Origin of the sequence: Paenibacillus profundus, assembly GCF_021369635.1 — a bacterium.
In the GTDB taxonomy this organism is placed as follows: Bacteria; Bacillota; Bacilli; order Paenibacillales; family Paenibacillaceae; genus Paenibacillus_B; species Paenibacillus_B profundus.
Map to the genome: position 1 here is coordinate 57,672 of NZ_JAJNBZ010000022.1, position 44,811 is coordinate 102,482.

The 44,811-nt window shown below is 51.6% G+C and carries 31 protein-coding genes and 1 riboswitch (1 of these 32 cut by a window edge); of the genes, 6 read left to right on the forward strand and 25 right to left on the reverse strand.

The features are described from left to right. The 4 genes from LQV63_RS21740 to LQV63_RS21755 all read right to left on the reverse strand — a co-directional run. Nucleotides 1-332, reverse strand: the 5' portion of a protein-coding gene (locus LQV63_RS21740) for an ABC transporter substrate-binding protein (RefSeq protein ID WP_233698279.1). Its footprint begins 1,285 nt before the window's first position; only the first 332 of its 1,617 coding nucleotides appear in the window; its start codon is at nucleotides 330-332; its stop codon lies off the left edge, out of view. Between the two features lie 38 nt (nucleotides 333-370). After that, nucleotides 371-1,237: an ABC transporter permease gene (locus LQV63_RS21745; RefSeq protein ID WP_233698302.1), complete on the reverse strand. Its 867-nt coding sequence runs from the start codon at nucleotides 1,235-1,237 to the stop codon at nucleotides 371-373. A gap of 95 nt (nucleotides 1,238-1,332) precedes the next feature. After that, nucleotides 1,333-2,343 (reverse strand): ABC transporter permease, encoded by a 1,011-nt coding sequence (locus tag LQV63_RS21750; protein ID WP_019421669.1) that lies wholly within the window; start codon nucleotides 2,341-2,343, stop codon nucleotides 1,333-1,335. Between the two features lie 74 nt (nucleotides 2,344-2,417). Next, nucleotides 2,418-3,179 (reverse strand): IclR family transcriptional regulator, encoded by a 762-nt coding sequence (locus LQV63_RS21755; RefSeq protein ID WP_019421668.1) that lies wholly within the window; start codon nucleotides 3,177-3,179, stop codon nucleotides 2,418-2,420. A gap of 385 nt (nucleotides 3,180-3,564) precedes the next feature. On the opposite strand from LQV63_RS21755, the gene LQV63_RS21760 reads away from it, so the two are divergent. Beyond that, nucleotides 3,565-3,753: a hypothetical protein gene (locus LQV63_RS21760; protein WP_233698280.1), complete on the forward strand. Its 189-nt coding sequence runs from the start codon at nucleotides 3,565-3,567 to the stop codon at nucleotides 3,751-3,753. Between the two features lie 477 nt (nucleotides 3,754-4,230). On the opposite strand, the gene mglC is transcribed toward LQV63_RS21760, so the two are convergent. The 15 genes from mglC to LQV63_RS21835 form a co-directional block, all read right to left on the reverse strand. Further along, nucleotides 4,231-5,244 carry a galactose/methyl galactoside ABC transporter permease MglC gene (mglC, locus tag LQV63_RS21765; protein WP_019421666.1) on the reverse strand — a complete coding sequence of 338 codons (1,014 nt, stop codon included), beginning with the start codon at nucleotides 5,242-5,244 and terminating at the stop codon, nucleotides 4,231-4,233. Nucleotides 5,245-5,257: 13 nt separating this feature from the next. Beyond that, a complete protein-coding gene (locus tag LQV63_RS21770) occupies nucleotides 5,258-6,778 on the reverse strand; it encodes a sugar ABC transporter ATP-binding protein (RefSeq protein ID WP_233698281.1) in 1,521 nt (506 codons plus the stop codon). A 138-nt stretch (nucleotides 6,779-6,916) separates the two neighbouring features. After that, the gene (locus LQV63_RS21775; RefSeq protein WP_233698282.1) at nucleotides 6,917-7,954 is read right to left on the reverse strand and encodes a galactose ABC transporter substrate-binding protein; all 1,038 of its coding nucleotides are present in this window, start codon (nucleotides 7,952-7,954) and stop codon (nucleotides 6,917-6,919) included. Between the two features lie 727 nt (nucleotides 7,955-8,681). Beyond that, a complete protein-coding gene (locus LQV63_RS21780) occupies nucleotides 8,682-9,533 on the reverse strand; it encodes a MurR/RpiR family transcriptional regulator (RefSeq protein ID WP_019421663.1) in 852 nt (283 codons plus the stop codon). A gap of 184 nt (nucleotides 9,534-9,717) precedes the next feature. Next, entirely contained in the window at nucleotides 9,718-10,881 is a 1,164-nt protein-coding gene (locus LQV63_RS21785) for a serine hydrolase domain-containing protein (RefSeq protein WP_233698283.1), read from the reverse strand. 105 nt (nucleotides 10,882-10,986) lie between these two features. After that, nucleotides 10,987-12,174 carry an anhydro-N-acetylmuramic acid kinase gene (locus LQV63_RS21790; protein WP_233698284.1) on the reverse strand — a complete coding sequence of 396 codons (1,188 nt, stop codon included), beginning with the start codon at nucleotides 12,172-12,174 and terminating at the stop codon, nucleotides 10,987-10,989. A 491-nt stretch (nucleotides 12,175-12,665) separates the two neighbouring features. Beyond that, nucleotides 12,666-13,682, reverse strand: a complete 1,017-nt coding sequence (locus LQV63_RS21795; protein ID WP_233698285.1) for a substrate-binding domain-containing protein — start codon at nucleotides 13,680-13,682, stop codon at nucleotides 12,666-12,668. Nucleotides 13,683-13,698: 16 nt separating this feature from the next. After that, nucleotides 13,699-15,435: a cache domain-containing sensor histidine kinase gene (locus LQV63_RS21800; RefSeq protein WP_233698286.1), complete on the reverse strand. Its 1,737-nt coding sequence runs from the start codon at nucleotides 15,433-15,435 to the stop codon at nucleotides 13,699-13,701. 36 nt (nucleotides 15,436-15,471) lie between these two features. Continuing rightward, the gene (locus LQV63_RS21805; protein ID WP_233698287.1) at nucleotides 15,472-17,178 is read right to left on the reverse strand and encodes a response regulator transcription factor; all 1,707 of its coding nucleotides are present in this window, start codon (nucleotides 17,176-17,178) and stop codon (nucleotides 15,472-15,474) included. A 941-nt stretch (nucleotides 17,179-18,119) separates the two neighbouring features. Beyond that, entirely contained in the window at nucleotides 18,120-19,304 is a 1,185-nt protein-coding gene (locus tag LQV63_RS21810) for a trans-sulfuration enzyme family protein (RefSeq protein ID WP_233698288.1), read from the reverse strand. Between the two features lie 159 nt (nucleotides 19,305-19,463). Beyond that, entirely contained in the window at nucleotides 19,464-20,246 is a 783-nt protein-coding gene (locus LQV63_RS21815) for a glycoside hydrolase N-terminal domain-containing protein (protein ID WP_233698303.1), read from the reverse strand. A gap of 17 nt (nucleotides 20,247-20,263) precedes the next feature. Next, nucleotides 20,264-20,917 carry a serine/threonine protein kinase gene (locus tag LQV63_RS21820; protein ID WP_233698289.1) on the reverse strand — a complete coding sequence of 218 codons (654 nt, stop codon included), beginning with the start codon at nucleotides 20,915-20,917 and terminating at the stop codon, nucleotides 20,264-20,266. 306 nt (nucleotides 20,918-21,223) lie between these two features. Then, complete coding sequence (locus tag LQV63_RS21825) at nucleotides 21,224-21,520, reverse strand: transcriptional repressor (protein ID WP_026011086.1); 297 nt, start codon at nucleotides 21,518-21,520, stop codon at nucleotides 21,224-21,226. Between the two features lie 594 nt (nucleotides 21,521-22,114). Next, a complete protein-coding gene (locus LQV63_RS21830) occupies nucleotides 22,115-24,052 on the reverse strand; it encodes a CopD family protein (protein ID WP_233698290.1) in 1,938 nt (645 codons plus the stop codon). Nucleotides 24,053-24,148: 96 nt separating this feature from the next. Then, a complete protein-coding gene (locus tag LQV63_RS21835) occupies nucleotides 24,149-25,201 on the reverse strand; it encodes a DUF4198 domain-containing protein (protein WP_233698291.1) in 1,053 nt (350 codons plus the stop codon). Nucleotides 25,202-25,471: 270 nt separating this feature from the next. On the opposite strand from LQV63_RS21835, the gene efeB reads away from it, so the two are divergent. Then, nucleotides 25,472-26,791 carry an iron uptake transporter deferrochelatase/peroxidase subunit gene (efeB, locus tag LQV63_RS21840; protein ID WP_233698292.1) on the forward strand — a complete coding sequence of 440 codons (1,320 nt, stop codon included), beginning with the start codon at nucleotides 25,472-25,474 and terminating at the stop codon, nucleotides 26,789-26,791. A gap of 80 nt (nucleotides 26,792-26,871) precedes the next feature. Here the strand turns inward: efeB and LQV63_RS21845 are convergent, their stop codons facing one another. Beyond that, nucleotides 26,872-28,695 carry an ABC transporter ATP-binding protein gene (locus LQV63_RS21845; protein WP_233698293.1) on the reverse strand — a complete coding sequence of 608 codons (1,824 nt, stop codon included), beginning with the start codon at nucleotides 28,693-28,695 and terminating at the stop codon, nucleotides 26,872-26,874. Next, a complete protein-coding gene (locus tag LQV63_RS21850; protein ID WP_233698294.1) occupies nucleotides 28,688-30,433 on the reverse strand; it encodes an ABC transporter ATP-binding protein in 1,746 nt (581 codons plus the stop codon). Before LQV63_RS21850 ends, LQV63_RS21845 begins: the two co-directional genes overlap by 8 nt. 1,119 nt (nucleotides 30,434-31,552) lie before the next feature. On the opposite strand from LQV63_RS21850, the gene LQV63_RS21855 reads away from it, so the two are divergent. Genes LQV63_RS21855 through LQV63_RS21865 form a run of 3 tightly spaced genes read left to right on the forward strand, consistent with a single transcriptional unit; the run spans nucleotide 31,553 to nucleotide 33,628 of the window. Further along, the gene (locus LQV63_RS21855) at nucleotides 31,553-32,176 is read left to right on the forward strand and encodes a YhbD family protein (protein WP_019421647.1); all 624 of its coding nucleotides are present in this window, start codon (nucleotides 31,553-31,555) and stop codon (nucleotides 32,174-32,176) included. A 15-nt stretch (nucleotides 32,177-32,191) separates the two neighbouring features. Continuing rightward, nucleotides 32,192-32,866, forward strand: a complete 675-nt coding sequence (locus tag LQV63_RS21860) for a polymer-forming cytoskeletal protein (RefSeq protein ID WP_019421646.1) — start codon at nucleotides 32,192-32,194, stop codon at nucleotides 32,864-32,866. 30 nt (nucleotides 32,867-32,896) lie between these two features. Continuing rightward, nucleotides 32,897-33,628 carry a polymer-forming cytoskeletal protein gene (locus LQV63_RS21865; protein ID WP_233698295.1) on the forward strand — a complete coding sequence of 244 codons (732 nt, stop codon included), beginning with the start codon at nucleotides 32,897-32,899 and terminating at the stop codon, nucleotides 33,626-33,628. 220 nt (nucleotides 33,629-33,848) lie between these two features. Here LQV63_RS21865 and LQV63_RS21870 read toward each other — a convergent pair whose 3' ends face one another. From LQV63_RS21870 to LQV63_RS21885, 4 genes are all read right to left on the reverse strand, one after another. Next, nucleotides 33,849-35,495 carry a methyl-accepting chemotaxis protein gene (locus tag LQV63_RS21870; RefSeq protein WP_233698296.1) on the reverse strand — a complete coding sequence of 549 codons (1,647 nt, stop codon included), beginning with the start codon at nucleotides 35,493-35,495 and terminating at the stop codon, nucleotides 33,849-33,851. Nucleotides 35,496-35,635: 140 nt separating this feature from the next. Beyond that, on the reverse strand, nucleotides 35,636-35,995 hold the full coding sequence (locus LQV63_RS21875) for a protein kinase (protein WP_233698297.1): 360 nt from the start codon (nucleotides 35,993-35,995) through the stop codon (nucleotides 35,636-35,638). A 133-nt stretch (nucleotides 35,996-36,128) separates the two neighbouring features. After that, a complete protein-coding gene (locus tag LQV63_RS21880) occupies nucleotides 36,129-42,875 on the reverse strand; it encodes a non-ribosomal peptide synthetase (protein ID WP_233698298.1) in 6,747 nt (2,248 codons plus the stop codon). Between the two features lie 24 nt (nucleotides 42,876-42,899). Further along, the gene (locus tag LQV63_RS21885; protein ID WP_233698299.1) at nucleotides 42,900-43,610 is read right to left on the reverse strand and encodes a 4'-phosphopantetheinyl transferase family protein; all 711 of its coding nucleotides are present in this window, start codon (nucleotides 43,608-43,610) and stop codon (nucleotides 42,900-42,902) included. Nucleotides 43,611-43,698: 88 nt separating this feature from the next. Next, nucleotides 43,699-43,788: riboswitch (cyclic di-GMP riboswitch) on the reverse strand. Between the two features lie 104 nt (nucleotides 43,789-43,892). Here LQV63_RS21885 and LQV63_RS21890 point away from each other — a divergent pair. Continuing rightward, nucleotides 43,893-44,408 (forward strand): helix-turn-helix domain-containing protein, encoded by a 516-nt coding sequence (locus tag LQV63_RS21890; RefSeq protein ID WP_233698300.1) that lies wholly within the window; start codon nucleotides 43,893-43,895, stop codon nucleotides 44,406-44,408. The last annotated feature ends 403 nt before the right edge of the window (nucleotides 44,409-44,811 follow it).

The following is a 44,811-nucleotide window of genomic DNA, read 5'->3' on the forward strand; positions in this document are numbered from 1 at the left end:
AGCATCGGCTTGATTTCTTCTGTGGCGGCGATATCTGCGCCGTTTACATTTTTGACGCCATAGGTTACGAGCTGATCATAGGTGGACAGCACCAATGTATCAGAAGTCAGATCGTTCGCTTCCGCCGGATCGAGCGTCTGCCCGCCTTCGGAATAGGCGACGGTGAGCGTCTTGCTCCCGGTACCATTTGTAGGCGTATTTGCTTGTTCTCCCGCTGCACCGGTGTTACTGTCTCCTCCAGCTTGGTTCGCTTTCGGCGCGCAGCCCGCAAGCAAGGTCAGAATGAGCGTCAATGCAATGGCCATCATCATTGTGTTGCTTCGTTTCATCATTGTTTCCTCCCCCTAGATGTTCAAAATAGAATCGTATTTTACTTCCGGCTCGTGCGAAGCCGCGGGTCGAGCACGTCGCGCAGCCCGTCGCCGAACAGGTTGAATCCGAGTATCGTCGTTGCTATAGCAAGCCCTGGGAACGTGACTAGCCACCATTCACCGGTAATAATGTACTCCCGTCCTTCGGATATCATCGCTCCCCACTCCGCAAGCGGAGGACGAACGCCGAGGCCGAGAAAGCTCAAGCTCGCTGCCGTCAGAATGGAGAACCCCATCCCAAGCGTAATACGGACAAGCAGTGGAGCTAACGCATTCGGGAAAATATGCCGGACAAGAATGGCACTATCCTTCACCCCGATGGAACGGCTCGCCTCCACGAATTCTCGTTCCTTCAAGTAGATCGTCTGGCTGTACATGAGACGGGCGAACTCCGGAATTCCGACGATGCCTACCGCCATCATCGCGCTAATGAGGCCAGGGCCCATAGCGGCAGCGATAGCCATCGCCAGAATAAGCGAAGGAAACGCCAGGAATATGTCCATTACGCGCATAATAAGATTCCCGATCCAGCCGCCATAATAAGCGGCAATGCCGCCGAGCGGAACCCCGATGAAGAAGGAAATTCCGACGGCGATAAGCCCGGTCCAGATCGATATGCGCGCTGCATATATGACACGGCTGAAGATGTCCCGACCGAACTGATCGGTTCCGAACCAATGCGCTCCGCTTGGCCCCTGCAGCTTCGCCTCCAGTTGGGTCGCATCCGGCGCGTAGGGTGCGACAAGCGGCGCGGCAACGGCAAAGAGCGTCCATAGAACGATCAGGAAGAGACCGAGCGCGGCAAGCTTATTGCGGAGGAACAGCTTGCTCCACTGCCGCAGCGCAAACCAAGCTTCCTGCAGCATGGACGGTTCGCTCGCCGCAGCTACTACAGCGGACGGTGAGGTTGATGCTTTCATCACAGTTGCACCTCCTAAGATGTCATGATATGAGAGATTGATTATTCGTAGCGAATGCGCGGGTCGATTAAGCCATACACCATATCGACAAGCAAATTGATGCAGCTATACACGACAGCGCTTAGTAGTGTAAACGCCTGAATTGGGGCGTAATCGGTTGCCAAAATGGATTCCGTAACATAGCTTCCGACGCCAGGCCAAGCAAAGATCGTCTCCGTAATGACCGCGCCTCCGAGCAAATAGCCGATTTGCAGACCGATCATTGTCACCGTCGGTATCGAAGCATTAACCAAAGCATGCTTGTACACCACGGAACGCTCATTCAAGCCTTTTGCTCTTGCAGTACGGATATAATCCTGACCGATAACCTCCAGCATGCTGGAGCGCATCATGCGCGCGATAATGGCCATCGTGCCGGCGCTAAGGCAAATCGCCGGAAGAAGAAGATGAGATAATGATTGCTTAAACGCTACCCAATCGGCAGTGAGCAAGCTGTCTACAAGGTATAAGCCGGTAATGTTCGTTGGCGGGAGAATGTCTCCGCCGATGCGGCCCATTGGAGCAGGCGCAATGCCAAGCTTGGAATAGAAAAATAAAATGAGCAACAGTCCGAGCCAGAATACTGGCATACAAGCGCCGATGAGCGAAAAAATACGGGAGATATGATCCACTATCGATTCTTTTTTCGTTGCGGCCACGATGCCTACCGGGATGGCAACCAATAACGCGATCAGCAGGCTGACAAAGCCAAGCTCAATTGTGGCAGGCAGGCGGACAGCGAAATCCTCCAGCACGGTATGGCCTGTATGCCAAGCCACTCCCAGATCCCCTTGCAACAGCTGCTTCACATAAGCGCCGAACTGTACATACAGCGGATCATTTAGCCCGAGCTGAGTGCGAATGTTCTCCACCACGTGCTGCGGCGCCTGTTCTCCGGCAATCATCAAGGCAGGATCACCTGGCAACACCCTTGATAATATGAACGTGATGAGCACGATGCCGAGCAAGCTTGGAATGAGGTATAACAGACGTCGAGTAATGAATTGTAGCAATGCAACCCCTCCCCCTTTAAAGCAGTGTCTCGTTAGTTTAATAAAGTATGACTGTGTAAAATTGTGAAGCCTGGCTACCACATATGCGAGATAATATTGCAGCTTTGCCGTATTAAAGGAACTTGGTTGAGCAAGATGCGCAAATAGGAATCGCTCCGAGCTTCATCAATCCGGTATCTCGGTCCCGCAATCGTAATGGAACCCAAAATGCGTCTGTGACTATCCAACATCGGCACGGAAATGCCTACCACGTCTTCCGTATATTCTCCGACAGAAATGCACCAGCCTTCTTCTTTGATCTGCGCCAATTGAACACGCAAGCTCAGCGGATCGGTAATCGTCCGTGAAGTGACGGACATCAAGCCTTCCTGAATAATTTCTTCCCGCAGCTCCGCGGATACATACGCCATCATGACCTTCTGGGAAGCTCCGGCATACAGCGGCGAACGATCGCCAACCGGAATCAAATATTGAATATCCTTCGAGCTAAGGACGATGGATACGCATACGCCCTCTTTCCCTTCCAGCATGTTCAGATAGACCGACTCACCGGTTGAATTCGCTATTTCCTTCAATATAGGCTGAAAATATTGCTGAATGTTGAGCTGATCGGTGATGACTTTCCCGTATTCCAGCAGCTTCAATCCGAGATGGTATTTCTGTGTTTCTTTGTTCTGAATTAGAAAGCCGTGCTGTTCAAACGTCGTCATGATGCGATGCACGACCGAGTGATGCATCCCCAGCTTCTTCGCTAAATCACGCACCCCCCATATCGGATGATCCGATGTAAAGCAATCGAGCAATTCGAGCGATTTGGCCAGCGTCTTGAGCGACACATCCTCACCTCTTCCCCTATTTTCTTGAACAAGGCTTTCGTACCGATTATAGATACACTGTTTCTATAAATAATTTTTCATCATTATAAACGATGCCGAAGAAAGATCAACAACTTTTTTTCCTTGTTTTTACCATGTGGACATGTCAACTTTTATGTCTCCTGAAAAAGGACATATGTATATTATGGATGTACAAACCTGACATGTAATGTAACGGTGCCTGAATACGAAGCTGTACTATGTACTTCGCCTTAAATTACATTCATGAGACAAAGATTTCGGTATATAGCTTTAAGTGAAAACGTTTTAATTTGTGCTATACCAGCTTCACTTCATTCTCCGTGCTAAATCGTTTGAACTATGTATTCGGAAGGAGTCGTTCCTGTTGCGCAACAAAGTGAAATGGTTTCTATGCTTTGCCCTCCTGCTCGGTTCCCTGCAGTCCTTGTTCGTCCTGCCCGTTGCGGCAAGCACTGAGCAAGATGAAACTGCCGAGTCGGATGTGAGCGCCGCTGCCGCCCCAATGCGGCCATTCTCGTATGCAGACCGTGTTCTTACGAACCCGGTTGCGTGATACGAAGACGAATGCGTGCTATGAAGACAATTGCCCCATTGGAAAATATATAGCAGAATGTGCGAACTGGACGGCTAAACGGCATGTGGACTGTACTTTGTCCAGTGGATCTGGCTGTTCAGCGAATACTGCGGATGGAGTGTCAAACCATTGGATCATTTCCAATGTAGCCTATTCTAAAGTGGTTTACGCAGCTTTTTCATTGGAAAATTCCAATGGGTAAGACAAGGGGGGATACGGCCAAGCCTTCACCCTGCTTTTTTCTTAGCAGAAAAGACTGGGCCGAGCACATACACGGGGCATCCACTTCCGTCGTTGTTGAATCCAAGTCATTCAAGTCTTTTGAATTAAAACTTTACAGTGATGACACAGATGCAAAGCCGCGTCAGGACTCGCCAGCGGATATTCTCCCTCGGTGTTCCAACTTAGCAGGGTTTCCCGACAGCCTGAACAGGGGTCGCTTCCGACCCCTGTTCATTATTTTTTGGCCACATATTTGCGCATATCGAATGCGACGGCCGACACAATGATAAGCCCTTTAATAATAAGCTGCCAATACGGATTGACGCCAATGAAGGTCAGACCATAATTGATCACTCCAAAGATGAGCACGCCCGCCATAATGCCAGGCACAGTACCGATGCCGCCCGACGTTGATACGCCTCCCACGACACAGGCTGCAATGGCATCGAGCTCATACATATTTCCGTAGTTGTTCGTCGCTCCCCCTGTACGCGCCGCTTCCAGCACCCCTGCCAAGCCGTAAAGCGCACCGGCAATGGCGTAAATCGCGATCAAGTTGCGGCTGACATTAATGCCGGATACCTTTGCCGCCTGTATGTTGCCGCCGATGGCGTACATGTTCTTGCCGAGCCGCGTCTTGTTGAATACAAGCCAGACGAGCAGCGCAACCGCAATCGCGATGATGACGATATACGGCACAGAGTACGGCCCGCTTGGTCCGATATAGCCGGTTCCGAGACGGCTGAAATCCTCGCGCAAGCCGCCGATGGGCTGCGATTGATTCGGCTCCATATCGAAATAGATCGAGTTGAGCCCGTACACCGCTACCATCGTGCCTAGCGTGGCAATAAACGGCGGCACGCTGAACTTGGACACGATAAAGCCATTCATCAGCCCAACGATAAGTCCTGCCGCTATGGCCAAAATGACTGGAACCCATAGCGGAAGCTGCTGCAAGTCGGGAAAAAATTTGCGAGGATACTCGGACAATTGCAGCATGGATGCCGACAAGACCGCCGTCAAGCCGACGACACGCCCTGCAGATAGGTCGACTCCCCCGGTAATAAGGATAAAAGCCGCACCCAGCGCAATAATCGCACGCGTAGACGACTGCAGAAAAATATCGCGAATCGTCGTCACGGACAGAAATCTCGGATCCCAAAAAGCAATGCACACAACTAACAGGAGCAGTACGATGTAAATCGCATTTTGTGACATGAACTGCTGTGCATTTTTGATGCGGGTCATAATATGTCCTCCTTCAATGTGCGGCATGCTGGGCAGCAAGACGCATGATCTCTTCTTCGGTAGCCTGCTTCCCATCGATAATGCCGGAACATCTTCCTTCGCACATGACCATGATGCGATCGGACATGCCAAGGAGCTCGGGCATTTCGGAAGAAATCATAATGATGCTCTTTCCCTGCTGCGCAAGTTCGGCAATGATGGAATAGATTTCGTATTTCGCGCCGACATCGATGCCGCGGGTCGGTTCGTCGAGCAGCAATATTTCCGGATCGGTGAGCAGCCATCTCGCCAGCAGCACCTTCTGCTGATTGCCACCAGACAAGTTTTGGATGAGCGTTCTCATCGATGGGGTCTTCACGCGCAGCATTTCGATGCTCCGTGTTACGTCCGCTCTTCGCTTCTTGTCATTCAATAACCCATACGGCGCAGCATATTTCGCTTGATTCGCGATAACTGTGTTTTCCATAACGGACAGCACCGGAAAGATTCCTGTCACTCTCCGATCCTCCGTCAGCAAGGCAATGCGGTGCTTCTTGGCATCGAATGGCGAGCGGATGCGAACGGGCTTGCCGTGAATGGAAAGCGTACCCGACTGCACGGAACGCAAGCCGAACAACGCTTCAATCAGTTCGGTCCGCTGCGCGCCGACGAGCCCGCCCACACCCAATATCTCGCCTCTTCTAAGCTCAAAGCTGACATGCTGGAATGACTTTGGAAGCGGGGAAGTCAATCCTTCTGCGCGCAAAATAACTTCACCGGGCACATTGCTCCGCTCAGGAAAGCGCTCCGTCAAATCCCGTCCAACCATCCTTGAAATAATGAGATCGGTCGTCATCTCATCTGCTGGCCAGGTGCCGATGAGCCTGCCATCCCGCATAATCGTAACATCGTCGGAGATACGTAAAATTTCTTCCATTTTGTGAGAAATATAAATGATTGCTACGCCACGCTGCTTGAGCTGCTCGATAATCGTAAACAACTGCTCCACTTCGTTGCCCGTTAACGAAGAGGTCGGCTCATCCATGACGATGATTTTTGACTGAAAAGAGACGGCCTTGGCAATCTCGAGCGATTGGATTTTGGATACGGATAGGCTTCCCACTCTAACTAACGGTGCAATATTCATGCCTAGATCAGCCATCAGCCGCTCTGTATCTTGCAGCATCTTCTTCTCGTCAACGATCTTGAACGGACCAAGCCCCTTCATCGGAAATCGGCCGAGCCAAATATTCTCCATCACATTGCGATGGGGAACCGGATGCAGCTCCTGATGAATCATCGAAATACCAAGCTTGAGCGCATCCTTCGAGTCGAGAATGCTCACCTTCTGCCCCTGTAAGACGATGTCTCCTTCATCAGGCTGGTATATGCCGAACAAGCACTTCATGAGCGTCGACTTGCCCGCTCCGTTCTCCCCCATAAGCGCATGCACCGTTCCCGCGCGCACCTTGAGTGTAACTTGGTCAAGCGCCTTTACCCCCGGAAATTGCTTAGAGATGTTACTCATTTCCAATAAATAGGGTTGAGTATTCATCTGGGAACCCCCTTGCTTCAAGAAAGCTGCAATCTGCTCATACCGAATCTTCTTTTGGCACAGCAACAGGGGCCCCTTAGCGCTCGAGCACCCGAGCCCCATGCCGTTAATTACGTATATTCGTTTGCTATCAAACGTCTATTGCGCGTCATCGATGTTGTCCTTCGTAATCTTTTTATACGGAATCCAGACGAACTTGCCGTCCGTTAGATCATATCCGCTATTGTCTTTGTTCGGCACTTCCCCCTTCGCCAATACAGCGGCCAGTCCCAGCGCCGCTTTCCCTTGGTTCTTCGCGTCGTTCAGCACCGTGCCAAGCATCGTGCCATCCTTGAGCGCTTGGAGCGCCGGAGCGGTCGCATCGACGCCGACGACCGGCATCTTCTTATCACCCGTAAAATATCCCGAGGCCTTCAGCGCCTCAATTGCGCCAAGCGCCATGTCATCGTTGTTCGCAAGCACCGCTTCAATTTTGTCGCCATGAGCGGCAAGGAACGCCGCCATTTTCTCTTGGCCTTTTACGCGGTCCCACATGCCGGTGTCTTCCGCCACCTTCTCCACCTTAATGCCTGCATCCTCAAGCGCCTGGACGGAGTACTTCGTGCGCAGTTCCGCATCTTGATGACCCGGCTCCCCCTTCAGCATGACGTATTGAAGCACGCCGTCCTTGTTCTTATCCGCGTCTGGATTGGCCTTCCAATAATCGACGAGGAGCTGGCCTGAAATAGTCCCTGATTCTTCGGCCTTAGCGCCGACATAATACACTTTGTCCCACTTCTTCATATCTTCCGGCAGCGGTTCACGGTTCAGAAATACGACCGGAATGTCGGCCGCCTTCGCCTTGTCGATAATGACTCCAGCCGCGGTTCGATCGACCGGATTGACTACAAGCGCATCCACTTTTTTCGTAATGAACAAATCAATCTTGTCGTTTTGGGTCGGTTGTGAATTTTGGCTGTCTACGATATCGACCTTCGCCTTGCCCTTTGCCGCTTCCGTAATTGAATTGCGCACCCCGGTCATGAATGTATCGTCGAACTTATAAATCGCAACCCCGATATTCGGCTCGTTGCCGGATCCGCCCGAATTGCCGCCTCCCGCACCCGACGAACCGGAAGAGCAGCCCGCAACCGTTAGCATAACGCCGAAAAGCAGCATTGCTGTCCATTTCTTCATTCCTAACAACCTCCCTTTTGTTGTAAAGCATGAATAAGGCTATGAAATTATTATGACGGAGACATCGTTCATAAAGAACAGAAAATCCTCATCATTTCTATTGAAATCCTCACATCTTGATGAGAAAACCTCTATTGAGGCGTACCATAATTATCGAAATCGAAAATGCGCACTCGTGCCGTAGCGCGTTCAGACTGACGGACTGACGGTGATTCGCTACATCAGCCGCTTTGCTTCATTCTCCCCTTCCATCAGGAATGAGGCGGTACTTCTAAGGACGTCTCTGATTCTCTTCCATCGGGAAGGTGGCACACCCCTAAGGACGCCCCTGCTTATTTTCCATCGGGAACGAGGGCAGTACGCATGAGGACCTCTGGTTCACTTTCATCAGGAGCACCCCTTTATGGTATATGAAACGGCATAAACCTTATTTTTCCTCGACGTTATCCCTCCTGACTGTATGGGAGAGTAGAGCTAAGGGCCTTAGCACAGAAGCCCGACAACATGTTTTCGTGTGAAAGAGAAGGGACTGCCATTCTGAATGAGAGGGAGAGTGAGGCAAGGGTTTGAACAGGCATACTTTCTTCGGAAAGGATAAAGTTACGGCTCCAAGGCGAAAAAAATCCTTGATACACCTGTCGGGCGCATCAAGGATCAAGGAGCTGAGCTCCAATCGTTATTCCGTTTCAATTGTCCGCTCTCATTATTTCTCGGACGCTTCAGGTCATTACCGTTGACCTTTCACATCGTGAATAATGGCGCGGCTCTTCTCCAAATAGGTGACTGAATTGTCGTAATTCCGGCTCGCCACCCCCAGATAGAGAATATCGATAATATTGAGCTGGGTAATACGGGACGCCATCGCTCCGCTGCGGATTTCGTTCTCTGTCGAGGAAATGAAGAGCGGAATATCCGCAATCGCACTTAAGGTAGAGTGTCCGTATTTCGTAATGCTAATCGTGGTTGCACCTGCTTCGCGAGCTGCTTTAAGGCTGGCAATGGCGTATTCCGTTTCCCCCGAATATGAAATGCCGATAGCCGCGTCCTGCGACGTGAGCATGACTGCGGAGGTCAGCTGTAAATGCGGATCGGTATACGAAAAGCTTGTCTTGTTAATCCGTAAAAATTTGTGCTGCGCATCCTGCGCAATCAGGTTCGAGGCCCCTAAGCCAAAAAAATACAGCCGTTCCGCCTGGTGCATTGCTTCCACCGCCATCGTAACCATAGCGGCGTCCAATATTTTGACTGTATCACGAATTGATTGAATGTTGTTGTTCGATACGTTCTGAATAATCGTCTCCACCGAATCGTGAGGCCGGATTTCCTGATAACCTTGGGGTTCCTTGCCTTCCTGCAAGTCGCCGGCAACCTTCAGCATCAGCTCTTGGTACCCTTTGAATCCCATCGACTTGCACAACCGTATGACCGCCGCTTGACTTCCCCCGCTCTGACGAGCAAGCTCCGCAATGGACATCCCAATCATATCCGCTGGATGCTGTAAGATGAATTCGGCGACTTTGCGTTCGGATGGCGTAATATCGTCCAAAATTTCCCGCAGCCGCACTAATCCTCCGTTCATTCGCCATCCCTCCTTCATCTTCCTATTGTAGTGCATCGGCGGCGTTGGCGCCATCACTTCAAATGCTGCACCCGCTGCAGGCGTCCGTGTTCAACCTATTCTATAAATTTTTTCCACATCCGCTCAGAGTCAATGCTTCATAATGGTTTGCATAAAGAGCACGGACGTTTGCGTTAAGCGAGTTCTAATCTCGTATTGCCGCTGCGACTGCTTGATGGATGTCATGGCGCAACTTCGCAATAGATGTGTCGCGTCCGAAATGAACCCGATTCGTCAGCAGGACAACGACAAGATCGCGCTCGGGATCGATCCAGAGGCTCGTGCCCGTGAATCCGGTATGTCCATAGCTGCTTCGCGAAAGTCCGTTGCCCGTCACATCTGCAGGGTCGTCCTTCAGCACCCAGCCAAGCCCCCGATGGGCCCCCGGGATATGGGGCGTATGGCTGCTGAGGGCTTGACGGACCGCGGACGGCGAGAGCAGCGCATTGGCTTGCCCCGTATGGGCGTGCATCGTGGCTGCAACGGTGTCTCCTTTTTCGACACCTGCGTTGGCGCTGACGAGCCACATCTGCGCGTACCGCGCCAAGTCGTCCGCGGTGGCGAACAGCCCTGCATTGCCGCTGACCCCGCCGAACGCATGCGCATTCTCGTCATGCACGCGGCCCCACCGGAACCCGCCCAGCGCCGGGTCATACTCGGTCGCGGCGATGCGCGGGCGCCATTCGCATGGCGGGTTGAAGCAGCTGGCTGACATTCCGAGCGGCCGGAACAGCAAGCGTTCAGCGGCCTGAGCGAACGGCTCGCCCAGAAGCCGTTCCGCTATCCGGCCAAGCACGATATAGCCCAAGCAGCTGTATACGCAGCGGGTGCCCGGGACGTGTGCCGGCTTCATCCGGCAGATGCAAGCGAACATTTCGTTCGGCGTCCATCCGTGCGAGTACAGATCCCAGTGCGCAGCCAATCCCGAAGTATGCGACAGCAGCTGGCGGATGGTAACCGCGTGCTTGCCGGATTGCCCGAATTCCGGCACATAAGCGGCAACTAGATCATCGAGTCCGAGCTTCCCTTGATCCGACAACATCAGAATCAGTGGCAGCGTGACGACGACCTTCGTTAGCGAAGCGCAATCATAGAGGGTGTCGGCAGAAGCTGGTATCGCAACACCATTGCCCATCACAGCATGGCCTGCCGCATAAGTGGCAAAATACCCGTTCCGTGCGACAAGCGCAACGCCGCCGGGGATGTTCTGCTGCGCGACCGCATGGTCGAGAAGCGCCCAAGCCGCTTGCAGAGCAGTGCCGCTTAGGCCCAATCTCTCCGCTCCGTCTGGCAGAATAGGCCCCTTCAAGACAAGCAATCGCTTTCATTTTGTTGTAGGGCAACGCTTTGCAGCCATCCCATCACTCGTTGTTCCCTCTCGTTCATCTCTATATCCTCCTCTCTCAATCGGCAATTATGGCAGCGCCAGCTTCCCCATGACAGTTGGGCTCGCCGCTCCGGTCACGGCAGGCAGGTTGTTCGTGACGCCATGCACGAAATCGTTCGCCAATAGCGCAAAGGCAACCGCCTCTTTCGCATCGCCCGGCATGCCCATTTCATCGGATGCCATCACCTTCTGCTCCGGCAATTCCGCTGCCAGCCAGCCCATCAGCGTCAAGTTCTTGGCTCCGCCGCCGCTCACGATCACTTCGCTAACGGAATGCTGGCCGAAGACGAACTCGCGGTAAGCGCATGCAATCGAGCGTACCGTCAACGACGTGAATGTGGCGATGATATCCTCGGCAGACAACTGCCGATGGAGTCCTTCTGCGATCCATTTCGCGGCATACTCACTGCCGAACATTTCCCTGCCGGTCGTCTTCACCGGCTCCAGGCGGAAGTATGGATGGGCCAGCATCTCCGCAAGCAGCTCTTCGTTCACCCGCCCTTGCGCTGCCCACTCCCCATTGCGATCATAGTGGAGCACTCCGTCTGATAACTGGTAGACCGCTTGATCGATCAGCATGTTGCCAGGTCCGGTATCAAAAGCGGTGACTGCATCAGATGACGCTCCCGCCGGAAGTATGGTACAGTTCCCGATCCCCCCGATGTTCTGCACAATTCTGCCGATGTCGTCATGCCGAAAAAAAATATAATCCGCATAAGGCGTCAAAGGGGCTCCTTGGCCGCCTACCGCCATATCGGCTGGACGGTAATCTCCAACGACGGGTTTGCCGGACAGCTTCGCGATTACGGACAAGTCGCCGATCTGCAGTGTCGACGGCATAAAATAGGGATTCTCATCAACTACTATCGGTTGATGCCAAACGGTTTGCCCATGCGAGCTGATAAAGTCGATATCATCCAGCGCGATCCCTGCAGATGCAGCCGCTTCCAGCGCAGCTTCGGCAAATCGCCGCCCTAAGTAAGCATTCATCACACATAGGTCTGCGACGCGGGAATGTTCGTTGCTGCACAGCGCCTTTAATCGCCCCCGCAGATCCTGCTCGTATTCGATGCAATGAAAGGCGAGCAGTTCGGCCTTCGCATCCATTCCGCACCCTCGTACCTGGACGATGGCGGCATCAATTCCGTCCAACGACGTGCCGGACATCAAGCCTATAATGATATGTACCGGTTTGCCTGCCAATGAAAATCTCATCGCGCTCTCTCCCTTCTAGTGACGGATGGCAGATATAACAAAATAGTGATGTTCGATAAGGAATGAGTCTTGTTTCGATTAGGTGCAGTTTGCAGAAGTGTCTAATAATGATTGATTTACGGGATTTCCAACATATCGAGGAGTTCTGGGAAGGGTTCAATTGCCGCTGTTCAAATGCTGTGACAGACTTTTGAGGAAGGTTCTAGGCGGTTTAGCTTTATTATACGCAAACGAAATATTTTTTCAATTACCATTTAAAAATATAATTTTTTATTTTAAAGTTATCCGCCAATTCGTTTATAATCATCTCGAAGGCTGGCTGTTTTGGTTATAATTACAACATAATTACAACACTTAGCATATTGATGAGGTATTTTTCGATACACGAGATTCAGCATGCCCCCCTGCTCCGCCATTCCATCTGCACCCCACTTATCTCCATACTATCGGAATATCCCTCATTTTGCTGCCGCCAAACTGCTTGATGCATATTATTTCACGAAGGGGAACAACAGCTTCTGATTTTCCGGCCAGAACATATTATTTAAACCAATCACCTTCACATCCGTCTCCACCCGTTCCGGTATATCGGAGCCCTGCAGCGCGTCCGCCGCATATTTTACGCCGAGATACCCCATCGCAAACGGGTTCTGTACAACGGCAGCCCCAATGACCTCATCTTGCAGGTACCCCATAAGCTCAGGCGTGCTGTCGATGGTAACCACTCTTATCGCCCGGCCGGCATCCGCGTCCTTGACAGCCCGCGCCACACCGAGAGAGGAGATCGAATTAAGCGCCACGATGCCTTCCAGATCCGGATGCTTCGCCAGCATGCGAAGCGTCAACTCGTACGCAAGATCTGGATCCGAGTAGCAATACGCTTTCTCTGCCACTTCAATTCCATCATACCGTGAGAACAAGTCCATCAATCCCTCCTCGCGCTGCTCGGCATTATGCGCGCCTTGAATAAAGCTCATAACGCCGACTTTGCCTCTGCCATTCATCAGCTTGACGAGCTCCTGCCCGGCTGTCCGCCCCATTTGATAGGAATTCGTACCGATGTAGCTCTGTACCTTCGTGGAGCCGACCTCGGAATCAATGGAGATAACGGGTATGTTATAATAGCTCGCTTGGTCCACGACCTGCCCGAGCGCCATGTAATCGCTAGCAGCGAGAATGAGCGCATCCACACCCAGCTTTAGCGCTTGCTCCGTATATTCCACCTGCTGCTGGACGTCCTTCTCATGCTCAGGTGCGAGAAATGTAATTTTTACGTTGAATTCTTTGGCTGCCGCCTCTGCCCCCATACGAACCGTATTCCAATAATCGTCGTTCAGCATCTTGACGACGAGCGCGAAATTACGCTGCTCCGGCTCAGAGATTTCAATAATGCCGTTACCGGAGCAAGCCGTATTGAGAGCAAGGGGCATGATGATGAGCAGCAGTACGATGGCGCGCAGCAGCTTCACCTTTAATCCGCGCCCCTGTCCAGCGTATGAACTAAGCATCTCATCTTCTCCTTCCTCATGACTCGTCTTCGCGCTCCAGCGGCAGCCACATCGTAACCGCCGTCCCCACGTCCGGTTGGCTTTCGATCTCCAGACCATAAGCTAAACCGTAATACAACTGCAATCGCTCCTTAACGTTGCGCAGTCCTACACCAGATCCCTGTCGGCTCTCGACTCGTCCCGCTTGAATAGCTTCAAGGCGCGGCGGCGGGATACCTGCTCCGTTGTCGCTGACTTTAAAGAGCAGCTTACCGTCAACCTCCCGCGCCGAAATGCGAATGCAGCCTTCGTCAGCGCTGCCTTCAATGCCATGCTGAATGGCATTTTCTACGATCGGCTGCAGTATGAGCTTCAGGGTGCGGCTATTCAATATGCGCTCCTCCGCTTCAATCTCATACGAAAATTGATGCTTAAACCGAATATTTTGAATAATCAAGTAGTGCTTCACATGCTCCAGCTCTTCCTGCACCGAAATAATATGCTGGCCTTTGCTCAAGCTGATGCGGAAAAATTTCGACAACGACGAAATCATCGTCACGACATCGTCCGTACGCCCGCTCCCCGCCAAGCGAACGACGGAATTGAGCGTATTATACAAGAAGTGGGGGTGAATCTGCGCCTGCAATATGTCTAGTTCGTTCTTGCGCTTCGTCTCCTGCTCCACGATAATCTGATCCATGAGCTGATGAATGCGGGCCACCATTAGGTTGAACCGGCTCGTCAGCTGCTTGACCTCTTCGGCGCCGCTCATCTCCATATGCACGCTGAACACGCCTTTTTCCACCAGTCTCATCGTTCGTTCTAATCGCTTGATCGGATGAGAGATACGAGCGGACAGCACGAAGGAGACGATGAGCACGAAGCCGAGTACGGCGGCAAGCAGCCAAAATAAAAATCCTCCGATTTCCTGCTGTGTCGTTACGAGCTCGTCCATATAGGACACGCCGACAACCTTCCAACCAAGCGGATTAACGGTTTTAACCGTAATAAGCCGCTCCACTCCGCCTGAGCGGTCGATATAGCTGCCGTAAGTATATTTGAGCACCTGCTCCACATTTTCATACTTCAGCCCATTGTAGATTAACTGCTGCTGCGGATGATAGACCAGGTTCCCCATCGAGTCGATCAAATAGACATATCCTTTGCCGCCTAGCGTAACCCGCTGGCACAGATCGTCAATGGTCTTGAAGTTGACGTCGATCAGCAGGATCCCTTTTTCCCCTATGCCAGACCTGTGATACGTCATTCCTTTGCTCAACGAGACGACCCATTTATACGCGCCTTCGAACAGATTCTGAATGTGGGGGGGCGAATAGGACAACTGCTCTGGCGCTTGAACGGCAGCTGTGAACCAGCTCTGTTCGGTCAAGCTGGTATTGCGGCGCTGCATCTGCGATGGGATGCTTTGAATGAGCTGCCCGTCGATCGTAAAAATGGCCATGCTTACAACATCGTCGCGCGTCATCCGGATCGTGTCGAGCTGTTCCTGCAGCTCCTTCACAGGCAAGCCGCCGCTTCTGTTCAGGCGATCGTCAATGATTTCAAAAAAGGCGCCGATTCCGCTCACGTATGATTCCAAATTGAACTTCACCTGATCAATGATTTGCTGATTGTTCAGCACAGCATTCTGTTCCGCTGTATTGGCAAATTTGTCATAGACGACAAAGCTCACGAACAGCATCACAATGACGGTAATTAGCGTGAATGAAGCCACAATGATAAACTGAATGCTTCGCACTTGTCTCCACTTCATCCCATCCTCCACTTTTCATGCGCGACAGATCCCGGATCAGCCTTCATCTGCTCGGCTGCGATATTCTTTGGGCGATAGCCCCGCGTATTTTTTAAAGGAGTAGCTGAAATAATTCGGATCGCTATACCCTACTTGCTCCGCAATTTCGAACGTCTTCCAATCGCTCGAGCGCAAATACTGCTTCGCCTTTTCCATGCGCAGCTGCAGTAAATAGTTGATGAACGTCATCTTCGTTTCCTTTTTGAAAATACTGCTGAAATACCCGGCGCTAATATGAAGATGCCCGCATACCATCGTGATGGACAAATCGCTGTTCTCATAATTGGCTTCGACAAACGACGTCGCTTCCTGCACGAGCTTCTTATACGAGGTCTGCCGATCTGCCGCAATATGATGCATGAGCCGAGTGCACAGCTGGAGCACCCACTGCTTGGCCTCCTCCATATGGCGGAATTCCCGAATCCTCTCGAACGAGGCTAGCTCATCGCCGACGGCCGTATCCGCTGCTTGGCCCGCATCCCGCGCGACCTTCATCAGGGCGATGAGCATCTCCATTACATAAATCTGAAAATCCTTGACTGAAATATGAGCCTCCATCAGCCCTTGAAAAAGAGAATCGAGCATCCCCCTTAGTTCCTCCGCCGTCCCCACCTTCAAGCAGCGGATGAGCGCCTCTTCCTTCCAATGATCGAAGCACAGCTTCTCCACCATGCGCATCTCCACATCATCGATGCAAATGACTCGGTTACTGCCGAGAATGACGCGGTAATCGAGCGCGGCGATCGCAGCATTGTACGCATAAGGCGCCTCTTCCAACGTATGAATGACGGTGCCGGCTCCCGCCGTTACTGAAAATCGCAAATATCGTTCCACGCTTTGCCGTATTTCCTCCAGAACAAGGAGCGTCCGCTGACGGATTGGCTCCATATCAGGCGATTCATCGCAGCTTATGAGCACGACTTCTTCGTTATGAATCATCACGAATCCAAGCTCATGCTTATGAACAATTTCTTCGGCGATGTTATACACCGCGAACAGCTGCAGCCGGGAATCCCCCGTGTCCTTGAGTGACAGCGCATGCTGCGGTACCCCAGCGTCCCTCTGTGGAGACTGCTGTATAAACGGCTGTAAAGATGGCTCTTCTTCTTTTCGATTCGATAGCAATGAGCACGGGATGTCAAGACTGATTACCGATAACATGAACTGACTGCCGCAGAGTGGCAAATCATAGATTCTGGATTTCTCATCGATCTCCTTACGGTTCACTTTGCGCGTGAAAAGCGATGCGAGGAACACTTCCTTCAAGACGGGAAGACTGCTGCGATAGTGCTCCTGCAGCACGTGTACGTTTTCTCGCTGAGCCTGCTCCTCGTCCATGCTGGTCTTGACCTTGAGCAGCACATCAATCAGCTCCTGGGAAGAAAACGGCTTAAGCACATATTCGTCGATATGCAGCTTGACCGCCTTTTGCGCATATTCGAACTCGTCATAGCCCGTCAAAATAATGATTTTGATCGTAGGGAACTGATCTCGTATCCCTTCCGACAGCTGCAGACCATTCAGAAAAGGCATTTGTATATCAGTCACCACAACGTCCGGCCGCAGCTTATCCACCGCTTCGAGCGCTTCCCGTCCGTTCTCAGCGGTGCCAATTACCTCGTAGCCGCAACCGCTCCATTCGATTTCACGCAGCAATCCTTCGCGCACGTCTTCTTCATCATCCACAAGCAGCAGCTTGTACATTTCGCAGCCCTCCCTCCCCAGAAGCGTCTATATTTCACGATAAGCAAACGCTTTCAATGTGTTATATCGTAGCACAGCATTGAAATTTTTAGCTCATTTTAAAATAACTTTTACCTCCTGTCCACCTGAATCTCAGATAGCAGGCACGTGAGAAAACCTCTATTGAGGCATTTCGAAGATGAGCGACCGCGCTTAGAGGCAGATGATATGTTCTATCGCTAACGTCGATATGTTAAATAGACATTGATTCTTCATCATGTACGAACTGTTATGTTCGTATAGTGACGCGTTCAGACTGAAGAGGATTCGCTGCATCCGACCCTTTGCTTCATTCTCCCCTTCCTTCAGAATGCAACAAGACTATGTTCGCCTCTGGTTCTCTTCCATCAGAATGCTGCACGCCTATGTTCAACTCTGGTTCTCGTCCATCAGAATGCTGCACGCCTATGTTCAACTCTAGTTCCCGTCCATCAGAATGCTGCACGCTATGTTCAACTCTAGTTCCCGTCCATCAGGAGGCGCCCATCAATGAACGACTCTATATTCACTGCAATCAAGATTGACCCCCTCGGGAATTAATATCTTTCACAAAACGGCATGTCCCCTTATCTCAGTCATCCCCCCTGACTGTATGGGAGAGAGAAGCTATTGTACGAAAAAGACTGTCAACCTATTCTCGTTTGAAAGGGAAAGGAGAGCTGCTATTCTGATTAAAGGGGAGAGTGAAGCAAGCGATGGAACAGTCATGAAAAAATTTCTATTGAGGCTTTCCGAAGATGAGCGAATGCGTTTAGAGGTGCCTTAATGGTCAAAAAGGCCGCCGATCCCGCTTCGGATCCGCAGCCTTATCCTTGCTCACTTACTTGCAATTTCTCGCTCATTCACATTCAAAGAGCAGTATTCCTTACTGACATCGCCGAACTTGTGGCCTCGTTCATTCCTTACTGTTCAAGCGCCTGAAAAGAACGGCTCATGTCCCCGATCAGCAGGTTCGGATCTTCCAGTCCGACATACAAGCGCACCAGCACGAGCGGTTCGCTCTCGTCCGAGGCTTCCGGACGCACGACCTGCACCAAGCTCTCATAGCCGCCCCAGCTAACGCCAATGCGGAAAAATTCCAATCGGTCCGCCCACGCCTGCAATTGCTCAACCGGAAGCGCCGCCTCGAAGGAGAACAAGCTGCCGCACCCGCTCATCTGCCGCTGAGCCAGCTCGTATTGCGGGTAGCTTGGCAGACCCGGGTGATTGACGCGCTTCACGAACGGAAGCTGCTCCAAATATGCAGCAACTTGGCGTCCATTCTGCCCGAGCCGCTCCATCCGCAGCGGCAGCGTGCGCAGCCCACGCATCGCCATGCAAGCGGTCTGCGGCGTCATGATGCCGCCGTACAGCAGAAATTCCTCTTGACCAATCCGTTCGAGCCGTTCCTTAGAGCCGATGATGACGCCCCCCATAATATCGCTGTGTCCGCCTACATATTTGGTCAAGGAGTGCACGACCAAATCGATACCAAGCGCCAGCGGGTTCTGATAGATCGGCGTCGCCCAGGTGTTGTCAATAATCGTAGTCGCGCCAATTCGCTGCGCGAGTTCTCCGCAGGCGCGCAGGTCCTGGAGACGAATCGTCATGCTCGTCGGGCTTTCCAGAAAAAGCAGCGTCGTGTTCGGACGCACAGCCGCTTCAATGCTCGCCATGCTCGCCCCGTCTACGAACGTCGTTTCAATGCCGAAGCGCAGCAAGTAGCTGCTCAGAAATTGCCGCGTCGGCCCATACACACTTTCCACGCAAATGACGTGGTCGCCCGCTTTGACAGCGGACATGATAGATGCGGAGATCGCCGCCATTCCCGAAGCGAAGCAGCGCGCTGCTTCTCCGCCTTCAAGCATCGCCAGCCGCCGTTCCAGCTCATTGACGCTCGGATTGTTCCCCCGCGAATATAGATGATAATGAAGCGGAGAATCAAGCGCCTCGTAAAATTCTTCATGACACGGGAATGTGAACAAGCTGTTCTGATACAGCGGCATCGTCACTGCGCCGTAATGACGTTCATCATGGCAATCGTGCACGACGATCGTCTGTTTATCCCACGTATTACAGGGCGCGGATTGCTGTTTCTCTATTGACATTGTCCATTCGATCCTTTCGCTGTCGTTCGTTCCGGCTGCATACGGCCCATCTTCACTTCCTCCAACAGGTGGAACAAGCCGGAAGAACCTGATCCATAGAATTGTAGGATTTGGGATTGCTTATACCGAGTCCATCATAACAAAGGGCGGGGCGTTTATTCAACAGCCATCCCATTCCACGTAACCGCCAGCTTTTGTCTCACATACACGCTCTGCCGTGCCGTATCTCAGCCTCACGCTCCGTCCGAGCAAAGAACGTATACGGCAGCGGGTCAGACGATTCTGCTTCCATTCGATATCGACTTCGAAGCCGCCCCGCGCACGCAAGCCCGACACCACCCCACTCGCCCAAGCTTGCAGGCAGGTGCGGATGGCAACGTAAACGGTAAGCGAATCCGCGTCGCGAATGATTAGCGACTCCCCGTCGGCCTGAACATGCCCGCCTTGAGGTACCGCCTTGACGCATCCAGCGAAGCAGACTCCCGCATGCGTCCCGCGATGTTCCGCTTGCCCTGTCAGCAGAAGCGCATCGGTTCCGATCGCTTCAATCCGTGCGCTTCCATCTCGGGTTAGCGATAACTTGCAAGAGAGGGACTGCCGCTTGTCGACGCTCCAATGCAGCACGAGCACCTGATCCGTAGCCGACACGAACATTTCGCGGCGATGAGCGACTCCAGCTCGCACGTATTCGACCGTGGCAATGGCCGTATCCAGATCAAGCTCGCGACGATAGTCGGACCGTTCTCCTTCACCCGCTGTCGTTGCCTCAACGACCTGTGCATTTATATCTTCAAGCCACAGCTCTCCGAACGGCTGATAACTGCGCGGTCCCGTATGCGGAAGGAGCACCCTTTCCTTGACGATGCGTTCGCTTTCACTTCGCTCATGATCTGAGCGTAGCTTTCCCCCTCCTCCATTGTCAAGGGGAATAGCACCTGTCATTTGAAAATGGATAAATCCTACTTCTTCCGGCTTCTGCGGTAGAAGCGATACCCTTTGCGGCACCACTCCAGCAGCCTTGCAGGCAAGGGCAGCGTCCAACGCATTAATACCGGCTTGTACAGCCAATGATAAGCGCGTTTGAAATCCTCCCATATCCCGTCGCTCCCCCGCAGCAGAAAGTCGGACACATCCACGACATAGCCTTTGCCGTTATCATTCATGACGTTCTTCCCGTGAATGTCGCGCGGAGACATGCCTTTCTTCATCGCGTAAGCGAGAGCTTCATCGACATCGCGTATAACGGAAGGCGGTATCGGGATTCCTGTCAGCAAGCAATCATATAACGTATAGCCTGGCATTCGCTTCATGATCAAATAAGCTTCACCCACATAATAGCATTCCGAAAAAGAAGGATGACGGCCCAAGCGCCGATATACCTCCGCTTCATCCTGCAAACCCGGGCGGCCTTGCGCGTATACCTTCACAACTAGATTTGGAAAATCAGCATGCGCAAACACAACGGCATAATTCCCGTTCCCCATTACTGTCCAGTTGTCCGGCACAGCTTTCACCTCGACAGGGTCGTTCTCGTTATGGCTGCGGATATCAAGCTCAAGAAGGAGCGTGAGCTCGACTTGCGTTTTAAATGCTTCAATCCTACTAGATTTCAAACCAATTTCCCCTTACTTGTCACAGAGCTTCTTTCCTTAATATACCACAACCGCTAAGCTATGAAATCTTTGCTGCCTCATGGTACCGAACAATCAGTTCTACCTTTATTTGGAGGAACGTGCACTGCTGGCCGTCATCTGCTGTGTCATTGGTTATATGGTCATGCGCTTCATTGTACCTCCGAAGCACCATAAGACGTTATCTCCGAAAATAACCTGCGTCCGCTACACACAGAGAAGCCCTCTGCAGATGGATCTGCAAAGGGCTTTATACTCATATCGTCATTCAGTTATATCGTGATCAGTTCAAGCTTCCCGGTAGATGCTGCCAGTGTATTCATATCGTTTGGATAGCCCGTCATCGTCCAATTCACGTACGATGTTGTTCTTGACGAAATATTTTAAGCTGCAATAGACGGTGGAGAGAGAAATGCGTGTCATATCCGACTTCAGAGCAATATAGATTTCCATTGCGGTCTTTGGGGACACGGCTTGATTGATGCAAGATAAAACCGCCTCTCTCTGCTGCGTCATATGCATTGGCTTGCTTTCACGCTTTTTTTTCATAAACGTTATCATGTGCCGATTATTCAAGGGCCCCATTCCTTTCCTGTGGAAATGTTATTCACGAAATCAAAAATGCCATCGTTATCATGCACCGCATGGCCGCTCCTTTCAAGAGCTCACCAACAACGTATCATCCACCAGCTCCAGTATATGAACCGGCATGACTGATCGGTTCAGCGATCAATCATCGAGAATGCTAATGAATCATTTAGTATCATACGGCCTACTGTTATCATCGGTATAAGTTGCAACAGCCATACCTTCATCAGCTCAAACGGCTCAAATCAAAGCCCCGAAGCGCGCTAAGTAATGATAATAAGAATCACTCATATGATATTAATTTAACATAGTAATTGTATTTAATCAATAATCATTCTAATTTAATATTTACTTTCATTAAGCATGACCAGTGAGAAAACCTCTATCGCGGCCTTTCGAAGATGGGCGACCGCGTTTAGAAATAGGTTTTATTGCCACAAGGAATGTATGGTTTCGCTTTAGCGATTCACAGAGCTTAAACATTCCTTAATTATAAAAAAATCCTCCCCCGAACGCCGCTGACGCTAACATCATCGTCATTGCATTCGAAGGAGGAAATATGAGCTTGTATTGAATTCAATTGATCAATGATCACATGCCGGGTGGCGGACTGGTCGACAGCATACCTGCCACGATAAATACCGCAATTCCGACTGCGATTTCCACCTGCACACCAATCAGGAATTGACGCAGCAGGTGCGCCTCACCGCTATGCTTCGCGAACCGGGGCAGCCAGTAATAGCGGTGAAATGCCGCAATGATGAGGATGAGGAGAAAGAGTCCGCTTTTGACGAGCAAGATTTGCCCGTATGATGACGAAATGAAAGCAGACCATGTCCCTAACCGCATCGCAGCGAGTATGATTCCTGTCACTACCGTCAGCACGGTAAGCGGCAAGGCTGTCCGGGAAAAACGCCTCCACTGCCCGTTGATCTCATGAACATGTTCCGCGCCGAGCTGGTTGCGCCGCCAGCTTGCCGTTAGCATCCCCATACCTAACAGCCCACCGAACCAGATCGATGCGGTAACAATATGGAGCGTATGAGAGACGACCGTCAGGAAAGACAATAGCCCTGAATCGGATGCCACCGCATGTCCCGTAAGCGGAAAGGTTAAGGCAATTCCGAGCAGGATGAGCAACTGCACCACTTTGTTGAGCACCGCTGCGCCGTTCTTGAACAGCATCATGAGGGCGAGCAATGCGGCAAGCAGCACTCGCGCGCCATCCGCCAAGCCAACCCGGGTTGACAAGACAAGCGTTAACGCAGTTGATGCAGCAGATGTATCCGCCCTGCCGCTGCTTAGCTGCTGCGCAATGAGCAGCATATGTGCTGCATAAGTAGCTGCAAACAATATAACTGCGCTAATCGTTATCCCTTTGCATAGACGCTTCATGGCGCGATGGAATGCCGGAAAGCGCTCGTTCACTCCGTCCGCTAACATCATGCGATAATACAAGATGGCGAATAGCAACACCGTCACGACGATATTGATGATGCGAATCAACGCATTCCATCCATCAAGATTACCGTTGCCATGATTATGGTCTGCATGATCGGCTGCTGCCTCGCTTGCTGACGCAGCTGCTTCAGCTCCATGGTCATGATGATGGCTATGATCAACTTCTCCCTGGTCGGGATTTGCTTCGTTACCCGCTCCCGCTGGCGCTTTCTCTGCTTGAACCGGGGAAGCTGGCGCAGCGGCGCCGGATTGATCTTTCTCTCCTGCCCCTGCCTGAGGCGATGCATCCGGTGCGGCTAGCGCGGCCTCTTTCTCCTTCCCGGACTGCGCTGCGCTATCCGGCTTACTCGTGTCGTCACGCTTCTCCTGACGCGGCGGATCGCTCACCTTCTGCTCAGCTTTAAACTGCGATTCAGTTGAGGGGGGGTTCTCCTTCTGCCCAGTGGTACCGGCAGCCGTTTTGTCCACTTTCGAAGCGCCGCCAGACTGGGGGGACTCTGGCTGCGAATTGGGCTTCCCCTTGCCGGAATCTTTGTTCACTGGCTGATTAGCGGAGCTGTCGGCGTGCTTCGTTCCGTTCGTGCTGCCATTCTTCTCAGGCTTGGCTGGGGTCGTCGTCTTGTTCTCAGTCGCGGACGCCGGCTCATCGTCATCCAACGATTTCGTTGCAGCTGGCCCTGACTGCTTCAGCTTCACGCCAACAGCAAATTCGAAGGAACCTTCCGTGACATGGGTGTCAACCGACAGCACTTGCCATTTCACTTTATAAATCCCGTTCGGCAAGGACGAAATCGACTTCACCAGCGTCTTCTCCCCGTCACTCTTGACCTCGCCCGCTATCTCTGCGCCATCCGTATTCCATAAGGTCATCGAGCTCAGATCCGCGTCGATGCCTTCCGTGTACGTAATCCGGATTTCTGTCGGCGAATCAGTCAATTCCGAATTCGAGAGCGGTGAGGATGATGCCATGTTGGCATGAGCGGAAGCAGGCTGCGGCAAGAGAACAAACGGAATAAGAAAGATCAAAAATAGAAGTGCAAGCTTCGCCGCTTTGTTCAACATTGTCATTGTGTCATCCCCCTTTCACACCAAAGTTTATTCTCACTTGGAATACAAAAGCCGTTGGAACTCCAACGGCCTCTGCAGGATTGAATCATCGTTGTCTTACTTCGTATAGAGAAGGACGGCTGCCCGATTCGTTCCAACTGCCGGCAAAAATTCCAGCACCGTGTCCGTCTTCTCTGCTGCTTCACGCAAAGAAACGAGGCCTTTCCCTGTCACATCGCCGAGCGTTGATTTTACCCAAGCCGCATCTGCCTTCAACGTTCCGTCTGCAAATGAGAACGATTGATCAGACACAGCTTTGCCATTCACGAACACTTGCGGCTGTGCCGTAGCCGGTTGGCCAGGAAGCTGGATCGAACCGTTCTGCACGATGAAGGTCATCGTCGCTTCGTAGCTGACCGAATCGTACTGGCCTTCGACCTGCTCGTTCATTGATGGCTTGGCGCGCAGCAAATAATAGTCGGCAGGACCTGTCTTGAACGAGATGGTGCCTTTAGCGTCTGTCTTCAGCGTCTCCGCTTCCGAATTGCTGCGGCGAATGAGGGATACTTCCGTATCGGCAAGCGGCTTGCCTTTCAGCATCAACTGTATGGATACTTCCTGATTCGGACTGACCGCCGCCGGACTGAAGAGCGGAACCAGTTCCGCCCGATCCGGGCTCACTTGTCGTTCGAAGCCCGTCAGGAGCGATGCTCGCTTCAATACAGGGATATCCATCACGGCGACGAACGATTTCGCGCTGCGAAGCGTGCGGCTTGCCTTCCCGTCATGTTTGAAGATGCTGTCGCCTTCGACCGATACGATATAGGCTCCCGGCTTCGACGCCGAAAAAGAAGAGACGAAGTAATTGTTGACCGCTGGCTCTTCTTCAGTTGCCGCTTCACCCGTGTAAAATCTCGTGTCGGTAATATCCGTCTTCTTCCCAGCCGGATTCATGACGTACACTTTGGACGAGTCAGTGCTCCACTGTCCAGCGATGCGGTAGCTGCGATGCTCGTTGGAGTGATTGCCCAGCATCATTTCAACATAGGATACTTCACCTTCACCAATGATCGGACTGTTCGTCTGCGACCAACCGTCATGCGCAAACGCTGGAATGGCGATGGACAATGACAATAAGGTGCTTATCGCAATACTCGCTAACTTTTTCATATAACCCGCCCCTTTTCAAAACAAATGTGATTAATGTCATAGTAAATTGTAAAACAACACAGACGGATGCACATGACTCTATCTAGCTATAAAATGTCACAAAAAAATGAACAATCCGATTAGAGCGTTCATTACTATTAGGGCCTAGTGCATTTATTTCAAAGCCTCGGCATCATTTGTTGGGAATTTGTAACACATTTTGATTGAATAGCAATGATTAATAAACTAACCTGAACATGGGACCGAGGCCGTTCAATGAGGAGGGTTAACATGAAGCTTGAGAACGAGAAAGCGCCGGAACCGCAACAAGAGCGCAATGAATCCGGCAAAAGTAAAATGAGCCGCAGAGAGCTGTTGAAATTAAGCGCCGCTGCGGGTACGGGAATGTTTGTAGGCATGGGCGGCATGGGGGCCTTTATGTCTTTTAGCGGTATCCTTAAAAGTTCAAGCCCAAGCCAAGAACCAAGCCCGGCAGCAAAGGATAATCAAACGAGCCAAACCAGCGTTGCCGGCTCCATTCCCTTCTACGGGACAAAACAAGCGGGGATTGCAACACCTCCGCAAAAATATATGTGTTTTGCCGCATTCGACATCGTCCATGCCGACAGGATGAAATTAGAACAATTATGTAAAACATGGACCGACTATAGTGCAAACATGACGGCTGGAAAATCGGTTGGAAAAGCTAATCTGGAAGGACTTGCACCGCCAGATGACACAGGGGAAACGCACGAACTTCCCCCAGCACAGCTTACGATTACGTTTGGTTTTGGCCCCACTTTGTTTCGCAAAGACGGCGTTGACCGCTTCGGATTGGCCGCAAAACAACCGGATGAGCTCGTTGACATTCCAGCTATGCCTGGCGACGCCTTGACAGAGCAGGAATCGGGCGGCGATGTGTGTATCCAAGCCTGCTCGGATGATCCGGTCGTAAGTTTTCATGCGATACGCAACTTAGCCAGAGTTGCCCAAGGCACTGCGAAGATTCGTTGGGTACAGGAAGGTTTCTTGAGTGCTCCTGATGGACAGACACCACGAAACCTGTTTGGATTTAAAGACGGTACAGCAAACAACGAGCTTGAAAATGATCAAGCCATGGAGCGGTATGTATGGGCCTCACCATCAAATAATCCATTATGGATGACTGGGGGCACCTATTTAGCTGTCCGGAAAATTCGCATGTTCATTGATGAATGGGACCAAACGGCACTGCAGAAGCAAGAAGCAACGTTCGGCCGTCAGAAAGAAAGCGGGGCCCCGTTCGGCAAAAAAAATGAAGCTGATGCCGTGTCCATGCGCCACATACCGACAGATTCACACGTGTGGCTTGCCCGCGGTACAGGAACCAAGCTGTGGCGGCGCTCTTACTCTTACTCACGCGGCCTTGATGCAACCAGTGGCGATTTGGACGCCGGTCTTCTTTTTATCAGTTTTCAACAAAGCATCAAAAATCAGTTCATCCCCATGCTCTCCATTCTGGCGCAGCATGATGCCTTGAATAAATACACATCCCATCTCTCCAGTGCTGTGTTTGCCTGTCCGCCTGGCGCACAGGAAGGAAGCTTCATCGGGGAAGCGCTGTTTCGCTGAACTTCGCAAATAGGCAACCTTTATAAGAAAACCTCCGCCCGAAACATTATGTTCGGCGGAGGTTGCTATCGTGCTTCTTACTATCCCATATGCTGCGCCTGCAGCTTCATCGGACGGGAATGATGAACCAACTCCGCGTAGAATCCGTCCTGTGCAATTAGCGATTCATGCGTGCCTTGCTCGACGACACACCCATGACGCATGACGATAATGCGATCCGCATGTTGAATCGTAGACAGTCTGTGCGCAATGACGAGTGTCGTTCTTCCTTCCGACACGACGCTTAGCGCTTGTTGGATCAATCGCTCCGTATGGGAATCGAGATGCGCAGTCGCCTCATCCAGGATAAGGATGCGAGGCTGGAACACGAGAATGCGGGCAAAGGAAATCAATTGCCGCTCCCCGGCGGATAACCCGCTTCCGCGCTCGGATAGCCGCGTGTCGTACCCGTGCTTCAATCGTGTAATCATACCGTGTGCCCCAACCGCCTTGCAGGCCCATATCACTTCTTCCCGTGAGACATTATCCTTGAACAGCCGCACATTATCCAGTATCGTGCCTGAGTAGAGGTACGGATCCTGCTGGACAAGCCCGACGATGCGGTGCAATGTATCTTGAGGCAAACTACGAATATCAACGCCGTCGATCTCCACACTCCCCCGCTTCACATCATAGAAGCGCGCTAGCAAGTTGACGAGAGAGCTCTTGCCTGCTCCCGTCGTGCCTACGATGCCGACGAATTCCCCTGGCGAAATGTGCAGATCCAAGTCATGCAGCACATCCCGATCATCGACGTAAGCGAAGCGGATGCGGTTGAAGTCTACTTGTCCCAGCACATCGGACGCATCGATCTCCTGTGCCTGCTCTGGCTCTGGATCGCGAACCTCCGGCTGTACGCGGAAGATGCGCCATAAACGGTCCATGGACACAATTGTCGATTGGAGCGTGTTCCATTGCTGGGTAATTTGGTTAATTGGCTGAAAAAATTGCCGGATATAGTTAATGAAGGCATACAGCACGCCGAACTCCAACGCGGTATCAAGCACAGCGAAGCCGCCTATCCAGACGATGAAAGCAACCGATACGTTGCCGAGAATATCGAACGAACGGTTGAACATGATGCTCGTGCGCACCTCGCGTAGATTTTCCCGCAAATATTTGCGGTTCTGTTCCGTAAATCGCTCGGTCTGCTCCTTCTCCTGATGGAACACTTGAATGAGGCTCATGCCCGACAAGTTCTCCGCCAGAAACGCAATCAGCCGGGACAGCTCAGCGCGCGTCCGCTGATAAGCGGATCGAAGCATAGAGCGGAAAGCAATCGCAATGGCGAATATAATCGGGAACAGGATAAGACAGTATAAAGCCAGCTTCGCGTCAAGCGAGAACATGAACGCCACGATCAGTATAAGCGACAATCCATCCCGCACGATGCTCAACAGCACTTGCGTGAAAAATTGGTTAATCGTCTCCGTATCGCTCGACACATTCGTAACGAGGCTGCCGATCGGGTTGCGGTCGAAGAACGACATCGACTGCTTCGAAATGTGCCGGAACAAATCCTTCCGCAGCTGCCCAACGATACTCTGCCCGACCCTTTGCAGCAGATTCGCCTGCACGTACGAAAATATCATGCTTATCGCCGCCAGCAGCAAATAACAACCGCCCAGCGTCAATAGTGTCCTGACGCCATGCTCCCCCGTCAGCACGTTATCGTCGATAGCAATCTTTACCAGATAAGGCTGCAGCAAATCCGCGCCAATGGCGAAGAATGTGCATACAAATACGGTAAGAAACGTGAACCGGTGCGGCTTCGCATAGGAAAGCATCGCCTTGAACGATTGCTTGCGGTCTTCGGGAGACACATCATAGGCATTACGCGCTTTACTACCTTTCGGTTCAGGCATCGAGCATCCCCTCCTCTTGAATGGCATAGAGCGAGGAATAATAGCCGCCCTGCTTGAGCAGCTCTGCATGCGTTCCGCGTTCCTTGACGGCCCCGTCCTCCAGCACGATAATCTCATCAGCATGACGAACCGCACTGATGCGATGGGCGATAATAATATTGGTCTTGCCTTGGCGCGCTTCGCGCAAGTTGTGCAGTATATTCGTCTCCGTGACGACATCGACTGCGCTGACGCTGTCGTCCAGGATGAGAATCGGCGCATGCTTGATGAGTCCGCGGGCCAGACTGGTCCGCTGGCGCTGACCGCCCGACAAGGTCAGTCCCCGTTCGCCCAGCTTCGTATGGAACTGATCCGGAAGATCCGCAATATTGTCATACACATCTGCCAGCCTAGACGCTTCCTCAATGGGCTCATCATCAACACCGCGGTCATGGAACGCGATGTTGTCCCGTATTGTCGTGCTGAACAAAAAGCCGTCCTGCGGCACATACGCCACCTGCGTGCGCAAGCTTTCCAGCGTCAGCTCGCAGATGTCCTGCCCGCCGATGAATATCGTTCCCTGCGGCGGATCGTACACTCTGAGCATCAGCTTGACTAATGTCGTCTTGCCGCTCCCTGTCTTGCCGACAATGCCAAGCGTCTTGCCTGCCTGCACCTGGATATTTAAGTCCTTGAGCGATGTGGTATCGGTATCCGGATACGCGAACGACAGCTGCCTAATATCAATTCCCGTCTTGTCTGGATCGATCGGAACGGCGTGATCCGACTCGCGGATGTCCGGCTCTTCCCCAAGCAGCCGGTTCAGTCGATCAAGCGACGCCCGGGAGCGCAGCATGACGTTAATGACGTTGCCAATCTGCTGCAGCGGTGTAATAATCATGCGCAAATAGAGCGTCAGTGTAACGAAATTACCGAGAGAAAGCTGTCCGCGAATGGACAGAATGCCTCCGTACGTTATCGCGATAACTAACGAAAGCGCACCGGCGAAAGGAATAAGCGCCTGGAACAGCGATGTCATGCGGACGAGGCTTAGTTGATTGTCACGGATGCGATCCACCGTTTCCCCGAACCGTTCCCGCGCGATATCCTCAACTGCAAACGTCTTCGTTACCTTAATGCCGCCGAATTGCTCCTCCGCCGATTCCGTCATCGATGCCAAGGAATCCTGCACTGCCCGCGATCGTATCCGAATACGCGGACCGAAGTAGACGACAAAGAGCGGGATGGAGAGCAGAGGCAGTACACAGACGAACACAAGATAGAGTGGAATGTGGCTTACGCTCATCATGACGATAACCGAGATTAATAGAATCGACGCGTTCGTCATCTGATTAAGACCATTAGCTATCGTTTCTCTTACAGAGGTCACATCGTTCATGAAGTAACTAAGCAGCTTGCCGACCCCGTTGTTGGAAAAATAATGCTCGCTGAGTCGCGTAAATTGCTGGAACAACCTCTGCCGGGTATTGAATTCAAACCAGCGGCCAAGCCGGTGATTCAGTAATTGACCCATGCCGAACAATGTGCCGTACCCGACTCCGATAACGAGCAGCCATAAGCTGTAGTGGACGACGGACGACCTCGTCAATCCATTCTGCTGCAGCTCATCTGTAAATTGTCCGAGCAAGCTTGGAAAATAAGCGTAAATGACGTTGGCTGCCGCCATAAACAATACCGCTGTCACATAAAGGGGCAAATGAGACCGAACATGACCGAATAACAACGTCTTTTCTTTCATGTATTCACTTCCCGTACCAGTTATCGAGTCCGGTGCCAAAGGGATCTGGAGACAGAAGCTAGCAACTGCTGCCGCTAACTTCAAAAGACGATCATTTCCATGTTCCCGTTCGGCTAATTCGCCTCCTTTCGGGACCATTATGTTATCAGATAGATATGATAGATCAATTATAGCGCGGCTTCAATCCATTTGTTAACATTTTGTCAACAATTTCAAAAGAAAACCTCTATCGAGGCATGGACGCTTCATAATTACACGAAATGTTCCATTCGTGCAGGGGGACGTTCAGACTGATGGGGATTTGCTTCATCCGCTCCCTTGCTTCATTCTCCCCTTCCATCAGAAGGCAGCATGGCCATTGACGACCCTGGCTCTCTGACTTTAAAGCCGCGCGACCCAGAACGGCTATGGGTAACTGCCACCAAGAGACGGAACAACCTAAGACGACTATAGCTCACTCCTATCAGAAGGCGGCACGACCTAGGACGACTATAGTTCACTCCTATCAGAAGGCGGCACGACCTAGGACGACTATAGTTCACTGCCATCAGGAGGCGGCACGACCTAGGACAACTATGGGTAACTGCCACCATGCTCGGACGCTTCCTATCTATATGAAATGGCATGCACTTTTTTCCTCAACGCAACCCATCCTGACTGTTTGGGAGAATGGAGCTAAGGGCCACATTCCACACAGGACCGACAGCCTCTTCCCCTCTGAAAGCGAAGGGGGCACTGCCATTCTGAATAAAGGGGAGAGTGAAGCAATGGATGGAACAGGAATACCTGCTTCGGAAAGGGTAACGTAACGGTTCCAAGACGGAAGACGTCTTTTTCCCGACTAATTTCAGCATGGGTTATCGGAGTTTTCGAGCGGCACTTGCCGTCCTGCTCCACACCTCCTTATGTTGGATTGCAGAAGGACTCGGATTAGACGTACCAAAAGGCTAACCCCGCGAGGTTAGCCTTTTTAGGTCGTGCCTACGACCGCCGCTCCAGCACGGTAAGTATCATCTGTCGCCTGCTTTATTTCAATGATTGCAAAGTAAACGAAACACTGTTACGATAATTACGTAACAATGTTACACTAAAAGGCGATCAAGGAGGCTTCCGCATGTTATGGATGAACAACTTATTTCAAAAAAAGAATTGCTCGAGCTGACCGGCATCTCCTACGGCCAGTTGTATCGGTGGAAGCGCAAAGATTTGATTCCTGAAGAGTGGTTTATTCGCAAGTCGACGTTTACCGGTCAGGAGACCTTTTTTCCGAAGGCTAAAATTTTGGCGCGTATCGATAAAATCATCGACATGAAGGACAATTTGTCCCTTAACGAGCTTGCCGACATGTTCTCGCCCAACTTGGCGGAGATGGCACTCCACAAATCAGACATTATAAATCGTGGCATCGTGTCGACGATGGCACTGCAATATTTTACGGATCAGACGGGCGATGCAGACGCTTTTACATTTGAGAGATTGATTCATATGTATGTACTGGATCGGATGCTCCACACCGGAGAAATGAGCCTTGAGGAAGGCAAGGGCCTTTTACAGGTGCTTCGCGATCACTACCAGCGATTCGAAGGGAGAAGCTGCGAGCTGATGCTCGTGCGGAAGATGGGCGTCTCGACTTTCCTGCTCTCCGCCAGCCCAGGCGAAGTGTATTTTGATAATGGAACTAAGCTTGTATCACATATCTCGCTCGCAAGCTGTCTAGAAGAATTGAAGGCCAAACTCACTTGATTGGGGGAAACTCTCATGAGTCAACATTTGAGAGACATTATTATATCTGGAATGGGCAGTTCATCTGGCGGATCGTTCCAACGCGTTCGCATAGATGGGGTAGGGGAAATAAACGGGGATATTGTTTGCGCTTCGTTCGTGAGCAATGGCAAAGGCAAAATAGCAGGGAGTATTCAGACTGATAAGTTCGAAGTCCGCGGCATGTGCACGGTAAAAGGTAACATGCAGGCTGTTCATAGCCGTATTGATGGCACGGCCAGTATCGACGGACGCCTAATTGGGGAAACGATAGAGATAAACGGAACCGCATCGGTTGCATTCGATTGTGAAGCGGAACAATTCAAATCCCACGGCAGCTTCAACATCGGCGGATTGCTCAATGCTGGCGCCATCGATATTAAGCTGCTTCACAGTTGCCACGTACGGGAAATCGGCGGTGAGAATATATCCGTTAAACAAGGCAAACCGTTGTCCGTATTTAACAAGCTGTTCTCTTCTTTATTCAGCAGTCCACATCTGGAAACAGATACGATCGAAGGCGACAAGGTTGTTCTGGAATATACTAAAGCTCGCGTCGTACGCGGCACGCAAGTGATCATCGGTCCTGGCTGCGAGATTGACCTGGTGGAATATAAGCAGTCCGTGCAGCTGCATGAAAATGCGCAAGTAAACAGCCATATTAAGCTATAATCCGCATATGGTTAATCGGGAGGTTCGCTAATGGAACAGCGGCAGCATTTGAAAATAATGGGATCATCAAGCTCTGGAGGAGGCATATACGACAAAGTCAGCATTTTGGGCGACGGAGAGGTGAACGGGAATATCGAATGCCGCTTGTTCACATGTGCGGGAACGGTAAGGGTGTATGGCCACGTGAAGTCCGAGGAGATGAAGATTCGCGGCACTTCACAGATGGAAGGAAGCCTGCTTACGCATAAGCTCATCGTTCAGGGACAAGGCGACTTTACCGGTGGTGTGAAGGTGCAGGAGGCGAGCATCAGCGGTATGGTGAATATCGGCAGCAGCCTGCAAGGCGAACGATTGAAATTGAGGGGCTCGATCGAGGTGCAAGGCGATTGCGAAGTTGAGACCCTTTCCGCAGTCGGTTCCTTTGCAGTGTGCGGTCTGCTCAATGTGGGCAGCATGGATTTACGCATCAACTGGAACTGCCACGCAAAGGAAATTGGCGGCGAGATCATCAAGGTCCGCAAGGGAAGCGGAATCACCAATATGCTCAAATTTATTCCGGGCATCTTCCAAGTCATGCCTGATGCGCGGCTGACCGCCGATGTCATTGAAGGAGACCATATCGAGCTTGAGCATACGACCGCAGCCATCGTGCGTGGCAATCACGTCAAGCTTGGCCCCGGCTGCGAGATCGGGCGCGTCGAGTATCGTCATCACTTCTATCAAGATCAGGATAGCGTCATCAACTCGGTCATCCAAATGTAACAAGAAAGTTGCGCGGTTCGGCCAATTCGACGTGAGTTCCTGCGTTCGCTCGGCATGACGAGTGGAATTACGATTTCGGCACTATCCAGTGCTCATTCTGCAAGCCGTAGCGACTTACAGAAACAATCTGCGGGATGAGCTGCAGGTTAAGCAGAGAACCGATACCCATCATGAGTATCGGTTCTCTCCTTTCTCTAAAAAATGATTGGTTCAACAACCATTAAAACTTGAACTTGCCAAGGGCCTCCTGCAGGCCATGTGACATCCGTTTAAATTCTTCCGCTGAGCTAGCCAACTCTTCCATCACCGCATTTTGTTCTTCCGTTGCAGCAGCGATGGATTGGACGCTAGCCGCCGATTCTTCGGAAATCTGGGCGACGCCCTGCACTTGCCCGAGCATCTCTTGCGAACTGGTATTCACTTCTTGGACAATAGCCTCCACCATGCTGGCCAGATTGGATATTTCCTGCATCATGGTGACCATCGCATGGAATACGTCGCCCGTCTCATTCACGCTGCCAATCCCCGATTTGACGAACTGATTGCCTTTGTCCATCACTTCGACCGCTTTTACCGTTTCGGATTGAACTTCCGATATAATTTCATGAATTTCCATTGCAGCCTTGTTCGATTGATCCGCCAAAACACGCACCTCGTTGGCTACAACGGCAAACCCTCTGCCATGCTCCCCTGCTCGCGCCGCTTCGATCGCAGCATTGAGAGCAAGTAAATTCGTCTGTCCGGCAATGTCGGTAATAATTTTTATAATTTCACCGATTTTACCCGATTTCTGCTCCAAATTGTGCATAATCTTCGAGCTGGATTCAACATTTTCAGACAGCTGATTCATTTGGCCAACCGTCTGGTTTACGATGTCATTTCCAAGCACGACCTTGTCATTGGCTTTCGCAAATTCATTGGTTATCGTTTTGACTACTTGATCGACCTCTCCAATCGCCATCGTAACGTCCTCAATCATTTGGCTGACCTCAGCCAGCTTCTTGGAACCCTCATCGACACCCATCGAAATATCTTGCAGCGATATCGTAATCTGTTCAGACGATTTACTCGTTTCTTGGGAGCTTATCGCGAACTCATTCGACGTTAGCGTAATCTTCTCACTCGTGTCTACGACATGATCCACTAAGCTCTTCAGATTAGTCCTCATGCCCGAGAAGCTGCGTGCAACGGCTCCCCAAATATCTTTACGAGACGTATCTAAAGCAACACGATCTGTAAAGTCACCTTCGCCAATATGTTCAATGGTGTAGGACACACTCTGAATCGGAGTGACGAACAATCTCCTCACAAGCAGCCAAGTTACCCCTGCGATGGCTACCAAAGCCCCGACCGTGACGGCATACATAATCCATTTATAATTACTAAGTCCGTTATCAAAGTCATCGAAATCGCCCACGGAAATGACGGTGTACTCTCCTGCTTTGGCAGCAAAAGCGTAGCCCCCTAACCCGGTATCAAGGTACATTTCATGCTTTTCTCCCGTATAGAGCGAACTTAAATCGTCTTCCTCTTTTGACAGCCCTATGCCTGCCCGTGCGACGACTTTTCCGTCTTTTACGAGCAAAGCATAGCTATGATCTTTGAAAGCTACTGTATTCAAAACGGCCTTCGGATTTTCACCGCTGTGTTCCACTACGAGCTTGCCGATTTGCCGCACCACCGTCTGCGTATCTTCCACCATGAGATCGTTGATGATGTTCTTCATATAACCTATATTTACCCAGCAAGTCGCCTGAATGACAAGCAGGGTCAACAGGCTGATTGGCAATAAGATGCGTGCTAGAAGCGATTGAAAGCAGCGACTCCATAATGTTCGAATTCGTTCGTTGATTGACTGAGGTTTCATTGCGATCTCACCTTCTTTGTAATAGAGTGCCATACCGGCACGTAACGATGTTCAGTTGATAAAAAAGACTCCCCGTCCGAAAACGGGCAAGTCTTTTTTTCCAATATGCTTTCTATGAAACGTGAATCAATGATTGCTTCCTAGAGGGTATCCAAATAGCGATCCGCTTCCTCAATGCTTTGCGACACGCCGTACGCGCCCCCAAGATCTTTAACTAACCGGGACAATTGAAGCTTCGTCAACGCGGAGCTTACGATCATCGCGGAACCTTTAATATTTTTGCGCGCCATATATTCACGCAAGCCTATCAAATAATCGTTTACTTCCGCAGGTGCCGGTTGCGCATTCGCCATGTCGATGCAGAACGTGTACCCTTCCTTAGCTTTATCCACTTGGTCACGAACGGCTTTATCGTAATCTTTTGCCTCGTCCATCGCCATCATACCTTCAAGCTTAACGTATACACGGTTTTTTGCTGCGTTATAATTTGCTTCAAACATCGTATCGTTCCTCCTCTAATGTAGTGGTTCCATAACCACGTCTATTGCTCAAATTCGCTAGTGCTCTTTCATACTGCTATCGGTTGTCTCTATTCTCGATGCCATCCCTCCCATACGTAGTCTCGCAACCGATTCACTTGTCCGGGTACGACAGGAATCCTACTTCGCGGCAATGGTTCAGCATGCTCGTAATTTGCGTATCTCCCGGTGCTGTCCAAGCGAACCCGAGATAGCCCAGCACGGCCGTCGTCCGCTCGGCGGCATGAACGAATGAGGTCTGTGCCGTTCCCTCGTCCATCCAACCGCTGTGCAGCATGACGTTCTCCACCGCTTCTCTGTCCGCCTTCTGCTCGTAGCGCTCGAACAAATAATCCAAGAAGCGATCCATCGGCAGCGGCATGACGGAAAATTCAGGCCGCTTCGCAAGCATGTCCGACATGCCGATGCGATGCGGGTTATAAATATGGAATGTCTCATTATGCAGTGCAGGCTTGTCAAATAACGTAATGATGGCCCGGCTCACTTGATCTACGTAAGACAAATCTGTATCCTGTCCGGCCTCTGGAACCGCGCCTAACCCGATGAAGGCTTTCACCGTGTTATAGAAGCCATTGTCATGGATATTTTCCTGAAATTGGCCATTCTCGGAGTTGAACACGATGTTGCCGATACGATAAATGTTGGCATTCACGCCGTTCTCCCGGGCCTGCTCCACCTGCTTCTCTGCCGCGAACTTCGTCTGCACGTAATAGTTATCATGCCGCTGGCCGACGTCCAGATCGTCTTCGGTAAACAGCATCTCAGACTCTCCTTCGATCGTCCCCATCCCGACGGACATCGTCGACACATGGTGGAACTCCTTCTTGTTCCCTGCAGCGGCTAATTCCAACAAGCGCTCCGTCGCGGTCACATTGTTCAGCACAAATTCGGAATAATGTCCGTAGTGCTTCACATTAGCGGCCGCATGAATGATGCAATCAACTTCGTCCGACAGCTTGGAGTATACGTCCTCCTCCAGTCCAAGGCGCTCTTCACTCAAATTGCCGTTGATTGCCACAATTCGATGCCCGTGCTGCTGCGCCAAGGAAGGTCCGAAATAATAAGCAAGCTTATCGTTCAATCTTTGCCGCGACTGTTCGGAAGACTCCCCACGAACAACAGCAGTAACCTTGCTGTCTGTGCAGACGAGCAGATCACGAAGCAAATAGGCCCCCAAATATCCTGTCGCTCCGGTCAGCAGCACATTGCGGTATCGCGCTCGTTCCGATAGATCCATTCGGCCATACCGTTCATTTCGGCTCCGGTATTGAATCCACCCTTCGCTTACCGCCTTGTCTTCTTCAACGGATGCTGCGTGCAGATAGGCTTCCCGAATCTGCTCCAGCTTGTCCTTCATATGATTCGGCCGATACTTCATATGCTGTGCCAGCTCCCGAATCGTCGGATAGGCAAATATATCGCTGACATCGACTTCGAACTCCTGCTTTAACTGGGCAACGAGCGTGATAGCCTTCAAGGAATGGCCACCCAGTTCAAAGAAGTTGTCGCACACTCCGACCGCTGCAATCCCTAACAGCTCTTGCCACATATCCGCCAGCTTCATTTCAGTGTCATTGGCTGGAGGCACATAGTTCGTCGCGGTCCATTCCTGCTTCGACGGCGCCGGCAGCTTCGCCCGGTCGATTTTCCCGTTCGTCGTAAGCGGCATCTGCTCCAAAAACGCATAGTAGGTCGGTATCATGTAATCCGGCAGGTGTGAGAGCAGATGCTGCCTGATGTCAGCAGCCGTCAATGTGCCTTCAGCCACAATGTACGCACACAGCGCCTTTTGCCCCGCTGATTCCTCGATATCCGTAACGAGCGTTTCCTTCACCAGCTCGTGGCTGCGGATTTGCGCTTCAATTTCGCCCAATTCCATCCGATAGCCGCGAATTTTGACCTGATGGTCTTTACGCCCAAGGAACTCGATGGTGCCGTCTGGCAGCCACCGCACAAGGTCCCCCGTCTTATACAGCTTCTCGCCAGAAATGAACGGGCTGTCAATGAAATTCTCCTGCGTCAGATCATCTCGGTTCAAATAGCCGCGAGCCACGCCGTCGCCGCCGACCCACAGCTCGCCTGCCACGCCAATCGACTGCAGCTTGCCGTAGCCGTTCACCACATAAGCTGTCGAGTTCGCAATTGGCATCCCGATCGGGATTGAGCCGTCCCGTCCCTCCGTAATCTGGTGGCAGCACGAGAAGGTGGTGTTCTCTGTCGGACCGTAGCCGTTCACAATCGCGATCGGCGCACACGCGTGCAGCACACGATAAATATGCTTCGGCGACAAGACATCTCCGCCGACGAGCAACGTCCGTACCGGTGCGAACAGGCGCTCATTCTTCTCCACCAGCTGGGTAAACAGCGGCGAAGTGAGCCACATCATTGTAATGCCGTGCTGAGCGATGGCGCGCTCCAATTGCTCTGCATCCAGGATCGTCGTCTTATCCACCAGCACGAGCCGAAGTCCATTCAGCAGCGCTCCCCAGATTTCAAACGTCGAAGCATCGAATACGAGCGAGCCCGTCTGTAAAATGCAGTCATCCTCTTGAAACGTCACGAAGTTCGTGTTCTTCACCAAGCGAACGACGTTGCGATGTGTGACCATAACTCCTTTTGGCTTGCCTGTGGAACCAGATGTGTACATCAAGTAAATCAAATGGTCTGCATCATTCACATGCTCCAGGTTATCTATCGATTCATGGGACAGCTCCGGATCGGAGAAGCCGATGCGCTGCAAGCCTTCTGGCAGACGCTCAGCCAAATGTCCGCTTGTCAGCACGATAGCAGCGCCGCTATCCTCCAGCAAATACTGAATCCGTTCCTGTGGATAATCGGGATCGATCGGAACGTAAGCTCCACCCGCCTTCATAATCGCGAGCACGCCGATAACCATCTCTGCTGTCCGTTCCGTGAACAGACCTACCGGTTGTTCGGGTTTCGTCCCTTGCTGCCGCAAATACCGGGCCAACCGGTTCGCTTCCGCGTTAAGCTCTCCGTACGTCAGCTCCCGTTCACCCGCCACCAGCGCGATGCGCCCCGGCGTGATGCGCGCCTGTTCCTCGAACAGAGCATGCACAGTGGAATTACGCGGATAATCTGCCTCCGTCTGATTGAATTCGTGAATCAGCTGCTGCTGTTCTTGTCTGGTTATCATCTCCAGCTCGCCGATCTTGCGCTTCGGCTGTTCCGCCGCTTGTGCAGCCAGCTGCACGAAATGCTCGGCCATCCGTTCCACCGTTGCCCGCGTGAACAGCTTCGAACAGAATTCGAAGTTAAGCGATAATGATTCCTCGTTCTCAACCGCTTCCAGCGTCAAATCGAACTTCGACGTTCCATTGTGGTAGGGTACCGACACGAATGCTGCGTTTCCCATCTGGAGCGATGTATCCCCCATGTTCTGCATGACGAATACCGTATCGAACAGCGGATTCCGGCTCACATCCCGCTTCAACTGCAGACGATCGATCAAGCTGTCCAGCGGATAATCCTGATGCTCGTACGCCGACAGAAGAGTATCTTTCATTTCTTCCAAGTAAGCGGCGAACGTTTTTTCACCTTCCGGGTAGCTTCGAATCGGCAGCGTATTGACGAACATGCCCATCATCCGGTTCAGATCAGCATGTGTACGTGCAGCAATCGCACAGCCGACGATGACGTCTTCCTTGTCCGCATATTTGGAGAGCAGCACGTTGTAAATGGACAACAGCGCCATATATAGCGTCGTTCCCTGGTCAAGGGCCATCTGCTTCAAGCCTGCAGCCGCTTCAGCCGGCAGTGTCACACGCACGATGTCCCCCTCGAACGATTGCACGTTCGGACGCGGGGAATCGGCTGGAAGCTCCAGTACCGGAAGCTCTCCCTCCAGCACGCGCAGCCAATGCCCTTCATGTGCGGAAATATCCTGCTTCCGCTGCGACTGCCATTCAGCGTAGTCTTTATACTGCAATCGTACTGGCGTAAGATCCTTGCCCTCGTACAGTGCCGACAGCTCTTCTGCAAAGATGCTGAGCGACGTGCCGTCAAATACGATATGGTGGATGTCCAGCAGGAGAACATGATCATCTTCCCCGAGCTTGGCCAATGCCGCCCGGAACAGAGGCGCCTCGTCCAGTTGGAAGGGCTGGACAAATTCGTCGGCCAGCTCCGCTGCGGTGCGGCCTTCCGCTGCGATGAGCCGCATCCGGAAGCCGGTGTGAGCACACACCTTCTGGATAACTTCATCCTGCTCCCAATGGAACGAGGTCCTGAACGCTTCGTGGCGTTCCACTAGCCGATTCAGCGCCTGCTCGAGCCGTCCGGCGTCTAGCTTGCCCTTCACCTGGTACACGAGCGGTATGTGATAGGCCATGCCGACTCCGCCCCGCTGCTGCAGCGCGAACATACGCGTCTGCGCCGGAGCGAGACGATAATGCGGCTTCGCTTCCGCTGGCTCAATCGCCTCGAACCGTCCTGCTTCGCCCTCATCGATCAGCGCGGCCAGCTTGCCGATGAATGGATTCGCGAACAGCTCCTTGAAGGACAGCGTGACACGGAATGCGGCCGCAATCTTCGCCTGCAGCTGAGCCATCTTCAACGAGTGCCCTCCCAGTTCGAAGAAATGGTCCTTCGTTCCGATTGGCGCGATGCCGAGCAGTTCCTCCCACATGTACGCGAGCTTGATTTCCGTCTCGCTGACAGGCGCCGTATAGCCGGCGGCAGCCCGCTCCCGCTTCTCTGGCTGCGGCAGCTTCGCCCGGTCGATCTTGCCGTTAATCGTAAGCGGCATCCGGTCCAGGAACATGAAATAGGCAGGCACCATATATTCCGGCAGATGCTGTGACAGATACTCCCGGATTTCGACCGCCGACATCTCGCCTTCCGCCACGATATAGGCGCAAAGCGCCTTCTGACCCGGAGTCTCTTCAAAGTCGATGACAATCGCTTCCGTCACTTGCTCGTGAGCATGAATTTGCGCTTCAATCTCACCGAGCTCCATTCGATAGCCGCGAATCTTCACTTGGTGATCCTTGCGGCCTACGAATTCAATACTGCCGTTCGGCAGCATCCGCACAAGGTCACCCGTCTTATAAATCCGTTCCCCTTGCACAAATGGGCTATCGATGAACTTCTCCTGGGTCAGCTCCTCCTGATTCAAATAGCCGCGCGCAACGCCCTCGCCGCCGACCCACAGCTCGCCTACCGCCCCTATTGGCTGCAGCTTGCCGTACTCATTCACGACATAGGCAGTCGAGTTCGTAATCGGTGTACCGATGGGTATCGTCCCATCCACCTCGTGCTTTAGCTCGAAAGAGGTGGAAAACGTCGTATTCTCGGTCGGGCCGTAAATATTGGATATCGCGATTGGCGCACACTCTTTCGCCGCGCGGTAGAAATGCTTCGGCGACATCAGTTCTCCACCGACTAGCAGTTGGCGGAGCGGAGCGAATATGCGCGGGTTGCGGTCCACCAATTGAATGAACAGCGCCGTCGTCAGGAACATAATCGTCACGCCGTGACGGATAATGGCTTGTTCCAGCTGCTCTGCATCCAATATCGTCGTTTTATCAACCAACACCAGTCCCAATCCGTTCAAGAGCGAGCCCCAGATTTCAAAGGTCGATGCATCGAACACCAGCGATCCCGTCTGCAAGATGCGATCGTCTTGGCCGAACTTCACATAGTTCGTATGTTTGACCAGCCGGATGACATTGCGGTGCGTTACCATCACACCTTTCGGCCGGCCTGTCGAGCCTGATGTGTAAATGATATAGATAAGATCCTCCGGCTGATTGACAGGGGACAGATTATCCTCCAGCTCAGTGGCAAGATCCGGGTCGTCGATGATGACGCGTTCGATTGCGCCGGGTAAATAATCGGCCGCTAACCGGCTCGTCAGTACCAATCGAGTGCCGCTGTCCTCCAATACGTATTGAATGCGGTCCTGCGGGTGATCGGGATCTAGGGGGACATAAGTTCCTCCTGCTTTTAAAATCGCCAGTATCCCTATGACCATTTCCGCGGTTCGCTCTGCCATAATACCGACGGTTTGCTCACGGGTCACCCCCTGCTTCCGCAGACGGCGGGCTAATTGATTCGCCTTTTTGTTCAATTCCCGGTATGTGAGCTCCCGCTCGTCTTCCACAACAGCAACTCGGTCTGGAGCTTGAAGCACCTGCTGTTCGAACAGTGCCTGTACCGTGAAAGTCTTCGGATATTCCACTTGCGTCCGGTTCATATCATGAATCAACTGTCGTTTATCTTGTTCCGTCAGCATTTCCAACTCGCCGATTGTTTTCTGCGGATGCCGTGCCGCCTCTTGAAGGAGCTGCATGAAGTAGACCGCCAACCGTTCTATCGTCGTTTGCTGGAAGTGATTTTGTTCATAATAAATCGTAAATATCGGTGATGTCACACCATCTGCGCCAGCATATTGAAATCTGCCGTGCAGCCCGCTTACGTCTTGGTCCTTCGGAAGCTCGGGACAGATTCCGGCGCCGCACCAGCAATAAGTCGCAACGCCACCGTCCTCTAATGCTGCTGAGCAAGTCATGCTCACTGTGTCAGCGCAGGACGACAGACTGTCATGAATGCTCACGATGCCAGCTATCGTTACGTCGCTCTGGCTAACTATGGTATGAGCGCCTTTGCCGTTCTCCGATCCCACAACATGAAGGGCCACTTGTTCCGAGTTGTAAAACCGGGAAAGCAGTGCAGCCCAAGCCCCGCAAATAACGGATTCCAGCTTGACGGAATGCTCGCTCGAACGCTCGGTCAAGAGGCGTACCGTATCCGCCGGCAGCTCAAAAGAATGTGCGTCGTGTCCGGCCAACTTTTCCACTGTCAATTGAATTGAAGCCAATCTATGTCCACTCCTTTATCTCGTTCAACGATAAATCATAAATCGATGAGTCAATTGTTCCACTGTTATGTATTCTACTTGCTTGGTGAACTCTGCATGCTGTGCACAAACCGCCATACTATAGCCTGCTTCAACCCCGGAGTATTGTTTTACATAGTAATCGTCAACACTCCATACGGGATCGCCATGCGGTACAGCAGCGGTTTCTGTCACGATTTCGAGCAAGCTCGGAAGCATGCCGAACCCCATTCCGATCGCCTTGAGACAGCTCTCTTTCGCCGTCCAAATGGTGAAGAACCGTTCCTGGCGCGCGCGATCACCGTCTGTACATGTGAGCATATCCCACTCGCGCGGCGCGCATATAAGACGAGCCACATCCATATCCCACTCTCTCATTCGTTCAATATCAATTCCGATTGGCGCATCATCAACCGCAGCCACGACGATATTTCCTGAATGGGAGACGTTGAAATAAACGGGATTCCCTTTAAGATAGGGCTTGCCGTATTCATTGGTGCGAAAAACAAGCTCATCGTTTCGCTGTCCCAATTTTCGACAAAGCAGACTGCGGACCAGAATATCCGCGACGACCAAGCGCTGCCGCTCCTTATGCTTACGGAGCCTGTCCAGTCTTTTGTATTTTTCAGGAGTAATATGCGGGATTAGTCTATCAATCAGCCGGTTCATCTCATCGTGAGGAGAACCACCCTCCAATTTCAACAAGACAATATTCATAATCCGATTCATCCTCTAAACGCAAAAAAAAAGACTATTGTCCCCAATAGCCTCGTCACCAAATAAATGTTGATGTACCGCAACATAGAATGGCAACCCGGCCGCCATAATCCGCTTGCTGGATGTTAGGCCCGAGGCTTTGCGTCCTTACCTTTCGATAAGTTTGCCTTTATCAAGTTATATTTCGGTTTTCATACGTATTTGTTTACACATCCACCCACTGGAAATGAATACCTTTGTTCATGAAGACCTATACTAAAATAAAATCTCAAGTGAGTGAGTATGATGAAAAAACTATCTATCTCCAACAATCATGGCTGGGACGAGCCAACACTAGAACAACTGGCTTCCAGCTTGGACGATGCTCAATTCGCCAATCGAGTGCGGGCCATCCAACTCATCATGTCCGGTGCTTTCGCCAAAGACGTAGCCGCGCAGTTGGGCATCCATCGCCAATCCGTATCCGTTTATGTCAAGCTGTTCAACGAAGGTGGCATGGAGCATTTACTTGCCCGCAGCCTCGCTCCAGGCAAACCAAGGTTGCTGTCTCCGGAGCAGGAACGAGAATTGATTCGCCGCATCATCTCCACTCCTTCGCCTTCTGCTCAAGGTGCTTCTCATTGGAGCATGCGCGATATTCATGCCTTGCTGCAGTCAGAATTTCATCTTGAAATGTCACGCACTGGCATTCGCGACATGCTGCGTCGATTAGGTCTAAAGTATACAAAACATGGTTATAAACTTGAGAAACAGATAGAACATCCAACTCAAGACCCATATAATACATCGGAACGTTAAGATGAAAACTTAAACGCCTACCTTCATTTTACTTTCGATTTTTCGACAATGCAAATCAACTTATGTCAAAAAATGATGAATTTTCGGTTATTTTAAGTTTTTTTGTGCGATACAATGCGCTTTGGAGCAGAACAATTATCCAGTTCCATGTTGTTTTCATGAGCGATAGCGATAATGTGATAAAAATGTGAACACTAACGTTTCCGCCCTTTTCCAGAACAGAAACAAGACCGCCTCTCTGAAGCAGACGGTCTTATTTTTCTATCCTACCATTTACCTATTCCATTTGGTGCTGCTGCACCCTAGACCTGAACACTACGTTCCACGGTATACAGTCTACGGAATGCGGGTCTACGGTCTACGGTCTACGGTCTACGGTCTACGGTCTACGGTCTACGGTCTA

Coding starts and splice junctions, on each gene's coding strand:
- LQV63_RS21745 (WP_233698302.1), bottom strand. CDS start 1,237: ATGCTGCAGGAAGCTTGGTTTGCGCTGCGGCAGTGGAGCAAGCTGTTC.
- mglC (WP_019421666.1), bottom strand. CDS start 5,244: ATGACCCGCATCAAAAATGCACAGCAGTTCATGTCACAAAATGCGATT.
- LQV63_RS21770 (WP_233698281.1), bottom strand. CDS start 6,778: ATGAATACTCAACCCTATTTATTGGAAATGAGTAACATCTCTAAGCAA.
- LQV63_RS21775 (WP_233698282.1), bottom strand. CDS start 7,954: ATGAAGAAATGGACAGCAATGCTGCTTTTCGGCGTTATGCTAACGGTT.
- LQV63_RS21780 (WP_019421663.1), bottom strand. CDS start 9,533: ATGAACGGAGGATTAGTGCGGCTGCGGGAAATTTTGGACGATATTACG.
- LQV63_RS21790 (WP_233698284.1), bottom strand. CDS start 12,174: ATGAGATTTTCATTGGCAGGCAAACCGGTACATATCATTATAGGCTTG.
- LQV63_RS21795 (WP_233698285.1), bottom strand. CDS start 13,682: ATGCTTAGTTCATACGCTGGACAGGGGCGCGGATTAAAGGTGAAGCTG.
- LQV63_RS21800 (WP_233698286.1), bottom strand. CDS start 15,435: ATGAAGTGGAGACAAGTGCGAAGCATTCAGTTTATCATTGTGGCTTCA.
- LQV63_RS21805 (WP_233698287.1), bottom strand. CDS start 17,178: ATGTACAAGCTGCTGCTTGTGGATGATGAAGAAGACGTGCGCGAAGGA.
- LQV63_RS21810 (WP_233698288.1), bottom strand. CDS start 19,304: ATGTCAATAGAGAAACAGCAATCCGCGCCCTGTAATACGTGGGATAAA.
- LQV63_RS21815 (WP_233698303.1), bottom strand. CDS start 20,246: ATGACAGGTGCTATTCCCCTTGACAATGGAGGAGGGGGAAAGCTACGC.
- LQV63_RS21825 (WP_026011086.1), bottom strand. CDS start 21,520: ATGGGGCCCTTGAATAATCGGCACATGATAACGTTTATGAAAAAAAAG.
- LQV63_RS21830 (WP_233698290.1), bottom strand. CDS start 24,052: ATGACAATGTTGAACAAAGCGGCGAAGCTTGCACTTCTATTTTTGATC.
- LQV63_RS21835 (WP_233698291.1), bottom strand. CDS start 25,201: ATGAAAAAGTTAGCGAGTATTGCGATAAGCACCTTATTGTCATTGTCC.
- efeB (WP_233698292.1), top strand. CDS start 25,472: ATGAAGCTTGAGAACGAGAAAGCGCCGGAACCGCAACAAGAGCGCAAT.
- LQV63_RS21845 (WP_233698293.1), bottom strand. CDS start 28,695: ATGCCTGAACCGAAAGGTAGTAAAGCGCGTAATGCCTATGATGTGTCT.
- LQV63_RS21850 (WP_233698294.1), bottom strand. CDS start 30,433: ATGAAAGAAAAGACGTTGTTATTCGGTCATGTTCGGTCTCATTTGCCC.
- LQV63_RS21855 (WP_019421647.1), top strand. CDS start 31,553: ATGGATGAACAACTTATTTCAAAAAAAGAATTGCTCGAGCTGACCGGC.
- LQV63_RS21860 (WP_019421646.1), top strand. CDS start 32,192: ATGAGTCAACATTTGAGAGACATTATTATATCTGGAATGGGCAGTTCA.
- LQV63_RS21865 (WP_233698295.1), top strand. CDS start 32,897: ATGGAACAGCGGCAGCATTTGAAAATAATGGGATCATCAAGCTCTGGA.
- LQV63_RS21870 (WP_233698296.1), bottom strand. CDS start 35,495: ATGAAACCTCAGTCAATCAACGAACGAATTCGAACATTATGGAGTCGC.
- LQV63_RS21875 (WP_233698297.1), bottom strand. CDS start 35,995: ATGTTTGAAGCAAATTATAACGCAGCAAAAAACCGTGTATACGTTAAG.
- LQV63_RS21885 (WP_233698299.1), bottom strand. CDS start 43,610: ATGAATATTGTCTTGTTGAAATTGGAGGGTGGTTCTCCTCACGATGAG.
- LQV63_RS21890 (WP_233698300.1), top strand. CDS start 43,893: ATGATGAAAAAACTATCTATCTCCAACAATCATGGCTGGGACGAGCCA.